Source organism: Vibrio halioticoli NBRC 102217 (genome assembly GCF_000496695.1).
GTDB classification, from domain to species: Bacteria; Pseudomonadota; Gammaproteobacteria; order Enterobacterales; family Vibrionaceae; genus Vibrio; species Vibrio halioticoli.
Window position 1 is genome coordinate 1 of sequence record NZ_BAUJ01000044.1, and the last position, 42597, is coordinate 42597.

41 protein-coding genes, 1 riboswitch and 1 other annotated feature are annotated in these 42597 nt (G+C 42.9%); of the genes, 18 read left to right on the forward strand and 23 right to left on the reverse strand.

Annotation, left to right across the window (positions count from 1 at the left end; translation table 11 throughout):
• Positions 1-191: 191 nt before the first annotated feature.
• Positions 192-1097, reverse strand: a complete 906-nt coding sequence (locus tag VHA01S_RS12770) for a manganese-dependent inorganic pyrophosphatase (RefSeq protein ID WP_023404780.1) — start codon at positions 1095-1097, stop codon at positions 192-194.
• 333 nt (positions 1098-1430) lie between these two features.
• On the opposite strand from VHA01S_RS12770, the gene cmoB reads away from it, so the two are divergent.
• The 4 genes from cmoB (at position 1431) to VHA01S_RS12790 (ending at position 5841) form a co-directional block, all read left to right on the forward strand.
• Entirely contained in the window at positions 1431-2405 is a 975-nt protein-coding gene (gene cmoB, locus VHA01S_RS12775) for a tRNA 5-methoxyuridine(34)/uridine 5-oxyacetic acid(34) synthase CmoB (protein WP_023404781.1), read from the forward strand.
• 131 nt (positions 2406-2536) lie between these two features.
• The gene (locus VHA01S_RS12780) at positions 2537-3334 is read left to right on the forward strand and encodes an ATP-dependent zinc protease family protein (protein WP_023404782.1); all 798 of its coding nucleotides are present in this window, start codon (positions 2537-2539) and stop codon (positions 3332-3334) included.
• A gap of 32 nt (positions 3335-3366) precedes the next feature.
• Positions 3367-4872 (forward strand): inactive transglutaminase family protein, encoded by a 1506-nt coding sequence (locus VHA01S_RS12785; RefSeq protein WP_023404783.1) that lies wholly within the window; start codon positions 3367-3369, stop codon positions 4870-4872.
• A gap of 3 nt (positions 4873-4875) precedes the next feature.
• Positions 4876-5841, forward strand: a complete 966-nt coding sequence (locus VHA01S_RS12790; protein WP_023404784.1) for an alpha-L-glutamate ligase-like protein — start codon at positions 4876-4878, stop codon at positions 5839-5841.
• 112 nt (positions 5842-5953) lie between these two features.
• Here the strand turns inward: VHA01S_RS12790 and VHA01S_RS12795 are convergent, their stop codons facing one another.
• On the reverse strand, positions 5954-6532 hold the full coding sequence (locus VHA01S_RS12795; RefSeq protein WP_023404785.1) for a thymidine kinase: 579 nt from the start codon (positions 6530-6532) through the stop codon (positions 5954-5956).
• A 111-nt stretch (positions 6533-6643) separates the two neighbouring features.
• On the reverse strand, positions 6644-8023 hold the full coding sequence (gene cysS, locus VHA01S_RS12800) for a cysteine--tRNA ligase (protein WP_039970913.1): 1380 nt from the start codon (positions 8021-8023) through the stop codon (positions 6644-6646).
• 155 nt (positions 8024-8178) lie between these two features.
• On the opposite strand from cysS, the gene VHA01S_RS12805 reads away from it, so the two are divergent.
• The 4 genes from VHA01S_RS12805 (at position 8179) to VHA01S_RS12820 (ending at position 10868) form a co-directional block, all read left to right on the forward strand.
• Entirely contained in the window at positions 8179-8673 is a 495-nt protein-coding gene (locus VHA01S_RS12805) for a peptidylprolyl isomerase (protein WP_023404787.1), read from the forward strand.
• 61 nt (positions 8674-8734) lie between these two features.
• Positions 8735-9451 (forward strand): UDP-2,3-diacylglucosamine diphosphatase, encoded by a 717-nt coding sequence (gene lpxH, locus VHA01S_RS12810; protein ID WP_023404788.1) that lies wholly within the window; start codon positions 8735-8737, stop codon positions 9449-9451.
• 108 nt (positions 9452-9559) lie between these two features.
• Positions 9560-10300 (forward strand): EAL and HDOD domain-containing protein, encoded by a 741-nt coding sequence (locus VHA01S_RS12815; protein WP_023404789.1) that lies wholly within the window; start codon positions 9560-9562, stop codon positions 10298-10300.
• Between the two features lie 73 nt (positions 10301-10373).
• Positions 10374-10868 carry a YchJ family protein gene (locus VHA01S_RS12820; protein WP_023404790.1) on the forward strand — a complete coding sequence of 165 codons (495 nt, stop codon included), beginning with the start codon at positions 10374-10376 and terminating at the stop codon, positions 10866-10868.
• An 83-nt stretch (positions 10869-10951) separates the two neighbouring features.
• On the opposite strand, the gene hisIE is transcribed toward VHA01S_RS12820, so the two are convergent.
• Together hisIE and hisF are read right to left on the reverse strand one after the other, a co-directional pair.
• Entirely contained in the window at positions 10952-11587 is a 636-nt protein-coding gene (hisIE, locus tag VHA01S_RS12825; RefSeq protein ID WP_023404791.1) for a bifunctional phosphoribosyl-AMP cyclohydrolase/phosphoribosyl-ATP diphosphatase HisIE, read from the reverse strand.
• Positions 11584-12357 carry an imidazole glycerol phosphate synthase subunit HisF gene (gene hisF, locus VHA01S_RS12830; protein ID WP_039970899.1) on the reverse strand — a complete coding sequence of 258 codons (774 nt, stop codon included), beginning with the start codon at positions 12355-12357 and terminating at the stop codon, positions 11584-11586. The genes hisIE and hisF overlap by 4 nt, the downstream gene beginning before the upstream one ends.
• Positions 12358-12975: 618 nt before the next feature.
• Between hisF and VHA01S_RS12835 the strand changes: the two genes are divergently transcribed.
• Positions 12976-14295: an MATE family efflux transporter gene (locus VHA01S_RS12835; protein WP_084309160.1), complete on the forward strand. Its 1320-nt coding sequence runs from the start codon at positions 12976-12978 to the stop codon at positions 14293-14295.
• Between the two features lie 65 nt (positions 14296-14360).
• On the opposite strand, the gene VHA01S_RS12840 is transcribed toward VHA01S_RS12835, so the two are convergent.
• Together VHA01S_RS12840 and VHA01S_RS12845 are read right to left on the reverse strand one after the other, a co-directional pair.
• Positions 14361-15077 carry a fibrobacter succinogenes major paralogous domain-containing protein gene (locus tag VHA01S_RS12840; protein ID WP_240432735.1) on the reverse strand — a complete coding sequence of 239 codons (717 nt, stop codon included), beginning with the start codon at positions 15075-15077 and terminating at the stop codon, positions 14361-14363.
• A 93-nt stretch (positions 15078-15170) separates the two neighbouring features.
• Entirely contained in the window at positions 15171-15881 is a 711-nt protein-coding gene (locus VHA01S_RS12845) for a Fic family protein (protein WP_023404795.1), read from the reverse strand.
• 243 nt (positions 15882-16124) lie between these two features.
• Between VHA01S_RS12845 and VHA01S_RS12850 the strand changes: the two genes are divergently transcribed.
• Entirely contained in the window at positions 16125-17288 is a 1164-nt protein-coding gene (locus tag VHA01S_RS12850) for an alpha/beta hydrolase (RefSeq protein ID WP_023404796.1), read from the forward strand.
• A gap of 28 nt (positions 17289-17316) precedes the next feature.
• Here the strand turns inward: VHA01S_RS12850 and VHA01S_RS12855 are convergent, their stop codons facing one another.
• The 9 genes from VHA01S_RS12855 to VHA01S_RS12895 form a co-directional block, all read right to left on the reverse strand.
• On the reverse strand, positions 17317-18147 hold the full coding sequence (locus VHA01S_RS12855) for a helix-turn-helix domain-containing protein (RefSeq protein WP_023404797.1): 831 nt from the start codon (positions 18145-18147) through the stop codon (positions 17317-17319).
• A 108-nt stretch (positions 18148-18255) separates the two neighbouring features.
• The gene (locus VHA01S_RS12860; RefSeq protein WP_039970903.1) at positions 18256-19077 is read right to left on the reverse strand and encodes a GNAT family N-acetyltransferase; all 822 of its coding nucleotides are present in this window, start codon (positions 19075-19077) and stop codon (positions 18256-18258) included.
• 225 nt (positions 19078-19302) lie between these two features.
• Entirely contained in the window at positions 19303-20043 is a 741-nt protein-coding gene (hisA, locus tag VHA01S_RS12865) for a 1-(5-phosphoribosyl)-5-[(5-phosphoribosylamino)methylideneamino]imidazole-4-carboxamide isomerase (protein WP_023404799.1), read from the reverse strand.
• A gap of 32 nt (positions 20044-20075) precedes the next feature.
• Positions 20076-20696, reverse strand: coding sequence for an imidazole glycerol phosphate synthase subunit HisH (hisH, locus tag VHA01S_RS12870; protein ID WP_021713052.1), 621 nt, complete (start codon positions 20694-20696; stop codon positions 20076-20078).
• A gap of 9 nt (positions 20697-20705) precedes the next feature.
• The gene (hisB, locus tag VHA01S_RS12875; protein WP_023404800.1) at positions 20706-21779 is read right to left on the reverse strand and encodes a bifunctional histidinol-phosphatase/imidazoleglycerol-phosphate dehydratase HisB; all 1074 of its coding nucleotides are present in this window, start codon (positions 21777-21779) and stop codon (positions 20706-20708) included.
• Positions 21780-21809: 30 nt separating this feature from the next.
• Positions 21810-22862 (reverse strand): histidinol-phosphate transaminase, encoded by a 1053-nt coding sequence (gene hisC / locus VHA01S_RS12880; RefSeq protein WP_023404801.1) that lies wholly within the window; start codon positions 22860-22862, stop codon positions 21810-21812.
• 13 nt (positions 22863-22875) lie between these two features.
• Entirely contained in the window at positions 22876-24171 is a 1296-nt protein-coding gene (gene hisD, locus VHA01S_RS12885) for a histidinol dehydrogenase (protein WP_023404802.1), read from the reverse strand.
• A 3-nt stretch (positions 24172-24174) separates the two neighbouring features.
• Positions 24175-25071 (reverse strand): ATP phosphoribosyltransferase, encoded by an 897-nt coding sequence (gene hisG, locus VHA01S_RS12890; RefSeq protein WP_023404803.1) that lies wholly within the window; start codon positions 25069-25071, stop codon positions 24175-24177.
• 44 nt (positions 25072-25115) lie between these two features.
• Positions 25116-25244: a sequence feature (His leader region), on the reverse strand.
• A 349-nt stretch (positions 25245-25593) separates the two neighbouring features.
• Entirely contained in the window at positions 25594-27183 is a 1590-nt protein-coding gene (locus tag VHA01S_RS12895) for a Na+/H+ antiporter NhaC family protein (protein WP_023404804.1), read from the reverse strand.
• Between the two features lie 88 nt (positions 27184-27271).
• A riboswitch (Lysine riboswitch) is annotated at positions 27272-27456 on the reverse strand.
• Between the two features lie 462 nt (positions 27457-27918).
• Here VHA01S_RS12895 and VHA01S_RS12900 point away from each other — a divergent pair.
• A complete protein-coding gene (locus VHA01S_RS12900; RefSeq protein WP_023404805.1) occupies positions 27919-28341 on the forward strand; it encodes an H-NS family histone-like protein in 423 nt (140 codons plus the stop codon).
• 217 nt (positions 28342-28558) lie between these two features.
• On the opposite strand, the gene VHA01S_RS12905 is transcribed toward VHA01S_RS12900, so the two are convergent.
• Together VHA01S_RS12905 and topA are read right to left on the reverse strand one after the other, a co-directional pair.
• Entirely contained in the window at positions 28559-29863 is a 1305-nt protein-coding gene (locus tag VHA01S_RS12905; RefSeq protein WP_023404806.1) for an inosine/guanosine kinase, read from the reverse strand.
• A 183-nt stretch (positions 29864-30046) separates the two neighbouring features.
• Positions 30047-32683, reverse strand: a complete 2637-nt coding sequence (topA, locus tag VHA01S_RS12910) for a type I DNA topoisomerase (RefSeq protein ID WP_023404807.1) — start codon at positions 32681-32683, stop codon at positions 30047-30049.
• Positions 32684-32928: 245 nt separating this feature from the next.
• Here topA and VHA01S_RS12915 point away from each other — a divergent pair, with 245 nt between their 5' ends.
• Positions 32929-33174 (forward strand): YciN family protein, encoded by a 246-nt coding sequence (locus tag VHA01S_RS12915; protein ID WP_039970907.1) that lies wholly within the window; start codon positions 32929-32931, stop codon positions 33172-33174.
• 168 nt (positions 33175-33342) lie between these two features.
• Entirely contained in the window at positions 33343-34140 is a 798-nt protein-coding gene (locus VHA01S_RS12920; protein ID WP_023404808.1) for a glucosaminidase domain-containing protein, read from the forward strand.
• Positions 34141-34217: 77 nt separating this feature from the next.
• Here VHA01S_RS12920 and aroA read toward each other — a convergent pair whose 3' ends face one another.
• Together aroA and VHA01S_RS12930 are read right to left on the reverse strand one after the other, a co-directional pair.
• On the reverse strand, positions 34218-35498 hold the full coding sequence (aroA, locus tag VHA01S_RS12925; RefSeq protein WP_023404809.1) for a 3-phosphoshikimate 1-carboxyvinyltransferase: 1281 nt from the start codon (positions 35496-35498) through the stop codon (positions 34218-34220).
• 117 nt (positions 35499-35615) lie between these two features.
• Positions 35616-36071: a glycine zipper 2TM domain-containing protein gene (locus VHA01S_RS12930; protein WP_023404810.1), complete on the reverse strand. Its 456-nt coding sequence runs from the start codon at positions 36069-36071 to the stop codon at positions 35616-35618.
• A 6-nt stretch (positions 36072-36077) separates the two neighbouring features.
• On the opposite strand from VHA01S_RS12930, the gene aat reads away from it, so the two are divergent.
• The 3 genes from aat to infA all read left to right on the forward strand — a co-directional run bounded on the left by aat (position 36078) and on the right by infA (position 37821).
• Positions 36078-36785 (forward strand): leucyl/phenylalanyl-tRNA--protein transferase, encoded by a 708-nt coding sequence (gene aat / locus VHA01S_RS12935; RefSeq protein ID WP_023404811.1) that lies wholly within the window; start codon positions 36078-36080, stop codon positions 36783-36785.
• A 49-nt stretch (positions 36786-36834) separates the two neighbouring features.
• Positions 36835-37533: an arginyltransferase gene (locus VHA01S_RS12940; protein WP_023404812.1), complete on the forward strand. Its 699-nt coding sequence runs from the start codon at positions 36835-36837 to the stop codon at positions 37531-37533.
• Positions 37534-37602: 69 nt separating this feature from the next.
• Positions 37603-37821 carry a translation initiation factor IF-1 gene (gene infA / locus VHA01S_RS12945; RefSeq protein ID WP_001040192.1) on the forward strand — a complete coding sequence of 73 codons (219 nt, stop codon included), beginning with the start codon at positions 37603-37605 and terminating at the stop codon, positions 37819-37821.
• Between the two features lie 109 nt (positions 37822-37930).
• On the opposite strand, the gene clpA is transcribed toward infA, so the two are convergent.
• Complete coding sequence (gene clpA, locus VHA01S_RS12950; protein ID WP_023404813.1) at positions 37931-40195, reverse strand: ATP-dependent Clp protease ATP-binding subunit ClpA; 2265 nt, start codon at positions 40193-40195, stop codon at positions 37931-37933.
• Between the two features lie 57 nt (positions 40196-40252).
• A complete protein-coding gene (clpS, locus tag VHA01S_RS12955; RefSeq protein ID WP_039970909.1) occupies positions 40253-40573 on the reverse strand; it encodes an ATP-dependent Clp protease adapter ClpS in 321 nt (106 codons plus the stop codon).
• Positions 40574-41013: 440 nt separating this feature from the next.
• On the opposite strand from clpS, the gene cspD reads away from it, so the two are divergent.
• Positions 41014-41235, forward strand: a complete 222-nt coding sequence (gene cspD / locus VHA01S_RS12960; protein WP_023404815.1) for a cold shock domain-containing protein CspD — start codon at positions 41014-41016, stop codon at positions 41233-41235.
• A gap of 74 nt (positions 41236-41309) precedes the next feature.
• Here the strand turns inward: cspD and VHA01S_RS12965 are convergent, their stop codons facing one another.
• Positions 41310-41537: a glutaredoxin family protein gene (locus tag VHA01S_RS12965; protein ID WP_023404816.1), complete on the reverse strand. Its 228-nt coding sequence runs from the start codon at positions 41535-41537 to the stop codon at positions 41310-41312.
• A gap of 311 nt (positions 41538-41848) precedes the next feature.
• Between VHA01S_RS12965 and VHA01S_RS12970 the strand changes: the two genes are divergently transcribed.
• Complete coding sequence (locus VHA01S_RS12970; RefSeq protein WP_023404817.1) at positions 41849-42505, forward strand: NAD(P)H-dependent oxidoreductase; 657 nt, start codon at positions 41849-41851, stop codon at positions 42503-42505.
• Positions 42506-42597: the final 92 nt, after the last annotated feature.

Below are 42597 nucleotides of genomic sequence, written 5' to 3' on the forward strand. Positions count from 1 at the left end.
GATAAGTAGTTATTCTACAATCAAAAATTCTAACGCCGTTATCGAGTATTTTAACAAGCTAGAATGACCAGTTATTTAGTACGATTGGTATACTCCTTCCATTGCAGTCAATAACTAAAAAAACCAATGCATAAAAAAGGGCTGGATGATCACTCATCCAACCCTTTTATTCATTTCCGCTTAGCGTGAAATTATACTAGCTCAGCTTGTAGCCAAGGCCAGCCTTGTTTCTTACGGCTTAGCGTATTTTCCATCATAAGAACGCCGTTATCGGCGTGCTTGTCTAGCTTAGCGGCCCACTCACCTTTGTATAGAAGACGAGTTGTTGCGGTAGTGATGTCTGTTAGCATTACTGCGGCAAAGGCTAGGCTATCTTCTTCACAGCGACGCACTAAGTCTTGTTCTAGTGCTTCAATTTGACCGTCTACTTGCTCTAAAGTCGCCAGTTCGATTTGACCAACAACCACATCACGACCGTTGAATGGGTACGCTTTAAGATCTTTCTCAACTAGTTGTGCTGGAGTTAGACCTTCAATGTCTGTTTTCGCAATCAATAGCGCTTTGATGAATGCATCTACATCGTCAACACCGGCAATTTTTGCAAGCTCTTGAACCGCATCTTTATCTTTTTGCGTACATGTTGGAGAAGCGAAACCGACGGTGTCAGACAAAATAGCCGACATCATAAGTTTTGCGATTGCAGGAGTAATTTCAGCACCTTCAATTTTGAACATGTTGAAAAGAACAGTACAAGAACAACCTACAGGCCAGATCCACGCTTCAAGTGGGTTTACTGTCATCACGTCACCAAGACGGTGGTGATCAACAATGCCCAAAATTTCAGCGTCGTTTACATCGTCAGGTGCTTGAGCTAAATCACTGTAATCAACTAGCCAGATTTTTTCACCTGCAACTGAATCACGAAACTCTGGTTGCTCAACGCCAGCAACTTCAAGAATGTGTGCTGTCTCACGGTTGATTTCTCCTTGACGAATTGGCTTAGCGTCTAGGCCACGAGCCTTAAGAAGTTCGGTAGCAGCCAATGCTGAACAAATACTATCGCTATCTGGGTTTTTATGACCAACAACTAAAATCATTACTGTTCCTATAATGTTATCCAATGTTACGCCTAGGATTAGACGTTAAAGTTGGAACATTATACCCAATCGATTGCAAGTTTCTAGATGTGTAATGCCCTTCTTCCGACATCATTTCATCCGTTAGGTCTGTGAAATTGACGAAAAACCTTCGTTTTATCTATACTTTTCCTAGTACATAAAACTGGGAAGTTTCAAACTCTGTTACGCGACACTCAAACCGGATTCAATTGACCTAGTTTTGACACTATACCCTGATAAAAACTATCAATTTTAGTTGAGTCGGTGTATCTTTTGCTCGCTAAAATATATGTTCCTAACAAGTTGAATTGCATGTTTAATTTCGCCAATTTTTACCAATTAATCGCTCAAGACACCCGCCTACAGCCGTGGCTAGAAACTCTACCTAAGCAACTTGCCGACTGGCAAAGTGCCGAACATGGCGACTTTGATCGTTGGTTACGAGCGCTTAATAAGATCCCTGCCTTAACGCCTGACAATATCGAACTTAAGTATGAAGTGAATGTTTCTAACACTCAGCCTCTTATTGATGGCGAGAAAAAGAAGCTAGAAAACCTACTTAAAACCTTCCACCCATGGCGTAAAGGCCCATTTACGTTGCACGACATTCACATTGATACGGAATGGCGCTCGGATTGGAAATGGGATCGATTGCTACCGCACATTACCCCTCTTGAAAACCGCTCAGTATTAGATGTTGGCTGTGGCAACGGCTATCACATGTGGCGTATGTTAGGTGCAGGGGCGAGATTATGTGTTGGTATTGACCCATCTCATCTTTTCTTAGTGCAGTTTGAAGCGGTACGTAAGCTGATGAACGATGATCAACGTATTCATCTTCTCCCGTTAGGCATAGAACAACTACCTGAACTAAAAGCGTTTGATACTGTCTTTAGTATGGGCGTGTTATATCACCGACGCTCTCCTCTTGATCATATTCTGCAATTGAAAAATCAACTGTTACCTGGCGGTGAGTTGATTCTTGAAACCTTAGTCATTGAAGGGGACGAGAACGCTGTGTTGGTACCTGCTGATCGCTACGCACAAATGCGCAACGTGTATTTCTTCCCATCGGCAAAAGCGCTGAAAGTGTGGATGGAAAAATGTGGTCTGGTTGACGTCAGAATTGTGGATGAAAACACCACTTCTGTTGGTGAGCAAAGAACCACGCAATGGATGACACATAATTCATTGCCAGAGTATTTGGACCCAGAAGACCCTAGCAAAACCATCGAAGGGTACCCTGCTCCACGACGCGCCATACTTATTGCTAAAAATCCTAGTTAAAACATTGAAAGTTCAAGATGTTTTTTCCTTAGACTGACGAAAATTTGCAATAAGTGTTCTACACTTAACTTTATGAATCTAGGCGATTTTCGCCAGAGACTGAACCAATAACAAATATGAATAGGTTTTCGATGCTCAAGCATTTTATCGCGTTATCCGGAATCGTGCTTTTATCTGGATGTGTTCCGTCAAAAGCAACGCAACAAGAGACACAACAATATAGAACGGAATCTATGCAAGCCGTTAAGTCATCAGAAGAGAACTTATCAAAGCAAATCGGTGATGTGAGTACGTCAATCGATCAACAAAATGCCCAGATAGAAAAGCTACAACAGCAAATTTTAGTCATGTCTACTCGTGTCAATAATTTAGCCAAGCACAATGCAAGAGCACTACTTGAATTTCAGTCCCAATCTCAAACTAAGAAAGAGCCAGAAAAACCTAAGCAATTACCGCCTAATGATAATTTAGTGGTGTTAGGTTCTATCGAAACGGTGCATTTCAAAGAAATTAATAAGTCATTTGAGGCTCGCATCGATACAGGTGCTGCCACATCATCATTAAATGCCACGGATATTCATAAGTTTGAACGTGATGGTAAAAAATGGGTGAAATTTAATATCTCAGAAGAGACCTCTACCGATAAACCTGCCGAAGGAACGGATGAAACAGCACAAAAAGAACCAATTATTGTTGAGGCTCCCTTTATTCGTTGGGCAAAAGTTCGTCAATCAAATGCTACCGAGTCACACAGACGACCTGTAGTTGAGCTGTGGATTAGCCTAGGAGATGTAAGACAAAAAGCGCAATTTACATTAACCGACCGCTCGCACATGAGCCATCCTGTGCTTTTGGGACGCGAGTTTATCAAAGACATTGCTTTAGTGGACGTCAGTAAAGTATTTATTCAAACAGAAAAACTGCAGTGACATATTAGGTCGCAAATATAATAAGGATTGTTATGACTTCAAGAGTGCCGTTTTACATATTTATCGCCCTGCTCGTAGTGGCCGGTGCCGCGCTATCAATTATGCGACACACCGCCTATGGTGTTCCTTGGACACCGGGAGAAAGTCGCGAACTTTGGGATATTGAAGCTCGAGTTGAATTGGTTGCCCAGGGCGAGCCAGTTACCGTGTCACTAGCTGCACCCGGAACTCAAAATGGTTTCACGTTAGTCGATGAATCAGCATCTTCACCTGGCTATGGTGTGGCGTATGTAGATTCTGACATTGGCCGCCGCGCTGAATGGACTATCCGTTATGCCGATGGACCGCAAACCATTTACTACAAAGCTCAATTTTTAGTCGACCCGCAAGCGAAAGTAAAAGCCGTTCCGCCGGAAGGTCCAATTGAAGCACCTACCTTTGATGGCCCCCAGCAAGCTGCCGCGCAAGCCATTGTTGACGAAGCAACCAAGCGCAGTGCTAACGATGAAACCTTAGCTCGTGAGGTGATTCGTAAACTCAATGATCCAAACAGTCAAAATGCCGCATTACTGCTTAATCAGTTTACTAAGCAAGAAGCATTAGCGGCCCTACTCTCTTTTGCCGAGGTGCAAAATAAAACCGTTGGGGTTGTGCATTTAGAAGACGGACGTCGTCGCCAATCTATCAACCCTATGGTGGAAGTATGGAACGGTGACAACTGGATCTTGTTTAATGCCGATACTGGCGCACAAGAAAAGAGCGAAAACACACTGATTTGGGATCAATCCAACGTCTCACTACTTGACGTTACCGGTGGTCGTAATAGCCAAGTGTTGTTCTCTATGATTGCGCAAGATATTACCCCAAGAGCGGCGACCGCCAGCAAAGTGAATGCTGACGATCTGCTGAACTTCTCTATTCATAGCCTACCTCTAGAAGAGCAATCGATGTTTAAAACCATCATGCTTATCCCTATTGGCGCGCTGATTGTGGTATTCCTGCGTATTATTATCGGCTTGAAAACCTCCGGTACTTTCATGCCCGTACTGATTGCGGTTGCCTTTGTGCAAACACAGCTTTTGACCGGTATTGTCGGCTTCTTGCTGATTGTCGGCACAGGTTTGGTGATTCGAAGCTATCTCTCCAAGCTCAACTTGCTGTTAGTGGCACGGATATCCGCGGTTATCATTACCGTAATTTTGATTATTTCTGTATTTACCATAGTGGCGTTTAACATTGGCCTAGTGGAAGGACTTTCTATTACCTTCTTCCCTATGATCATTCTTTCTTGGACTATCGAACGTATGTCGATTCTTTGGGAAGAGGAAGGTGCTAAAGAAGTGGTATTGCAAGGTGGCGGTTCACTGTTAACGGCGGTATTGGTTTATCTTGCGATGACCAACAGCTACATCCAACACCTGACCTTTAACTTTATTGGTATGCAGCTGATTATCCTGTCTATCATTTTGATGTTGGGTAACTACACAGGCTACCGTTTAACTGAGTTGCGCCGCTTCAAACCACTGGCGGAGGACTAAATTATGTTTGGTCAATTTACTTCGCCATTTAAGATTCGTGCAAAAGGGATTATGGGCATGAACCAACGTAACCACAGTTACATTGGTAAATATAATGACCGCAGTAAATTCCCTTTGGTGGACGACAAACTTAAAACCAAAAAGATCGCTGAGATCCACGGTGCTACGACTCCTGCTCTGATTGGCGTTATTGGCCAACAAGCGCAAGTAAAACGCATCCATAAAATGGTTAAAGACTGGCCGGGCTTTTGTATCAAGCCCGCGCAAGGCAGTGGTGGTAAAGGCATTCTGGTGATTATTTCGCACAAAGATGGCGTTTATACTAAACCCTCTGGCGATACCGTGAATGAACAAGATGTGGAACGTCATATCAGTAACACTCTGGCAGGCCTATTCTCCCTTGGCGGGAAAAACGACGTGGCCGTGGTTGAGAACTTAATTAAGTTTGATGACTGCTTTGAAGGCTACAGCTATGAAGGTGTGCCTGACGTACGTATTATTGTATTTAAGGGCTACCCTGTAATGGCAATGATGCGCTTATCTACCTCTAACTCCGACGGTAAAGCCAACTTACACCAAGGTGCGGTAGGTGTTGGGGTAGATATTGCCACTGGTCGAGCAGTAAGAGCGGTGCAGTACGATTTACCCGTGACCCACCACCCTGACACGGGTAAAGATCTGATGCAGTTACAAGTGCCGCACTGGGAGCGTTTGCTCACGTTAGCGTCGAGCGCTTGGGAGATGACTGGACTGGGTTATATGGGTACAGATATGGTACTTGATCGTGAAGAAGGTCCAATGGTACTTGAACTTAACGCACGTCCCGGGCTTGCTATTCAAATAGCCAACGGCACGGGTCTGCTGCCTAGATTACAGCACATAGAGAACCTTGGGGTGCCGTTAGAGTATCCAAAACCGGCAGAGCGCGTTGCTTATGCAGCCAAACAGTTTGCGGCTAAATTTGACTAACGCGATATAAACACGTTCTGTAATAATCACTTTCTTAAATAATAAAGCTCTCTAATTTAGAGAGCTTTATTTTTAATGGCGTTTTTAACCACATTTTTAACCAAGCAAAGTCTTATCGGCCTAACGCTTCTTTATAGTGTACGCGACACACTGACACGTATTTATCATTGCCACCGATAGCCACCTGATCGCCCTCGGCAATCGGATTACCGGCTTCATCAGTGCGAATCACCATGTTGGCTTTACGTCCGCAATGACAAATGGTTTTAAGCTCAACTAATTTATCCGCCCACGCTAATAAATGACGGCTACCTTCAAATAGCTCACCCAAAAAGTCGGTGCGCAGACCGTAGCACAATACAGGGATATTCAGCTTATCTACGATTTCTGTAAGCTGGTAAACCTGCTCTTTTGACAAGAACTGACATTCATCGACCAATACGCAGTGATGCTGTGTGTGTTCATTTAACTCGCTCATCTCTTTGAAAAGATCGGTCTCTTTATCAAAAAGGTGCGCATCCGCTTGCAAGCCAATTCTAGAAGTCACTTTTCCTTTACCGTAGCGATTATCTAAGGCTGCGGTAAAGATCAACGGAGTCATGCCTCTTTCTTGATAGTTAAAAGAGGATTGTAACAATGTGGTGGATTTACCCGCATTCATTGCCGAGTAATAAAAGTACATTTGAGCCACGTAAAAGCCTTTCTTGTTCTTTTGATTTATTAAAAAGGGCCGATTAAATATCAGCCCTATTGTTAGTGTTCGTCACTGTCTATGCAGTTACTAATACCAAGCAAGTCAGTATTATTTACGACGCCACGTTGTTCCTTGTGGACCATCTTCTAGAACTATACCCTTCTCGTTTAGCTTATCACGAGCAAGGTCAGCATTCGCCCAATCTTTAGAGGCGCGAGAGTCGTTACGTAGTTTGATTAACGCTTCGATTTCTGCCACTTCGTCGTCAGCTTGTCCACCTTGTAAGAAGGCTTCTGGCTCTTGGTGCAAAATACCAATCACATCCGCAAGCTCACGCATCAGTGCGCCAAGTTGGCTGGCTTTCTCAATCTCGGCACCTTTAAGGCGGTTAACTTCACGAGCCATATCAAACAATACTGCGTACGCTTCTGGCGTATTAAAATCATCGTTCATCGCGGTTGAGAAGCGAGACACGTACTCTTCGCCACCAGCAGGAGTCGCGCTTAGGTCAAGACCACGCAATGAAGTGTATAAACGCTCTAATGACGCGCGTGCTTGGTTAAGGTTCTCTTCGCTGTAGTTCAACTGACTACGGTAGTGACCTGACATTAAGAAGTAACGTACTGTCTCAGCATCGTAATGACCTAGTACATCACGAATCGTAAAGAAGTTACCCAAAGATTTAGACATCTTCTCTTGATCAACCATCACCATGCCACTGTGCATCCAAGTATTCACATACTGAGTGCCGTGTGCACAGCAAGATTGTGCGATTTCGTTTTCATGGTGAGGGAATTGTAAATCTGAACCGCCACCGTGGATATCGAAGTGATCGCCCAAAATAGAAGAGTTCATTGCTGAACATTCAATGTGCCAGCCCGGACGGCCTGCGCCCCATGGAGATTCCCAAGTTGGTTCACCCGGCTTAGACATTTTCCACAAAACAAAGTCTAGAGGACTGCGTTTTGCCATTTCGATGTTAACGCGTGCGCCCGCTTGAAGCTGCTCTAGATCTTGTTTAGAAAGCTTGCCGTATTCGTCATACTTGCTCACTTCAAACATCACATCGCCATTGCTAGCCACATACGCAAAACCACGTTCAATGAGCTTTTCAACCAAAGCGATAATTTCGTCGATAAATTCTGTGGCGCGAGGCTCAACATCTGGGCGCTTCATGTTCAGCGAATCAAAGTCTGCGTGCATTTCTGCAATCAAGCGCTCGGTCAAAGACTCACAGCTCTCGCCGTTTACCGCTGCGCGCTTAATGATTTTATCGTCAATATCGGTGATATTGCGTACAAAAGTCAGATCGTAACCAAGATATCTCAAGTAGCGCGATACAACATCAAAAGAGACAAATGTACGTCCATGACCAATATGGCATAAGTCGTAGATAGTTACGCCACACACATACATGCCTACTTTTCCAGCAGTGATGGGTTTAAATTCTTCTTTTTGACGCGTCAGCGTATTGTATATCTTCAGCATTTCTTCAGCTTTAACTTCTGGTGGGGATAATGTGGTTAGTATACCAACACATAACGCCTTAAGTAACATAAAACTCGGTTAGCAGTTGATTGTGCTGAGAGTTTGGTTAGAATTTGATTCGATTTCTCTACTAAATAAACGTTAAGGACGCTCTTATGATCACCCTTCACACCAATCACGGTGATATTACACTAGAACTGAACCACGAACTTGCACCTATTACTGCTGAGAACTTCGTTCAGTATTGTAAAGACGGTTTCTACGACAACACTTTGTTCCACCGTGTTATCGATGGCTTTATGATCCAAGGCGGCGGCATGACTTCTGGCTTACGTGAGAAACAAACTCGCGCAACTATCCAGAACGAAGCAAACAATGGCCTTAGCAACGCTGTTGGCACAATTGCGATGGCACGTACGATGGAACCACATTCTGCTAGCTCTCAATTCTTTATCAACATCAATAACAACACTTTCTTGGATTTTAAATCAGAAGACATGAACGGTTGGGGTTACTGTGTATTTGGTAAAGTGACTGAAGGCATGGATGTAGTAAACAAAATTAAAGGCGTGAGCACTGGTAGCATGGGTATGCACCAAGACGTTCCTTTGGAAGAAGTTATCATTACTGGTACTACAATTACTGAGTAATGCTTTTAAACCGCGCTAAGCTTGCTTAGTGCGGTTTTTATCAACAAGGAATTCACGCCGCATGCGCACACTGTTTATCTCTGATCTGCACCTCACTCCCTCGCACGCTGAAATGACAGAGGCTTTTATTCGCTTTATGCGTGAAGATGCCCCTGGCGCGGACGCTCTGTATATTTTGGGCGATTTATTTGAGTTTTGGGTGGGTGATGATGATGACTCCCCATTAAATCATACTGTGATAAACGAAATCAGAAGATTGGTCGAATCTGGTACACCATGCTTTTTCACTCAAGGTAACCGAGACTTTCTAGTGGGCAAACTGTTCCAACAAAAAAGCGGTGCAACCTTGCTAGGTGATGAAACCTTAATCGATTTATACGGAACCCCTACCCTACTATTGCACGGCGATACCCTTTGTACTGACGATGTAAAATATCAAAAGTTTCGCCAGAAGGTACATATGAAGTGGCTACAATGGGTGTATAACCATATTCCGTTGAGTCTACGTCGTAAATTGGTCAAGAAAGTACAAAACAACGCCAATGACGAAAAGAAAACCAAGTCTTATGACATTATGGATGTCAACCAAGCAGCGGTTATGGATGCAATGCAACGTCATAACGCACAATTAATGATTCATGGGCACACTCATCGTCCCAATATTCATCACTTAGATGATAATAATCGTCGACGCATTGTACTAGGCGACTGGTATACCCAAGCCTCAATTCTTGAAATTAGCGCCGAAAACACCCGTTTATATAATTGCCCATTATGATCTGATAATAAATTTGCCAAGCAGTCGACATTTTTTAATATAGACTATTCACTCTATTTATATTAGGTTTATTCTTTAATGTAATCTTTTATTATCGAAGACGTTTTTGTGTACAGTTCTTATATAGCTCGACAACCTATTTTTAATAGCAGCGGTGTTCCTGTTGCCTATGAATTACTTTACCGAAACAGTCTTATAAATGCCTGTCCCAAAGTCGATGGCGATTACGCTACTCGTTCGATTTTAACCGACCTTTTACTGGATAAAACTCATAAATTACTCGATGGTATCTGCGGTTATATCAATTTTTCCCATCAAAGCATTATCGCTAAACTGCCTTTGTGTCTACCAAAAGGCAACTTTGTCATTGAGGTCTTAGAAGGCGATAACCCAAGTATTGAACTGCTTGATGCCATCAAAGAGTTGGGTGAACAAGGGTACACACTTGCTCTGGATGATTTTATTCCATCCAAAGCTTGGGAACCTATTCTCCCTTTTATCTCAATTATTAAGTTTGATATAAACCTATATGCAATTGAGGATGCAAAATCATTTATACAGCAATATAAAGATCTTGGTATTCAATTTGTTGCAGAAAAAATAGAATATTTTTCACAATATCAACAAGCGCTCAACGCTGGGTTTCATTTATTCCAAGGCTATTATTTATCTAGACCACAGATTCTTAAAAAACAAATACTTAGCGAAAAATATCCCGTACAATTTCATGCTGTTTATAAAACACTAAGACATGATAATATTGCTTTAATTAACAGCTTGGATCTATCAAACTTCTATGCCGCGAATGACATAACCCAATCACCTTCACATCAATTTATCTCTCTATAACCAAGAGAGCGAAGAATAAAACATCTAAGCAGTGTTATAATCAACATCAATTTACGACTTAATACTTTGACCTATGACCTCTATTGCCACTGCTTTGTGTCGCTGCCACAGCAATAAAACTTACCAAGATTGCTGTCAGCCTATTCATATCAACCCCAAAAGCGCTTCAATGCCAGAGCAGTTGATGCGCGCGCGCTATTGTGCACATGAATTAAACTTGGTGGAGTTTGTTATTCAAACCTATCATCCGAGTTGTAATGCTGACAGTGACGCTGATGCCATAGCGCAATCTGTTCAAGGGGATTGGTCAAAGCTTGAAGTTGTCAGTAGTGAAGCTGGAAGCAACGACAACGAAGGTTTCGTTACCTTTAATGCTTATTTTACTGAAGATAAACGTCGATACAGCTTTACTGAAAAGTCGCGTTTTGTAAGAGAAGATGGACAATGGTTCTACATTGATGGCGAAATGTACGATTATCCTTTAGCGGTTAAAAAAACCGTCGTCGGTCGTAACGATCCTTGCACATGTGGTAGTGGTAAGAAATTTAAGAAGTGCTGCGGTGCTTGAGTCTTCTATTGTTTAGACAATAAAAAACCATTTCACCAATACAGATTGAGAAATGGTTTTTGTCGTTGGACTTAGAGCTAGACTTATTTGTGACGTTCTTTTAATTTGTTGACCACGTCATTGAGTGACAAGCCTTGATCTTGCAATAGCACTAACAAATGGTAGATAAGATCAGCCGATTCACACACTAATTCCGCCTTATCGCCCGACGTCGCCGCAAGCGCGACTTCAACACCCTCTTCGCCCACTTTCTGCGATATACGCTTGGTGCCACGGGCATACAAGCTAGCGGTGTAGGAAGAGTCTGGATCGGCATGTTTACGCTCACCCAATAGGGTTTCAAGTTGATGAAGCCAAACCATTTGCGACTCTTCTTGAGAATCCGTATCCCAACAAGTGGTCGTTCCTTTGTGGCATGTAGGCCCTACCGGATTCACTTTCACCAGCAAGGTATCGTTGTCGCAGTCTAACGACATATTTTTAAGCTTCAATACGTTGCCAGAGGTTTCACCTTTGGTCCATAAGCATTGCTTAGTGCGAGAAAAGAAAGTCACAAGACCTGTTTCTCCCGTTTTCTGTAGCGACTCTGGGCTCATGTAACCCATCATGAGTACTTGGCTAGAGGTAAAGTCCTGAACAATCGCCGGCACTAAACCATCAACTTTGTCCCAGTCAATACGTTCAGCCAACGTTGTTAACTCACTTAATGTTAAACTCATATTCTTACCTCTACTGCTTGGGTTTTCAGGTATTGCTTCAGTTCACCGATATTGATGATCTGTTTATGAAATACAGATGCTGCCAATGCACCATCTACGTTGGTTTTATTAAAGGCTTCAGCAAAGTGCTCCATTGCACCTGCGCCGCCAGAGGCAATCAAAGGCACCTTACACACTTCGCGTACCATGTTTAATTGAGTAATATCATAGCCGTTACGAACGCCATCTTGGTTCATCATGTTAAGCACGATTTCACCTGCGCCGCGACGTTGTACTTCTTGTACCCAGTCTTTGGTTTCCCACTGAGTCGCTTTAGTGCGCACTTCATCACCGGTAAACTGATAAACCTGATATTTACCTGTCTCTTTATCAAAGAAGGAGTCAATGCCCACGACGATACATTGCACGCCAAATTTATCGGCTAGATGGGTAATAAGCTCTGGATTTGCTAATGCTGGGGAGTTAATTGATACTTTATCAGCACCAAATTCTAAAATGCGCGAAGCGTCTTCTGCTGATTTAATGCCACCAGCCACACAGAATGGAATATCGATAACTTCAGCTACTCGAGCAACCCAGCTTTTATCGACCACTCGGCCATCGCTAGACGCGGTAATATCATAAAAGACTAATTCGTCGGCACCTTCTTCCGCATATCGCTGCGCTAAAGGAACGATATCACCAATGATTTCATGGTTTCGAAACTGAACACCTTTTACGACTTGCCCATCACGGACATCCAAACAAGGAATTATTCTCTTAGCTAACATCTAACAAGCCACCATTAAGTCTTTGAAATAACATTTGTTAATTCCATTTAAATTTCTTATAGCCTTCAAAAATCAACAATAAATCAGCATGAGAAAAAGTCAGTCACAAAAGGTGTTTGTCTTGCTATCAAAAAAGCTGAATATCAATGAATTTTTATGCACGGCTAAATCGTTAAATCATAAAGACAATGTACACATTTTTGGTATACATAAAAAGACTAAAAGCAAAGTTTATCCCCATAATACCGGTATGAATGTAAGGTTTATAAGATTACCAACGAGTGCATGAAGCCAAGTGCTATCAACCTTATGTGTAATTTAAGTCGCCTAATAGTCATTATCTATCATATAAATGGAATATGAGTTCTAAAGCTATTGCAGTTAACTATAACCAAGCTCACAATTATACTTAGCTTAGGTAACGTACACTGACTAAGACCCATTATCGGCAGTCAATTGTTCAAACTCCTGCGCCAATAAGCTGTTTATTCAACAAATACACCAATGAAGCCCGAAACAACATCGCAATCAAAACACGATAACCGCCTGTTTTGTACGAGTAAGAAAAGAGTGTCCATGTTCAGCAAAAATAATCAATACATTAAAAAGAACGTCAAAATGGCTTGGCCAATCGCCATTAACGCCTTGTTGATGCAAGGCATGTTGATGATTGATACCTTACTCATTTCGCCACTCGGTGAAGGAGCACTGGCTTCTATGGGTATCGCCAGTACTATCGTGGCGTTAATGCTAGGGATGCAAAACGCACTGGCCAATGGTTCACAAAATGTATTGTCGCGCGCGGTAGGTTCGGGTAAAAACGAGCTCATCTCTAAATCATTCTTATCTGGGATGATGATTAACCTCTCTTTCGCTTTGGTCTTTTTCCTTTTAATTACGCTCTTTAAATGGCCAATCATTAAACTGCTGAGCCATAACGTGGATCTGTATGATGATATTGACGCTTATCTGTCAATTATCAAATACACTCTACTGCTAACAGGGGTATCTCAGGTATCGATTGCGCTCTTTAACGCGATGGGCAAAACCAAAATGCCTCTTATCAGTTACCTTTTCACCATGCCAATTAACGCCGTTGCGTCTTATTATCTTATTCACGGCATTGGCAGTTTTTCCGGTATTGGCATTGCAGGTGCCGCTCTTGGCTCTGTCGTTGCACTCGGACTACGAATGTTGTTTCTTTTGCTGTGCCTTAAATATCAAAAAACAGCGCACCTTTCGCTTACACAAGCAGTGCAAGGCATACGCAGCAATGTCGTTCTGCACTTTAAAGAAATCTTCCCTATTGCCGCCAACATGGTAGTGCTGACCATGGGGATGGCGCTCTATAACGCGTTATACGCGCAATTGCCCACAGAATCGTATGCCGCAGTGGTCATGATCACGCCTTGGCTTACCGCTTTAGCGCAATTTGTTGTCGCTTGGGCCGTCTCCTCTGCCATTACTATTTCCCAAGCTATCGGGTCTAACAACTTAGAGACCTTAGATTCAGACGTTGCACTCAGCATTCGTGTCACCGTTGGCGTCTCAATGATCATTGCCTGTGCCTCATTTATATTGAGCTTAGTGGTTGAAAAGATTTACCCCGGACATTCACAAGTCACCTATGACGCCCTAAAAAGCATCGCACCGCTGTACATCCTAATGCCACTGATTCAAGGCTACGTCACCGTACATGGACAAGTGTTACGCGCATTAGGCAAAACCACAGCCGTCTTTAACATCAATTTTGTTACCCGTTGGGTCATTGCCCTACCCTTATTTGCGTTTGTCGTCTTAGTATTAAAAGCATCCATTTTTTGGATCTACGCCGTCACTGTCCTAGAGCAAATATTGAAAATACCGTCTATGCGCAGATTGGCTAAGAAATTCTTGGCTGAGTTTGATAGTAAGAAGGCGAAGGAGTTGATGTATTAGAGAGTGGTATTTAGAGACTGATATTTAGGGGCAGGTATTTAGGGACTAGGTATAGATACGCCTAGTTAATTAGGCGTATTCAAATCAACTCTCACACAACGAACCGAAAACATATAATCCTTCGAGCTTGTTGCACGGCGAATTTCACTTTTGTGTGTATTCCACCAAGAGTATGCGAGGGTACGTATGATGCCTTGCTTGTCGGTGGCGCTGCTTGCGGTCCAAAATTCGGTATAGGCGCCTTGAGTAATATAAAACCCGTGTAACTTTACCCCTGCTGGGCGGGCTGAGAAATGACGTTTATTGACCAAGGATGGGACAAACTTATTAAATACGCCTTGAGGCTGCGCTTCTTTTAATTGCAAGCCTATATGTTGCTTTGCGCCGCGCCAGCCTTGTTGGTCAAGTTGTTCTTCTGGCATACCCATAGTGCGTTCTAACACTTTCCAATCATCATCAGTGGCGACACGCCAACCTTTAGGGCATAACTTGCGAGCGTCCGTCACATCATGCCAGCTGTATAAACGGCCATATTTAGCTAGGTTGGCTAGATCATCTTTTGGAATAAACCCCGTATTAACGGATGAACCATCTTGAAATTGAGTGCTTCTTAGATTCTCTGCCAACCACTCTTGATCACCAATTTTAACAGTGCGGTAAATGTTACCCTCTGCATCTTGAACGGTATTTTGAGTTTGGATTAAATCTGAATCGGTGTTGTTCGCAAATGATGATGTCGCAAGAACCATACTGACCCCTATAGATAAAATGAACGTTTTCACAGTGGTAATGCCATTAACAGTATGTGGATACTTTAGCGTTCAAACGAGGGCTAATCTAGGCGAGATGATCTTTAAAAGATGCCTATTTGTATCTTATTGACCAATATTGAGATCTAATTGAAAATTTTTGATGATCTGTTTATTAAGGCAACTACGCAAGAACTGATTCATCGGCTGCATATCATTACTTGCATAGAAGTCTAACATTAAAGTGTTAAATTCCTGCTGACGTTTAGCAGGAACATTTATGATAGGAAAACCTACTGATAGTAAAATTCCATTCATCATAAAACGACCTGTTCGTTTATTCACATCCCAGAAAAACTGAGCTCGTGCCATCTGTAGAAAAGCAGTAATGGCTCGATCATAAATATCACTACAAGCATCAACTAAAGTTTGTACTTCTGTCCATTTTTCATTGAGATCTTGTGGTGCTGGAGGTTCATAATCAGACCCCGTGATTGATACATAACCAGAACGAAACTTGCCCCGTTCTAATGCTTCTTCTTCACCTGCAATATTATGTAGTAGCAATGCAGTTTCTTTTGAAAAGAGAAATTCCGATGAATCGACGAGCTCAAAAATACGCTCCCAAGTTTTCGCTTGGTTGAGCGCCATATTTTGATCACTGATACGATGTCCACCAACCGTTATACCATCAAGGATTGTTTGAACCTCAGGTAGCGTCATGGCAACACCTTCTAGGTTCACAGCATCATAAACCAAAGCTGGCACATCACGTTTGGCTAACTGTTTAGCTAGAGGAATATTCGGCTTCATGCCCCATTTAGTTTCAGTGAACATATTTATTTTTCCGCTCATGTAATACACGCGAATTATACACCGTTTAGTTCGTATCAGAACAGTTCAAATTTAGGGCATTAAATACGAAGGCACGTTTGTAATTCTTTACCTCGATATAAAAGCCCTTGAATCAAAGTAATCCCTATCTTTACCATTGCATTACTATCAAATAAATTGCACATGCAATTAAAGAACGTAATATTAAAGTTCAGTCCGTTAACACCGCAGGCATAAACCGATTCCATGAGCAAAATATCCACCTACTTAATACCTATCATTATCACCTCTCTCACCGCCTGTGGCTCTAACAACGATGTGCCTTATCACTATCAAAGCGCCGACACATTGAGTCCTTACCAACAAGCGAGCTTTGAGCAGTATGTATTAGAGACTCAACAATGGATGAAGCTTGAACGAAATTTTATTACCGATGACATAGACAAAGAAATCGCCTTGAACTCGCCACAAGAATATCGCCCTAGCAAACCCAATGGTGAGGCCATCCTTTTGGTACACGGTTTAGGTGATTCGCCCTACTCTTTTTCTGATATTGCGCAGCGATTAAGTGACAAAGGGTATTTAGTTAGAACTGTGCTGCTTCCTGGGCATGGCTCTAAAGTGGGCGATCTTAAACTGGTATCGGCGGATATATGGCAACAAAGCGTGGAGCACCAAATCGCCCTGCTTAAACAACAATCAGAGAATATTTGGCTTGGCGGTTATTCTACTGGGGCAAATATAGTCACGCACTATGCGTTAACAGACAGCGCCATCAAGGGGTTAATTTTGTACTCGCCTGCCTTTAACGGCAGTTCAGATCTGCTGCCTATGGCAAAATACGCACAATATGTGATTGAGTGGGCCGACCAAGATCCTGAAACCAATTATCTGCGTTACGATTCATTGCCGATGACGGCGGCCGCTAGCTATTATGAGACAACTCAGCGCGTACAACATGCACTAAAATCGAATCCTAAATACTCAAAGCCTGTATTTATGTTAATCAGTGAAGGCGATACGGTGGTGGATAAATACTTTGCGGTGGAACAATTTGCGAACCGATTTGATAACCCCAATTCACAGCTAATTTGGCTAGGCAGTAACCCTCCCCTAAAAGCACGTACTACCGCTTACAACATGAATTTACCCGAACAACGCATTAGCGAGGGATCGCACATGGCCGGTTTGTTCTCACCAAGTAATCCCGAATATGGCGTTAATGGCAAAAATCGGCTGTGTAATAATGGACAAGGGGCGGAGCTCGAGTTGCAATGCCTAGATGGCGCGACTGTATGGTATTCGTCTTATGGTTATGTAGAAGAAGGCAAGATACACGCGCGTCTTACTTACAACCCCTACTTTGAGCAAAGCTTAGCGAGCATGCAGCAAGTGTTATTAAGTGATTAATCGAGTCTGCTCGTTTAATCACTTGCCATCATTCATGAGAGCTTACCGCGCCATAAATATCGATAGTAAAGCCTCTATTCGCAGCGTATTTCTTTGGCGTGGTGCCAATTTGGTTTTTTAGATAGCGGATTAAATGTGGCTGATCGCTAAAGCCAAATTCAAACGCGATATCGACCCAATCAATGTCGGCCGGCGATTTCTGATAAAGATGTTCTAGCATCAACTCCAGTTTGGTCATCGCCTGATACTGTTTTAATGTCAGCCCTGTGACTCGTCTAAAACTGCGCTCAATGGTCCGTTGTGAACAAAATAACTGACTGGCGAGTTCCGAGATAGAGACATGTTGCAACTCATCGCATACCTTGCTTACCAGTTTGCTGTGCTGATCGCTTTGCGAACGTGCTAGCCACGGCTGTAAGTAACGCTCTAACATCGCAACACATTGTGTTTTATCACTTCTTGCCAGCGCATACATTAGTCTTTGATCTTCTTCGCTCATAGACAACAAATCATTCACTGAGAGTTCGATGACTTGGTCAAGTGCGGTGAAATGTTCATTATTTTCAGAGAGTGCATATGGCGCGCCAGTGCGCAACTTAACTCCTAAATGAGTAAATGCTTTGCAATGATCAAGCTCGAAAGTGCTTTGATGAGCGCACAGAAAGTGACTCCCTTGACCAGAGATAGCGCCTTCATCACTGCTATACGAATACGAGTTAGGCGTGATAATCAAATGCGCGCAAGGATCAGGGTTTAATTTGGGAAAGCTACTGTCAGTATCCGTGGCTTTTTCTATAAACCAATAACACTCCACAAGCTCACTGCAGGTATCGGTGGCGGGGATTATCCAATGAAGCATGGGTTCCTTAATCTCATGACTGTGAAAAAAGCCAATTACGCTGATAGTAGCAGATTAACAAGCCATGATGCCTATTACGTTAAATAAGCATCATGACGTACAGGCGAATTACAGCGTTTCAAACTGCACTTGTAGCAAGCGGTGCTTGCTCACTAAACCTGCTTTTTCAATCGCGCGTTGTGCGCCGATGTTTGTTTTTTCGGTAGAGCACATTGGTATTAACTGCTCAGCTACAGCATTGGCAATTAAAGCCTTAATTACCTTAGTGGCAATTCCTTGTCCTCTGTGATGGGTGGAAACAATCATACCTAAGTCAGCATATTGAGTCTGAAATTCATCAAACTTGCGACGCTCTCCCGTTGCCACTAACTCACCGTCTTGCCAATAACCAAATAGCTCTTGTCTTGTAATCAAATTGCCGTAATAACTCGTTAACCACTCTTTTGGCGCGCCAATCGCTTGCGCGGCAAAATCGACATACAGGCTCAAGTGATCACCAGTGGCTAATGTCAGTTCAATACCTGCCCCTTCGCTATTCACGCTTTGTTTGACGCCACAGTACAGCAAAGTATTGACCGAACTAGAAGCCGCATTATCTAAAGACAAAGAGAGGAAGCTAGGATCGCACGTGCAGACAAACGCACCACCGACTTCGCCAATCACTTTACTGTCTTGCTGCGCAATTAAGGTAAACAAATCCGATGCTGATGTACTTGCCTGAGGAGAGAGAAAATATTGCAATAAATAGCCATCGCTATTTACACAGCAAAAGCCCACCAGCACATCGCTTTCATAAAAAGCGTAGTGCTGCGACATTGGCACAAAGCCAAAGTGCCACATGCCATCAAGTGGGGCGTGAGTTTGCGCAAAGTACTCCGCTTTTAAGGAATGCAGAGTGTCAAGGGTGTCTAGTTTTACTATATTTAACATCGTATAAGCCATATCTAAAAATTACGCGCAGATCGCTCAATGTGAGTGATCTTTCGCTAAGTTGGCTTGATCCTAAGTAAAAAATGCAGCACAAGATTGAACAAAAACGACAACTTGCTTCTTGTTGTCTTTATTCTGGTTCTGGCTCTTGCCCATAAAACAAAAAACCACCTAACTGATAAAGCTAAGTGGTTTCATTAATTAAGCTAGTAAGCTAAAAGCGAGTTACTCTGCGCTTTCCCAGCAGGCAAATGCCTCTTCGGCAGTAAACTTACCATCAAGTAACGCTCGGCCGACAATCACGCCGCGTACGCCTGTGTTTTTCAGGGCGCGGATGTCATCCAAACTGCCGATGCCACCGGATGATTGAAAGTGTACTTGTGGGTACAGCTTACAAAGATCTACGTATAAATCGACGTTTGAACCTGTCAGTGTGCCGTCTTTTGAAATGTCGGTACACAATACGTGCTTTAAGCCTACGGTTAAGAAGTCTTCAATCAAAGCTTCAATAGTCACGCCCGAATCTTCTTGCCAACCGGATACAGCGACTTTGCGCGTGCCTGCTTCATCAATATTGACATCAAGCGCCAGTACGATGTGTTCTGGGCCGTATTTTTCCATCCACGCTTTGACAAGCTCAGGTTGTTTTACGGCTGTAGAACCTACGACAACTCGCTCAGCGCCTGCCTCAAGCAGATCAATAACGTCTTGCTCTGAACGTACGCCGCCGCCAATTTGAATGTTAGCCGGCGTGCTTTTTAGCAGTTTGGCAATCAAGTCTAGTTGACGTGCGTTAGTGTCTTTTGCGCCAGTTAAATCCACTAGGTGCAACCAATTGGCTCCTGCTTGATGATACAAATTAAATTGCTCAGCTGGGTTTACCTTGTATTCAGTTACCTGACCGTAATCGCCTTGATACAGCCTAACCACCTGACCTTCAATTAAATCTAATGCTGGAATAATCACTTCAAATCCCTAAAGTCGTTATAGTTCGAGCATTACAGCTCTAAAAAGTTTTTAATCAATTGCGAGCCTGCTTTGGAAGAACGCTCTGGGTGAAATTGTACCCCATAGTAGTTGCCACTTTGCACCGCAGCACTAAAACGGCTGCCGTAGTCACAACTGGCGATGGTGTAATCCCCTTCCGGCATAGCAAAACTGTGCACAAAGTAGAAGTATTCGCCTGACTCAATACCTTTAAATAGAGGGTGTCCCTCTTTGGCAGAGACGGTATTCCAACCCATATGTGGCAGTGGGTTTTCTTTACTGTCTAATTTGCGAACTTCGCCGTCACATAAGCCAAGACAAGGGACAATTTCATCCGCTTTTTGCCCTTTCTCTTCTGACAGCTTACCTAACAGTTGCATGCCTAAACAAATGCCAAGCATAGGTTTTTCAACCTGCTTAACCAGTTCTATCAGGTTGCGCTCTTGCAAGTTACGCATCGCTTCACTGGCTGTGCCAACGCCTGGCAAAAATAGCTTATCTGCGGCTAATACAATGGCAGGATCTTTTGATACTGCAACATCATACCCTAGACGTTCGATAGCAAAACGTACCGACGAGACGTTTGCACATCCCGTATCTATGATAACTGCGGTTTGTGATTGATTTTCCACGCCAACTCCTTACAACATTCCCTTGCTACTTGGTAGCTCAGTGCCTTCAACCTTAATCGCTTGGCGCAATGTGCGGCCAAACGCTTTAAATAGGCTCTCAATAATGTGGTGATCATTTTCGCCTACTGACGAAAGGTGCAGTGTGCATGCCATACCATCCGCTAGAGAGCGGAAGAAGTGCCCTGCCATTTCGGTGGAGAATCCGCCGACTTCATCGCGGCTAAATTTGGCATCAAATTTTAAATAAGCACGACCTGAAAGATCTAAACTGCACTGCGCTAAACACTCATCCATTGGCAAGGTAAAGCCAAAGCGACCAATACCGCGCTTGTCACCCAATGCTTCTTTGATAGCTTGACCTAACGCCAGCGCCGTATCTTCTACCGTGTGGTGATCATCAATGTGCAAGTCGCCATCAACGCTCAGTTGTAATTGGAAACCGCCGTGAGTGGCAATTTGATCTAGCATGTGATCAAAAAAGCCCAAACCCGTTTCGATTTTATTTCCACCAACTTCATCAAGATTCACCGCAACACGAATATCGGTTTCTTTGGTGGTACGAACCACTTCTGAAACGCGAGGATTCATAGTCAATGACTTAACAATTGCCGGCCAGTTCATGGTTTGTGGATTGTACTGAATGCCTTTAATCGCCATATTTTCGGCCAATTGCAGATCCGTTTCACGATCGCCAATCACCGCTGAGGTTTTAAAGTCCACTTTGCCTTGTTGCAAGTACTCTTTCACCAACCCCAGTTTAGGTTTGCGGCAAGTACAGTTGTCTTCGTTAAAGTGAGGACAAATCAGCACCTCGTCAAAACGCACGCCTTGTGATTCAAAAATATGCATCATCAAATCATGGGGAGCGTCGAAGTCTGCTTGCGGATAACTGTCAGTACCTAAACCATCTTGGTTAGTCACCATTACTAGGCGGTAGCCTGCATCTTGCAGTGATAACAAGCTAGGGATAACCAAAGGTTCAAACTTTAGTTTGTCTAAACGGTCTACTTGGAAATCGACAGGTGGTTCGACAATTAACGTGCCATCACGGTCGATAAATAAAATCTTTTGCGGTGTGCTCATTGTTCTTCCTTATTATTTTAATCTGGCGTCCTACGCGGCAAATTGAGCCAATTGGGTTTTGATAAAATCTAACGTTTTTTCACACTCCTCACGACTGCCAATGCTAATACGCACGCAATCTTGAATAGGTGAATTACGTAAAATAATGCCTGCATCCCAAGCAGCTTTAAACAAAGCATCGCCATCAGGGAAACGGATTAATAGATAATTTCCAAAGCCTGAATAGACAGTAACGTTGGCGATTTTGCTCAGCTCACTTTGAAGGTGAGTACGATTTTCGTTCAAAGTCGCAATTTGGCTCGCCGCTCGCTCAAGACCCTCTTTCGACAATGCCAAGCAGGCAATATCAGCAACCGGTACAGGCACAGGGTAAGGCGCAATCACTTTTAGCAATACATTAATGAGTGCTTCGTTGGCTAAAGTAAAACCGCAACGAAGCCCTGCCAATGCAAATGCTTTTGACATAGTGCGCAAAATCGCAAGGTGCGGGTAATCTTTTAGCAAGTCAACCGTAGACGCTTCTGGACAGAAGTCGATATAAGCTTCATCCATGACCACTATCGCTTTATCTTGAGTCATCTCAAGCAGCGCGATAATGTCATCACGATTGATTAAATTCCCCGTTGGGTTGTTTGGAGAACAAACAAACACCAACTTCACCTTATCTAGGCTACGTTCAATGGCGGGTAAATCCAGTTGCCACTCATCGGTCAATGGAACGACTTTACGCTCCACACCGATAGTTTCTGCACTAATGGCGTACATGCCATAGGTTGGCGGGCAATACACGATAGCGTCTTCACCCGGCTCACAAAATGCACGTACCAGAAGTTCAATACCTTCGTCTGCCCCGCGCGAGGTTAACACCTGCTCAGGCGTAACGCCTGCATAGGCGGCGTAGGCATTGATAAGCTGTGGTGGCTGACAATCGCTATAACGGTTTAGACTGGATGCTTCTAATGTATAGGTATTATCAAAAGGTGATTCATTGGCGTTTAGCCATACATCACCTGAGCCACCAATGCGGCGTGCAGATAAGTAAGGGGTTAAAGCCTGAACCTGTTTACGAGCTAACTTTTCCATGTCTACTTCTTTCCTACTTTGCCGCTAACAGTTTTTCCACGCGAATGGTGACCGCACGTTTGTGCGCATCAAGACCTTCGGCTTCCGCCATAGTCACAACCGTTGGCGCTAGCGTTTTCAGGCCATCTTGAGTCAGCTCTTGTACTGTCATGCGCTTGCTAAAATCAGCAAGGCCTAAGCTTGAGTAGGTGCGAGTGTAGCCATAAGTCGGTAATACGTGGTTAGTCCCTGACGCATAATCACCGGCGGATTCTGGAGACCAGTCACCTAAGAAGATGGAACCTGCGTTATCCAAAAGTGGCAATAACTCTCTTGGGTTTCGCGTTTGCACGATCAAGTGCTCAGGGCCGTAGAAGTTGGAAATCGCTACCGCTTGAGTCAATGATTCTGCGATGACAATTAAACTTGATGCTAAGGCTTGTTCGGCAATCTCTTTACGAGAAAGCTCAGCCAGTTGACGCTGTATTGCATCGGTCACTTTGTCTGCTAATAGCACAGAGGTGGTGACTAAAATCGATTGAGAATCTGGGCCATGCTCTGCTTGGCTAAGTAAATCCGCAGCAACAAAATCAGCATCGGCGGTTTCATCGGCAATCACCATAACTTCTGATGGTCCTGCTGGCATATCAATGCCGGCGCCACGGAAGTCATTGCTTACTTGGCGTTTAGCTTCGGTCACGTAGGCATTGCCTGGGCCAAAGATTTTATCCACTTTAACCACAGTTTCTGTTCCGTACGCCATTGCCGCAATCGCTTGACCGCCGCCTAAGTTGTACACCTCATCGATGTTACACAGCTTAGCTACATACAAGATTTCATCTGCAATTGGCGGTGGTGAACACAACACCACTTTATTACAACCCGCAATTTGTGCCGGCACACCTAGCATTAGCACTGTTGAAGGCAATGGTGCACTTCCGCCAGGGATGTATAAGCCCACAGTATTGATCGCGCGAGTCACAAGCTCACACACTACGCCCGGCTGAGTTTCTACTGTCAAAGGTGGCAGTTTTTGCGCTTGGTGGAATGCGCCAATGTTTTTGTACGCTTGATTAAGCGCCGCTTTCATTTTCTCAGGCAGACGCGCTGCCGCCGCATCAATTTCTTCATTGCTTACACGAATACTCTCAGGACGAACGCCATCAAATTTTTCAGTAAGATCCAGTAGCGCTTTATCGCCTTCTGTTTTTACGCTCTCAACAACCGCTGTAACTGCGGCTGTAATATTTGCACCCTCGGTGATTGCAGGGCGTTGCAGTACGGCGTTTTGCTGTTCTGCGCTTAGTGATTCCCAGGTAACGGTTCTCATCACTTACTCCATCATTTTTTCAATAGGTAACACAAGGATTGAACTTGCACCCAATTCTTTTAGCTGTTCCATGGTTTCCCAGAACAGATTTTCTGAGCTTACCAAGTGGATAGCAGCTTTCGTTTTATCCGTTGAAAGAGGTAATACTGTTGGGTCTTCTGCGCCAGGCAGTAGAGCGGTGACCTCTTCCAAACGGTCAAGCGGTGCGTGCAGCATAATGTATTTTGATTCTTTAGCTTGCTGAACGCCTTGCATGCGAGTGAGTAACTTGTCGATAAGGTCAAGTTTATCTTGGTCAAACTCACCATCGCGTTGAATAAGAGTGGCTTTAGAGCGGAAGATAACTTCGGCTTCTTTAAGGCCGTTGGCTTCCAGTGTTGCACCAGTAGAAACAAGATCGGCAATACCATCAGCTAAACCTGCGCGCGGAGCCACTTCTACAGAGCCGGTTAGCATACAAGTGCTAAAGTCGATGCCCTGCTCGTCCATGTAGGCTTTTAATAAGTGCGGGTAGCTCGTGGCAATGCGTTTGCCAGCTAAATCTTGCGGGCCTGCATAGTTCAGCTCTTTGTCTACCGCAATAGAAAGACGGCAAGTACCAAAATCTAAACGGCGTAGCGATTTAAATCCGTATGGCTGGCCTTTTGCTTTACGATCCAGACGAACTTCTTCTAGTTCGTTCTCACCGATAAAGCCTAAATCAACCACACCATCCATGATAAGACCAGGGATATCATCGTCACGAACTAACAATAAGTCGATTGGAGTATTTAAAGAATGAGCAACCAGACGCTCGCCCATGATATTAAACTTAACACCACTCTTCTTCAGTAATTCCTGACATTCTTTGCTTAGTCGGCCTTTCTTCTGAATGGCAATTCTTAGACGTTGTGTTTGCATGGCAAATTCCCTGTACTGATGCTTAAAATTAATAATCGATAAAATGAAAAAAACCCTTGGGGCTAAGCTCCCAAGGGTTTAAATCTGTAATGCTTGATTTAACCACCGAGAGCTGTATCTCCCGGGTACGCGCAACTCACCCGAAAGATTAAGGTAGGTGATGGTGATGATGATTGTTCATATCTAATGTGCGCATAATTTAAGGCTTTCTTTCAATTGGTGTACAAACACACTAACCAAGCCGAATAAACTTTGCAACAGTTAAATTATGAAAAAATTGTTTTATTTGGAAATTTATTCGCTTGTTAATGATGCACAGTAAATTTTTTGCACCGTTATGGGTTGTTATCACCATTTTGTTGCCTGATTGTCGGCCATTAGTGCATCTGCACCACAATCAAAATGAAGTAAAAACCAAAACATAGCGTTTGGGAGAGAGCGCTTATTCAGTTGTCAGCCCCTAACAACGCAAAAAAGGGAGCTAAGCTCCCTTTCAAGTATTAATTAAATTAAGCGACTAACTTATGCTTTTCCGAATGTGAGTTTTGAGCGTGACAAAATTGAAAGCGCAAAACACACAGCAACAAATGCCACACTTGCTGCAGCGAACGAAATGACAATTGATTCTGTCATGCCTAACGTAATAAAGCCGACACAAGAAATTAGCGCCACAGATAAAGCATATGGTAACTGCGTTGATACGTGGTCAATATGATTACAACGTGCGCCTGTTGATGACAATATCGTGGTGTCAGAAATAGGAGAACAATGGTCACCAAATACCGAGCCTGCTAATACTGCGCCAAGCATAGGTAACATCAAACCTAAGTCCGTTGCCCCTGCCATATCGCCGGCAATCGGCAACATAATACCGAAAGTGCCCCACGAAGTGCCGGTTGAAAATGCCATTACACCAGCAAGCAAGAATAGAATAACCGGCAACAACGCTGCATTAATATTTGCTTGTTGAGCAAGCGAAGACAGGTAAGAACCGGTTTTCATGTCTCCGATAACACTACCAATAGACCATGCAAAAATTAGGATCAAAATTGCGCCAAACATGGATTTAATACCAATCCATAATGTGCGACCAATTTCGACGGCTGGAAGACGCTGTCTCAATACTGTGATTAATGCTACCGCAAAGCCAACAACACCACCGTAAATCAGAGAACTGCCCACATCGGTATTTTCAAACGCGCCCAATACGGTAAATTGTTGCCCACTATCAGACAACGCAACACCACCGGTGTACATCATGGCGACAATGGTTGCGACTGTTAAGGTCACGATCGGCAAAATAAGATCCGCCACAGAGCCTTTAGAACTTTGCTCAATATCCAGTTCATCATCCGCCGCGGATGCGTTTTCATCATCCACATCAAAACCACGACCTTGTGAGGCTTTTATTTCATGATGACGCATTGCGCCGACATCAATTTTGAACCACGCCACCGCAAATACCATTAATAAAGCAAATACCGCGTAAAAGTTCATTGGAATTAGGCGAACATAAGCACCAAAGGCAGAATATTCGGTCATGTTATGACTCACTAATATACCGCCGATAATGGTCATTATATATGCGCCCCAACTAGAGGCAGGCATTAACACACACATAGGTGCCGCAGTAGAATCTAAAATATAAGCAAGTTTAGCGCGAGATACATAGAAACGGTCCGTCACAGGACGAGCCACAGCTCCCACGGCTAAACTGTTAAAGTAATCATCAATAAAGATGAATACGCCAAGAAAAGCCGCTAATAATTTAGAACCGCGCTTACTTTTTACTTTAACTTGAGCCCACTGAGCAAACGCTCTAGTACCGCCAGAGAGAGTCAATAAAGCGGTAATCATACCCAGTAATAATAAGAAACCGACAATACTCATATTCCATGAGTTAATACTGCCGTCTTCGACAAATACGCTATAAACGGTATTAAAAATGTAAGTTGATGCTCCAGTGAAAGAGTAATCAGCTAAAAGGAAACCGCCCAGAACGATACCCGTACCTAAAGAAAGGAGTACACGACGGGTAATAATCGCTAATCCCAATGCCAATAAAGGTGGCACTAGAGAGATAGGAGATGATGCAAAATCCAATAAATTCATGATCTTCTTATTTATATATTTGGTAAGAGATCTACTGTAGCGAGGTATTCGACTTGATGTTGAATAAGCAATCTACTCAAAGGCAGATTCCCACAATAGCGCTCCATAGTTTAACAACACAATAGACTATGGCAGTGTTACTTCTTTCGAAAATAACCCCAACAAATGATCCTGATTAAATCATTCATTTCGGCAGTTACTCCTTTCGTTAACAATTACAACGGAATCACCCTATTGCCAACTACTGATAATAACTGCGCCTCAATCCTAGAAAACACCTTTCAACAATTCGATATGCCACTAGGTGTTCTAAGAGCGGAGCATTTTACTAACATAAAATAGAAAAGCAACAGAAAGCCAAGTCCTCCTACTAAATAGCAAGTTGCTCGAATCTATAATGAAAACTAATCGTTTATGATGGCACTCGACCGAAATGATTTTTTATCAATACATATCAAACAGTTACACAAAAAAGAGATTGCTCGACTGAGACGCTAATTAGCGTCTTTTATACAAAAACAGTTACAATTTGAATTATTTAATATAAGTAATACTTTATAAATTACATTTAATTTTGAATATAATTTACGAATTAACTTTATTAATTTTGAAAATTTATTTATTTTATATTTAACTATGAGCAAAGCTCTTATATAATCGAATTATTGTGTAGCACACCAGTGCACGTTACTATGTCAACTTTAGTTGATGATATTAATCTGATGGGACCAAAATATGTCTGAAATTACAAAAACACTCCTTAATATCCGTAGCCTTCGCGCTTTCTCTCGTGAGCTAACACTAGAGCAACTAGAAGAAGCTCTTGATAAATTAACTACGGTTGTTGAAGAACGCCGTGATAATGAAGCTGAAGAACGCGCAGCACGTGAAGAAAAAGAAAGAAAACTGGCTGAATACGCACAGCAACTAATTAGCGAAGGTATCGATATCGAAGACCTAGTAGCGGCTGTTGCAGGTGATAACTCATCTAAATCAAATAAAGCAAAAGCGAAGCGTGCACCTCGCCCAGCTAAATACGAATACATCAACGAAGCCGGTGAGCAAAAAACATGGACTGGTCAAGGCCGTACTCCATCAGCGATCCAAACTGAACTTGATAACGGTAAATCTCTAGATGAGTTCTTGATCAAAGCATAATAATTATTGCTAACAAGATTTATCATTAGATGCAAAAAAGCTCCTTATAAGGAGCTTTTTTATTGCCTGCAATTTATTACAAAATAATGACAACACCTGTTAATTTTAGATATTGTTTCGTTTATAACACAATAAACGTTATGTTATAACGTTTGTTGTGTTATCGAAATAATGCAGTATGTTTTGTATAACCATATTAATTTAAAGGTTATTACATCTACCTTTCCCAATATACTTCTTCAAGGCTGTCTTCTCTTTCAGGTAAGCCTCTAGATAAGCGTGGAGAATGTTGAGTTAATACTTCATAACTCACTCTATTTGCATATTTACACACTTGAGAGAAGGAAGAGTAAGTTAAATATTCATTTACGTGTTTACTAGAATTAGGAATATTCGACTTGTGGAATCGGTTGGCGGATAAATCATGTAGCAGTGCCGATAAAGCAGCGTCCCCTGCCCCATTGGTATTTTTGATCTTCTCTGGGCCGCCCATATACGGTGAGATATGCGAATAGACTTTAAAAGGTTCGGCGCATTCTGACTTTAATGCCGGACGGCTAAACTCATAGCGATTAAACTCAGCAATCGTACCAGGAAGCAAAGGTAAAGACGTTTCACGCTTAGCCGACTCTTCGGTATAACCGGCCATAAACAGCCCAATAGGGCCTGCTGTGCACAGCACCAAATCCGCCCAATCTAAGACTTTATCTGCGGCCAGTAATGGATCGCTAAGCCCAGTTAACGCTTCAGCTTCTTCTTCATTCATTGCCACTACAGAAACATGCTCTGCAATAAAATCTACCCAAAACTGTGGATCATCTTGAATGACAAACTTAGTGCCTAAGGTTAGCACTACCGGCACCTTGTGCTTCTTGGCATATTCTACCGCCTTCATCGTTGCCTCAGGCATAGGGTCGCCCTCTTTACAACGTACAAGGTAAGAGGTTAAGACTAATGCAGCAGCATCGGAAAAGACCTCTTCTGGGATACTTTTAGCCTGCAACTGGTTCATCTGCCCTTCACTAATGGCAAAAGTACGCTCGCCGTTTTCAGAGATCAGGGTAAAGCAGCGTCCAATCGCGCCCTCCACCCCTTGTAAATGGTTAAGATCCATTCGGCACGACGTATCACAAAGATAACGGAACCCATAGCTGCCAATTTTAATGTCCGAGCTCATCACGCCCAATAAAATCGATTTATCGTCCGCTAATACTGAATAGTTGTGTAGCGTGTTACCTATGGTGCCACCTGCGTATTCGTTAGTGATCAACTGCTGCTGCTTCAATTCAGAATACAGAGCTTCCGCCACCTCATCGCTGACAACTAATGAATGACCTTTACTTAAATTAAACTTATCAATGAAGTCATCAGAAATTTTAGCTTCGATATCCACTAGAGTTTGATCGATCCCCACCACGTGAGTGCAATTAACACTGCTTTTGGCGTGGGTTTTCGGGACTAAAGGATCAAGCGTGTTGACAGGAAAATAGTGTTTAGACTTACGTTGGCCGGGAAATTTCATTTAAATTCTGTATTAGAAAGTAGATTTTTAAATTGTAGACCCTAGAAATGTGAGCTTCAACACAGTAAAACAACGCAAACGTTTAGCTCAATTTTAAATGCACTGACTGTGCAAATTTTACGCAAAAAAAAGAACCAAGGTATCTTTCAACACCTTGGTTCTGCATCTATCTAATTGAAAACGCTATTCGCTTTTTGCTTTCGGCTTTTTACGTTTGTCAGTGATTTCCCACTTACCGTCAATAAATAAACCTGTCCAACCAGAAGGCTTACCATCGATTTCAGAACGGATATAGTTTTCTTTACTCTTACGACTAAAGCGAACCACCGTTGGACGACCATCAGGATCTTCTGTTGGTGCATCCGCTAAGTATTGGAACTTAGGAGAAAGGCGATCTTTAAAACGCGCTAATTCTTCCACTAATGGCGCTCGTGTTTCACGAGATTTAGGGAAGTTACTGGCTGCCATAAATAGACCAGAAGCACCGTCACGCAATACAAAGTACGCATCAGACTGTGTACAAGGTAGCTCAGGCAGATGCACAGGATCTTCTTTTGGTGGAGCAACTTCGCCGTTACGTAAAATCTTACGCGTGTTCTTACATGTTTCGCTGGTGCAATCCATGTATTTACCGAAACGGCCGTTTTTCAACACCATGTCAGCGCCACACTTGTCACACTCAACAACAGGACCGTCGTACCCTTTCACTTTGAATTCACCATACTCTACGGTATAGCCTTCACAGTTAGGGTTATTACCACACACGTGTAGCTTGCGCTTATCGTCAATTAAGTACGCGTCCATTGCTGTTTCACAAATTGGACAACGACGTTTAGCACGCAGTGCTGCTGTTTCAGGATCGTCTTCTAAGACGTTAATAATACCGTCTTCGTCACCAAGGTTAATGGTTGTTTTACAACGTTCTTTTGGTGGCAATGCGTAACCAGAACAGCCTAGGAATACCCCTGTTGATGCCGTTCTAATACCCATAGGTCTTGAACACGTTGGGCACTCAATGTCTGTTTCAACGATGTGGTTTTGTTCCATACCGCCTTGGTCAGAATCCAGCTCTGCTTTTTCAAGTTCAGAGGAGAAATCTTTAAAGAAGCGATCGAGCACTTGTGTCCAAGTCGCTTCACCTTCGGCGATTTGGTCCAGTTTTTGTTCCATACGCGCGGTAAAATCGTAGTTCATCAGATCGACAAAACTTTTGTCTAGACGATCCGATACGATTTCACCCATTTTCTCAGCGTAAAAACGACGCTGTTCTACTTTCACATACCCACGGTCTTGGATAGTCGAAATGATAGACGCATACGTTGATGGACGGCCGATACCGCGTTTTTCTAACTCTTTAACCAAAGCCGCTTCTGTAAAGCGAGCGGTTGGTTTAGTGAAGTGTTGTTTTGGCTCAAGCTCTTTAAGAGACAGCTTATCGCCCAATTTCACTTCTGGAAGGATCTGATCTTCATTTTTGCCCATTGGACGCTGTACGCGAGTCCAACCGTCAAATTTCAGAATACGACCTTTCGCTTTAAGGGTAAATTCCGCGGCTTTAACACTGATAGTGGTTGAATCGTATTGCGCAGGCGTCATTTGACATGCAACGAACTGATTCCAAATTAAGGCATACAGTTTGTGTGCGTCGTTATCAACGCCGACTAAATCTTCTGATTTCACATCAACGCTTGAAGGACGAATCGCTTCGTGCGCCTCTTGCGCGCCTTCTTTACTACCGTAAACCAATGGTTTTTCAGGTAAATACTTATCACCGTACTCGCTACCGATGAAGCTACGTAGGTTCTCTACCGCTTCACTGCTCAAGTTCGTTGAGTCAGTACGCATGTAAGTGATGTAACCACCTTCATACAAGCGCTGCGCTAGCATCATGGTTTTCTTAACGCCGTAGCCTAAACGCGTACTTGCTGCCTGTTGTAAGGTAGAAGTGATGTAAGGGGCTGAAGGTTTGCTGCGTGTAGGGCGATCTTCGCGCTTACACACCTCGTACTCGGCTTTTTCCAACAAATTCAGGGCAGAGGTCGTGTCTGCTTCATTCGTCGGTTTAAAGGCCTCACCGTTGCGTTGTGCAACGATCAGACGAAAATCGTCGGCTTTATCCGTTAGCGTATTGGCATGTACGTCCCAAAACTCTTCCGGTACAAACGCTTTGATCTCACGTTCACGTTCAACCACCAGCTTAGTGGCAACCGACTGTACGCGACCTGCAGAAAGACCACGAGCCACTTTTTTCCACAGTAGTGGAGAAACCATAAAGCCCACCACGCGATCCATAAAACGACGCGCTTGTTGAGCGTTTACGCCGTCTATATTCAGTTCGCCTGGTGCTTCAAATGCTTGTTGAATGGCATTTTTAGTAATTTCGTTAAATACCACTCGCTTGTATCGCTGTTCATCGCCGCCGATGATCTCACGAAGGTGCCATGCGATAGCTTCTCCTTCGCGGTCCAAATCGGTTGCGAGATAAACGTAGTCAGCGTCTTTAGCCAGTTTTTGTAATTCGGCAACGACTTTCTCTTTGCCCGGTAGGATTTGGTAATTGGCTTCCCAACCGTGGTATGGGTCAATACCCATCTTTTTAATCAGTGATTTTTTGGCTTTTTCTTTTTTAATGCGTTCTTTTTCTTCCGCACTTAACCCTTTGGTGGAGATAGGCGTAGCCTTTTTACCGCTCGACTGACCAGCGGTAGGTAGATCACGTACGTGACCAACACTAGATTTAACAATGAAGTCTTTACCAAGGTATTTATTAATTGTTTTTGCCTTAGCAGGTGACTCCACTATAACGAGAGACTTACCCATAACTGAACGTTTTGTCCTATATTTTGGTTCGCAAAAAGTGCGAATTCGAATTTTGATTCTTTTTTTACTATTGAGCGATAATTTTTCAAAATCAACCCATTTTTTCTCTTTTACGGCTAATTGTGTGCAAATTAGGCAATATCACGAAGGTAAACCATAGACTGTTTTAGATAAATGTGCTTTTGTTTTGCTTAATTATCGGGGTACACTGAGCGCGAATATTGATTAGAACAACAGGTACCAAAATGAGTGATAAAAAACCTATTTCAGAGTTTGAACTATTACTGATTGCAAACAATCTCATCCAAGAACATGACGACTATATAGAAGGAATGCGCGCCACTTCGGTAGTCGAAAAAGACGACGTACTTATTTTTAAGGGCGACTATTTTTTAGATGACAAAGGTTTGCCAACGCAGAATACTACAGCCGTTTTCAATATGTTCAAATACTTAGCTCATCATTTATCAAAAGAATTCACTGTAAAATAATGTTTTCAAGAGCTCCGCACGGGGCTCTTTCAATACTCTCTTTCAATTTCTATCTGGTCTGCAACAATATAAAGCACGGAACATAAGGTTACATGGATATCTAACCGAGCTAGTATTGCATATAATGATCTACTTCACGTTTTTAGCATCTACAAACAAGGTAATACTGTGAGTTTAAAAAAATTTATACCCACCAATGGCACAATCATTCTGAGTACTGTCGGCATTATTTTAGCCGCTTCTATTTACTATCACTTTGGAATGCTTGACAACTCTAAGCCTCATTTTAAAGCCGTTCCTTTACCTGATTTTGCTGCTATTACTGATGTTCATCAGAAGAAAAGTGAATTTTTTAAATTCATAAAACCTTATGTTCAACAGAAAAATGCCTTCGTTAAACATCAACGTGAAATACTTATTTCGTTACAAAATAAATTAGCTAAGCAACAGGAATTATCCTCTTCTGAGCGCGATACAGTGACTCAATTGGCAAAACAATACCGTGTAGAAGTCAAAGACTTCACTTTAAACGAGATTGATACCTTACTGGTTCACGTTGATGAAGTGCCAGAACAATTAGTGCTTATTCAAGCAGCTAATGAAAGTGGTTGGGGGACTTCTCGCTTTGCTAAACAAGCCAATAACTTCTTCGGTCAATGGTGTTTCACGAAAGGCTGTGGCGTAGTTCCTAGCCAACGTAAAAAAGGCATGACTCACGAAGTGGCAACCTTTGACTCTGTCGGTGACTCAGTTGCGGCCTACGTTGACAATCTAAACACTAACCAAGCTTACCGCAGCTTCCGTGAGCTAAGAGCCAACATTCGCGCTCAGCATAAAACGCCAACCGCCGAACAACTTATTTACGGTCTAGGCAGCTACTCAGAGCGTTCAGATGGCTACATTAAAGATATTTTAACTATGCTTCGCCATAATAAATCTATCTTAGAAGAAGATCTGCAGAAGTAATTCTCTGTTATACCGCACATACAAAAACGGGTTCCTAATTAGGAACCCGTTTTTATTTCTGCTTTGGCTAGCAAAGATTACTCGCTAATCAAGCCTTGTAGCTTATCGAAGTAATCTGGGAAGGTCTTCGATGTACATTTAGGGTCATTAATCGTCACTGATGTACCAAAGGCAACGAGCGAGAAACACATTGCCATGCGGTGATCATCGTAAGTATCGATTGCCGCATGATTAAGCTGCGCTGGCGGCGTGATGATAATGTAATCTTCACCTTCTTCCACAATGCCACCCACTTTACGCAGTTCAGTCGCCATCGCCGCTAAACGGTCGGTCTCTTTTACGCGCCAGTTGTAAACGTTACGAATCGCCGTAGTACCTTCGGCAAACAAAGCGGCAACCGCAATCGTCATCGCTGCGTCAGGGATGTGGTTAAAGTCTAAATCTACCGCTTTAAGATCGCCTTTGCGCGCGATAATGTAGTCACTGCCCCACTCAATACCTGCGCCCATAGCTTGTAGCGCGTCAGCAAATTGAATGTCGCCTTGGATACTGTCTTTGCCAATACCCGTTACCTTAATAGAGCCACCGCCAATTGCCGCAGCCGCTAGGAAATAAGAAGCCGAAGAGGCATCGCCTTCTACAAGGAAGTCACCCGGCGCAACATAGCTTTGGCCAGTGCGTACGATGAACTTTTGGTAATCGTAGTTTTCTACGCTCACACCAAACTGCTGCATGATGTGCAAAGTGATATCTATGTACGGTTTAGAAACTAGGTCGCCTTCAATGTTGATTGTAATATCACCATCGGCTAGCGGAGCACTCATTAGAAATGCGGTCAAGAATTGGCTTGAGATTGAACCATCAATAGACACTTCACCTGATTTAAGTCCAGTACCTTGGATCTTAAGCGGTGGAAAGCCTTCGTTTTCAAGATAAGTAACGTCAGCGCCAGATTCGCGCAAAGCAGTCACTAAGTGTCCAATAGGACGCTCTTTCATGCGAGGTTCGCCAGTCAAGATAAAGTCACCTTGGCTTGCGCAAAGCGCCGCAGCTAAAGGACGCATTGCCGTACCAGCATTACCTAAAAACAGTTCCAGAGCTTCTGGGGCGTTAAATTTACCCCCAAGACCTTCTACTTCACAGCTGGTCTTATCTTCAGATAGACGATAAGTCACACCCAACTGTTTTAGTGCATTCAACATATGACGGATGTCGTCACTGTCGAGTAAATTAGTAAGGCGTGTTGTACCACGAGCTAAAGCGGCAAGTAATAAAGCGCGGTTAGAGACGCTTTTAGAACCGGGCAAATTTACTTCGCCATCTACTTTAGAAATTTGTTGCAGAGTTAAGCTTTCCATTGACGGTTTTCCTTGAAAGCAATTTGATGCTAAATCATGATTTCATTATTCATTTCAGGTTATCGAAATTGCAGACAGAAAAACAGGCTCAATTGCACTAAATCTTATAATTTTATTTTATTGATGCAAATCTACCCGTACACCATTGTCAAAATACAAAATTCGCACCGTATCTCCATTCGAAAACAACATATTTCTATCAATGTCTTGAATGACATCAATTAAGCGGTTGTCATCGGTTTTAATTAACAGTTCAACCAACTTATGTTCCACTTTATAAGTTTGATGGCCAAAGTGTTGAACGGCGCCCGCGCCCGCCACGGCGCCAACAGCGGTAGCCACTTCTCGGCCCGTACCATCACCAAACTGGTTACCGACGACCCCACCCACTACGGCGCCAAGTAAGGTTTGCCATCCCTTAGCTTTTGATTCTACGATCTGCTGCTGAGAAATGTAACGAACAGTCTCAACATGGCCGTAAACCACTTCATTTACTGGGCGGGCTGTATTTCTTTGATACGCCGCTTGTGTTACTAATGGGAACAACAGTAAAAACGTAATGAATAGTCTCATTGTCTAATGACCTTATATCTTCCAGAACTCAATAATAACGATACGCACTTTCCTGATCCCAGTTTAGCATTGACTGAGCCAAATGGTTTACTCGCACTGGGCGGTGATTTGTCAGTGAAAAGGCTATGCAGTGCTTATCGACAGGGTATCTTTCCATGGTATAGCTATGGTGAACCCATTCTATGGTGGAGTCCATCACCAAGAGCGGTATTTATCCCTGAGACCTTTAAGCCGGCAAAAAGTTTAGTTAAATTTCAGCGCAAACACGGTTACACGGTCACTTTAAACCATGCAACAGAGCAATTAATTGCCCTTTGCGCCAGTTCTCGCCCGATTGAAGAAACGTGGATTACCGATGAAATGATCCAAGCCTATCAAGTGTTAGCGCAAGCCGGACACTGTCATTCGGTCGAGGTTTGGGATCAACAACAGTTGATCGGCGGTTTGTATGGTGTATCGGTTGGGCAAGTGTTTTGTGGCGAATCTATGGTCAGCACTAAACCCAATGCCTCAAAGATTGCCTTATGGCACTTTTGCCAACACTTTTTACAGCAAGGTGGCAAACTCATTGACTGCCAAATCATGAACCCACATTTGGCTTCATTAGGCGCAATTGAAATACCCAGAACTGAATTTCAAGACTATCTTTTAAGTAATAGAGACTTAACCATGAGTGACACCTGTTACGCCGCACAAAGTCTACAATTGAGTTAAACCAACCTACCCTGCTTTTTCGCTTCGCACTAAGGGAGCTATTTAATCGATGAATCCTGAGTTACAACAAATTAAAGTCGGTTTTACACAAAATCATCCATGCAGTTATTTAAAAGATCAGCAAGAGCGTGTGGCGATCATTCTTGAAGATGAATTACATACATCAGAGGGATATGAATTACTGCTGGCAAATGGGTTTAGACGCAGTGGCGAGATGATTTATCGTCCGCACTGTGAAAGCTGCAATAAATGCGTTGCGATACGCATTGATGTTGAGCATTTTGCACTTTCCAAAAGTCAAAAACGATTGCTCAACAAAGCTAAGCAATACACATGCAAAGTCAGCACTGAAATTGACCCAAACTGGTTTACTTTGTATGCAAAATATATAGAGGCACGTCATTTTGAAGGCACTATGTACCCGCCAAAGGAAGCAGAATTTAGTAAATTCATCAATTCAACGACCATTCCTTGTACGTTTTTGCAAATCTATTATCAAGAGCAGTTAATCTCTGTGGCCGTGACCGATCAAGTCAGCAGTGCCAACAGTGCTTTCTATACCTTTTATGACCCTGAGCACCCGTTATCATTGGGCACACTCTCTGTTTTGTATCAAATCCAACACACCCATTCGCAAGGGAAAAAATGGCTTTATTTGGGCTATCAAATTGATGAATGCCCAGCGATGAACTACAAAGTCCGATTTGATTCGCATCAAAAGCTAGTAAATCACCGGTGGCAAGGGTAGAATATCGCCCAATGTTAATAGGTAGCTAAGTGAGCTACCCAAACTACCCTTATTCTGATCGAGGATTAAATGGCTAAAGAAGACGTAATTGAGATGCAAGGCACGGTTCTAGACACTCTGCCAAACACTATGTTCCGTGTAGAACTAGAAAATGGTCACGTTGTGACTGCTCACATCTCTGGTAAGATGCGCAAAAACTACATCCGTATCCTAACTGGCGATAAAGTGACTGTAGAGATGACTCCATACGACCTAAGCAAAGGCCGCATCGTCTTCCGTGCTCGTTAATATCTCTATTAACAAAGCATAAAAAAACGGAGCTTCTGCTCCGTTTTTTTATGCTTGTACAATGAGAATAAAGTAAGCGAACTCTAAGACTTAGAGCTCGCTATTCCAATTAATGATGCAGTGCCTCTTCTTCGGCATTGGCATAATTGAATTTTAGTTCATCATCAACCAAATCCACTGCCACTGAACCACCGTTGATCAAGCGACCAAACAACAACTCATTGGCTAATGGTTTCTTCAGCTTGTCTTGAATCACACGGGACATAGGTCGTGCGCCCATCGCCTTATCGTAACCTTTAACGGCTAACCAATGACGAGCGTTATCAGTCACCTCTAGAGAGACCCCTCTTACATCCAATTGCGCTTGCAGTTCCACAATGAACTTATCAACCACTTGCTGAATGACCACTTCATCTAGGCTATTAAACCAAATGATGTTGTCTAAACGATTTCGAAACTCTGGGGTAAATACCCTTTTGATAATCGCCATCGCATCAGGCGCATGATCTTGCTCAATCAAACCAATAGATTGTTTCTCAGTTTCAACCACACCGGCATTGGTGGTCATGACTAAGATAATATTTCTAAAGTCGGCTTTTCTGCCGTTGTTATCGGTTAAGGTGCCGTTATCCATCACCTGCAATAGCAAATTAAAGATATCAGGGTGCGCTTTCTCGATTTCATCCAACAGCACCACTGAGTGTGGCTGTTTAATTACCGCGTCCGTCAGCAATCCACCTTGGTCATAACCCACATAACCCGGAGGCGCGCCAATTAATCGGCTGATTGAATGACGCTCACCGTATTCCGACATATCAAAGCGTAATAGCTCAATACCCATCAGCTTAGCTAGCTGTGCGGTCACTTCCGTCTTACCTACCCCTGTAGGGCCAGCAAATAGGAAAGAACCCACAGGTTTGTTTTCAGCGCCTAATCCAGCGCGAGAAAGCTTGATAGATTCGGTAAGCACATCAATGGCTTCATCTTGGCCAAACACCAGCATTTTCATCTTGCTGTCGAGATTTTGTAAAATGTCTTTATCTGATGAAGATATAGATTTTTCCGGAATACGCGCCATTTTAGCGACCATGGCTTCGATATCACCAACGCCTACGGTTTTCTTACGACGACTGCTTGGAACTAAGCGGCTTTTTGCCCCGGCTTCATCGATGACATCAATGGCTTTATCTGGCAAATGACGTTCATTGATGTATTTCGCTGACAATTCTACTGCCGCGCGAAGGGCTTTATTGGTGTAGCGCACTTCATGGTGCTCTTCGTATTTAGATTTCAGCCCCATTAAGATTTTGGTGGTGTCATCTAAAGACGGTTCGACCACATCAATTTTTTGGAAACGACGTGACAGTGCACGTTCTTTCTCAAAAATGGTGCTGTATTCTTGATAGGTGGTTGAACCAATACAGCGCAACTTACCGCTGCTTAGTAGAGGCTTAATCAAGTTTGCGGCATCGACTTGACCACCTGATGCAGCCCCCGCACCAATAATGGTGTGGATCTCATCAATAAATAAGATGGCGTCATCTTCTTTTTCTAGCTGTTTAAGAATGTTCTTAAATCGCTTCTCAAAATCGCCTCGGTATTTAGTACCGGCTAGCAATGAACCGATATCTAGAGAATAAATAACCGAGTTGGCAATCACTTCAGGAACGTCGCCTTCGACGATTCTCCAGGCTAGACCTTCTGCAATTGCGGTTTTACCTACACCAGCCTCGCCCACCAGCAATGGGTTATTCTTACGGCGACGACACAACACTTGCACGGTACGCTCTAGCTCTTGATCGCGCCCAATAAGCGGGTCGATATTGCCGTTACGTGCCACGATGTTTAGGTTGGTCGCAAAATTTTCCAGTTGGTCTTCTTGAGCCACTTCTTCGGTCGTTTCTGTACTGCCGAATAACTCAGAAGAATCATCTTTGGCAGTTTTAGTAATGCCATGCGAGATGAAATTGACGATGTCTAAACGACTAATGTCATTTTTTTTCAGGAGGTAGGCGGCGTGAGATTCTTGCTCACTAAAAATAGCCACCAGCACATTCGCACCAGAGACTTCGTTACGCCCAGACGACTGCACATGAAAAACTGCACGTTGAAGTACGCGCTGGAAGCTCAAAGTAGGCTGCGTTTCTCGAGTGGCATCATCCACCGCAATTAACGGTGTGGTTTGTTCGATAAACACATCCAATTCTTGGCGAATGGTATCTAGGATCGCTCCACAGGCTTTTAAAGCCTCTTTCGCAGACTGGTTGTCTAGAAGCGCCAACAGCAGATGCTCTACCGTCATAAACTCGTGACGTTTATCTCGCGCTTGAGAAAAAGCGCCATTTAAACTTGTTTCTAGTTCCTTGTTTAGCATACAGGCCTCCCTAAAACTTCAAAAACAACCACTTAATCAATGTTGATAGCAATGTGGTTATGCTCTTTCCATAGTGCATAGCAAAGGATGTTGTTGCTCTTCAGAATACGATGTAACCTGAGCAACCTTTGTTTCTGCAACTTCAGCTGTGTACGTGCCACAACGTGCTTTCCCCTCATAATGCACCTGAAGCATGGTTTGCGCAGCTTTGTCGGCATCCATACCAAAAAAGCGCTCAAGGATCTCAATCACGAAATCCATCGGGGTATAATCATCGTTATTTAAAATAACGTGATACATAGGTGGTGGTTTTACCTCGGTTTTTTCTCTCTCCAGCAAGTCAAAACCCGGAGTCACCCAATCAGAAAATTCAGTCATTTTTACATCTTTTGTAGAAAAAACACTCATTCGGGTAGCAAAAAATTCTTTATGCTACTTAAGAGACTAATAGAGCAATTGTATCCCTGCAAATAAAACATTGCTATCAGTATCGAACAGCGAATTATTAACCAATATTTCTAACAAAAACGATCTGATCATCTCTGTGCTTGCTCATAGTTTGACCGAAACACACATATCCGTTAATTGCCATTGTTTAACTGGCAACGAATGGTTATCATTCTATTAACGAATCTTCATGAATAATTTGACGATGGGGATTCTTTGTCTACATTATTTTATTGTTCCAGTACAAATTTTGAGAGGATCGGCTGATTCACTCTCTTAACTAAACTGACTGAAACGAGAAAAAGTGAGACTACGATTACTATTATCGTACACAGCGCACAACACGTAACAAATGCATAAGGATGTAAAGCATGGCAACAGGTACTGTTAAGTGGTTCAACAACGCCAAGGGATTTGGTTTTATTTGCCCAGAAGGTGAAGACGGCGATATTTTTGCCCACTATTCTACGATTCAAATGGATGGATATAGAACGTTAAAAGCGGGTCAAACTGTCAACTATGAAGTAGAAAAAGGCCCTAAAGGTTCTCATGCTAGCGCTGTAGTACCAATAGAAACTGATTCAGCCAAATAACCACAGTTTCAAACGATAAATAAAGAGGCACTTGGCCTCTTTTTTGTCGTTTAAAATCATATTAGGGATAATCATTAGCTATTGTACATTTTTTCAAAATTCTTCTGATTCCATCCCACCATGATTTGATCGCCAATTTTTAAGACTGGAATCGAGCGTGCACCCATAGCTTGCAACTCCTTACGTCCCCGTTGCATTTTGGCATTGGTTAAACGGTACTTATACCCCTTAGAGTCTAAGTATCGCTGCGCGTCTTTACAGTGAGGGCATTTATCCGCTACGTATAAAACTAGTCTTTTCATTGTGCTGTTCAAGTGAGAGTGATTTTTGCTGATTATGAAAGATAAGCAAGGTAATCGCAAACTCAATCCGCACCCTTGTGTGTTTTTCAAGTGGCAAATCATCAATGACATTTTTTGAAATCAATTAGTTACAATATGCAAATTCATCTATACATTGAGAGGTCACTTTTGATTTTTACATTTAATTTGAAAGTGAATTGCAAAAAATGCTGTTTATTCGAAAAGTGTATTCAAATAATCTAGCATTAACTTGAACGACATCGCTTGTAGACAGCGATCGCGCTGCTCTCCTCAATGAATAAGGATTTACCATGACTCACGCTATCATTACTGATTTAGCAAACCGATATACCGCTAAGCGTTACGATGCAACGAAACGTATTCCTCAAGAAGACTTAGATGTGATTTATGAAGCAATTCGTCTGTCTGCTTCTTCTATCAACTCTCAGCCTTGGAAATTCATTGTTATCGAAAGCGATGCCGCAAAGCAGCGTATGCACGACACTTTTGCTAATAAATTCCAATTTAACCAGCCTCATATCAAATCGGCTTCGCATATCGTTTTATTTGCGCACAATCCTCATTACACAAGAGACGATTACGCAAAAGTTGTTGATAAAGGCATTGAAGACGGACGTACTCCTAAAGAGCAACGTGAAGCAGCCTTTGGTGGATTTGCCTTTGTCGATCTAAACACAGATGAAACGGGCGATAACTCTAAGTGGACCAAATCTCAAACTTATCTTGCCCTTGGTAACACTTTGCATGTACTAGCACGCCTTGGTATTGACTCTACCACTATGGAAGGCATTGATAGCGAGCTGATTGGTGACATCTTTAAAGAAGAATTAGATGGCTACGAATGTAACGTTGCTTTAGCAATGGGTTACCACCATAAAGAAGAAGACTACAACGCAAGCTTGCCAAAATCTCGCTTAGCGCTAGAAGACGTACTGAAAGTTCTGTAAGCCCTAGCTCAGACTAACGCTTATTTACGGCTCGCTATTAATAGCGGGCCGTTTTATTCTATGAGCCACCCTTTTATTATACCAATCACACT

Coding starts and splice junctions, on each gene's coding strand:
- VHA01S_RS12770 (WP_023404780.1), bottom strand. CDS start 1,097: ATGATTTTAGTTGTTGGTCATAAAAACCCAGATAGCGATAGTATTTGT.
- cmoB (WP_023404781.1), top strand. CDS start 1,431: ATGTTTAATTTCGCCAATTTTTACCAATTAATCGCTCAAGACACCCGC.
- VHA01S_RS12780 (WP_023404782.1), top strand. CDS start 2,537: ATGCTCAAGCATTTTATCGCGTTATCCGGAATCGTGCTTTTATCTGGA.
- VHA01S_RS12785 (WP_023404783.1), top strand. CDS start 3,367: ATGACTTCAAGAGTGCCGTTTTACATATTTATCGCCCTGCTCGTAGTG.
- VHA01S_RS12790 (WP_023404784.1), top strand. CDS start 4,876: ATGTTTGGTCAATTTACTTCGCCATTTAAGATTCGTGCAAAAGGGATT.
- cysS (WP_039970913.1), bottom strand. CDS start 8,023: ATGCTGAAGATATACAATACGCTGACGCGTCAAAAAGAAGAATTTAAA.
- VHA01S_RS12805 (WP_023404787.1), top strand. CDS start 8,179: ATGATCACCCTTCACACCAATCACGGTGATATTACACTAGAACTGAAC.
- lpxH (WP_023404788.1), top strand. CDS start 8,735: ATGCGCACACTGTTTATCTCTGATCTGCACCTCACTCCCTCGCACGCT.
- VHA01S_RS12820 (WP_023404790.1), top strand. CDS start 10,374: ATGACCTCTATTGCCACTGCTTTGTGTCGCTGCCACAGCAATAAAACT.
- hisIE (WP_023404791.1), bottom strand. CDS start 11,587: ATGAGTTTAACATTAAGTGAGTTAACAACGTTGGCTGAACGTATTGAC.
- hisF (WP_039970899.1), bottom strand. CDS start 12,357: ATGTTAGCTAAGAGAATAATTCCTTGTTTGGATGTCCGTGATGGGCAA.
- VHA01S_RS12835 (WP_084309160.1), top strand. CDS start 12,976: ATGGCTTGGCCAATCGCCATTAACGCCTTGTTGATGCAAGGCATGTTG.
- VHA01S_RS12845 (WP_023404795.1), bottom strand. CDS start 15,881: ATGTTCACTGAAACTAAATGGGGCATGAAGCCGAATATTCCTCTAGCT.
- VHA01S_RS12850 (WP_023404796.1), top strand. CDS start 16,125: ATGAGCAAAATATCCACCTACTTAATACCTATCATTATCACCTCTCTC.
- VHA01S_RS12855 (WP_023404797.1), bottom strand. CDS start 18,147: ATGCTTCATTGGATAATCCCCGCCACCGATACCTGCAGTGAGCTTGTG.
- VHA01S_RS12860 (WP_039970903.1), bottom strand. CDS start 19,077: ATGTTAAATATAGTAAAACTAGACACCCTTGACACTCTGCATTCCTTA.
- hisB (WP_023404800.1), bottom strand. CDS start 21,779: ATGAGCACACCGCAAAAGATTTTATTTATCGACCGTGATGGCACGTTA.
- hisC (WP_023404801.1), bottom strand. CDS start 22,862: ATGGAAAAGTTAGCTCGTAAACAGGTTCAGGCTTTAACCCCTTACTTA.
- hisD (WP_023404802.1), bottom strand. CDS start 24,171: ATGAGAACCGTTACCTGGGAATCACTAAGCGCAGAACAGCAAAACGCC.
- hisG (WP_023404803.1), bottom strand. CDS start 25,071: ATGCAAACACAACGTCTAAGAATTGCCATTCAGAAGAAAGGCCGACTA.
- VHA01S_RS12895 (WP_023404804.1), bottom strand. CDS start 27,183: ATGAATTTATTGGATTTTGCATCATCTCCTATCTCTCTAGTGCCACCT.
- VHA01S_RS12900 (WP_023404805.1), top strand. CDS start 27,919: ATGTCTGAAATTACAAAAACACTCCTTAATATCCGTAGCCTTCGCGCT.
- VHA01S_RS12905 (WP_023404806.1), bottom strand. CDS start 29,863: ATGAAATTTCCCGGCCAACGTAAGTCTAAACACTATTTTCCTGTCAAC.
- topA (WP_023404807.1), bottom strand. CDS start 32,683: ATGGGTAAGTCTCTCGTTATAGTGGAGTCACCTGCTAAGGCAAAAACA.
- VHA01S_RS12915 (WP_039970907.1), top strand. CDS start 32,929: ATGAGTGATAAAAAACCTATTTCAGAGTTTGAACTATTACTGATTGCA.
- aroA (WP_023404809.1), bottom strand. CDS start 35,498: ATGGAAAGCTTAACTCTGCAACAAATTTCTAAAGTAGATGGCGAAGTA.
- VHA01S_RS12930 (WP_023404810.1), bottom strand. CDS start 36,071: ATGAGACTATTCATTACGTTTTTACTGTTGTTCCCATTAGTAACACAA.
- aat (WP_023404811.1), top strand. CDS start 36,078: ATGACCTTATATCTTCCAGAACTCAATAATAACGATACGCACTTTCCT.
- VHA01S_RS12940 (WP_023404812.1), top strand. CDS start 36,835: ATGAATCCTGAGTTACAACAAATTAAAGTCGGTTTTACACAAAATCAT.
- infA (WP_001040192.1), top strand. CDS start 37,603: ATGGCTAAAGAAGACGTAATTGAGATGCAAGGCACGGTTCTAGACACT.
- clpA (WP_023404813.1), bottom strand. CDS start 40,195: ATGCTAAACAAGGAACTAGAAACAAGTTTAAATGGCGCTTTTTCTCAA.
- clpS (WP_039970909.1), bottom strand. CDS start 40,573: ATGACTGAATTTTCTGATTGGGTGACTCCGGGTTTTGACTTGCTGGAG.
- cspD (WP_023404815.1), top strand. CDS start 41,014: ATGGCAACAGGTACTGTTAAGTGGTTCAACAACGCCAAGGGATTTGGT.
- VHA01S_RS12965 (WP_023404816.1), bottom strand. CDS start 41,537: ATGAAAAGACTAGTTTTATACGTAGCGGATAAATGCCCTCACTGTAAA.
- VHA01S_RS12970 (WP_023404817.1), top strand. CDS start 41,849: ATGACTCACGCTATCATTACTGATTTAGCAAACCGATATACCGCTAAG.